The sequence below is a fragment of the Paracidovorax anthurii genome (genome assembly GCF_003269065.1).
Lineage (GTDB): Bacteria > Pseudomonadota > Gammaproteobacteria > Burkholderiales > Burkholderiaceae_C > Paracidovorax > Paracidovorax anthurii.
Genome location: NZ_QLTA01000001.1, coordinates 1 through 55431, shown reverse-complemented (window position 1 = coordinate 55431; position 55431 = coordinate 1). Strand labels below are relative to the sequence as shown.

Here is a 55431-nt window from a genome sequence, read left to right as displayed (position 1 = left end):
TTCTCGTCGCCCAGGAAGAACGACACCTCGCCGCCCTGCACCACGGGAATCTCGAACTGGCTGATCTGGTAGCCCTTGGGCAGGTCGGGGTAGAAGTAGTTCTTGCGCGCGAAGATGCTCTCGGGCGCCACCGTGGAGCCGAGGGCCAGCCCCAGCCGGATGGCGCAGGCCACGGCCTCGCGGTTCATCACGGGCAGCGTGCCGGGCAGCGCTAGGTCCACCGCGCAGGCCTGCGTGTTGGGCTCGGCGCCGAAGGCCGTGGAGGCGCGGCTGAAGATCTTCGATTGCGTGGCGAGTTGGGTGTGCGTCTCGAAGCCGATGACGACTTCGTAGCCCTGGATCAGTTTCACGGTCATGTCAGAGGCCTTCCGGTGCCCGGAGGTGGAAATCCGTCGCCTGCTGCAGCCGGTGCGCGGCGTTCAGCAGCCGGCTTTCCTGGAAGTAGTTGCCGATGAGCTGCAGGCCCACGGGCAGGCCGCCCGCGCCGAAGCCGGCCGGCACGCTCATGCCGGGCAGGCCGGCGAGCGAGGCGGGCAGGGTGAAGATGTCGGCCAGGTAGTCGGCCAGCGGGTCGTTGCCGTGCTCGCCGAGCTTCCAGGCCACGGTGGGGGCCACGGGGCCGGCGATCAGGTCGCATTCCTTGAATGCGTTCTGGAAGTCGTCGGCGATCATGCGGCGGATCCTCTGCGCCTGCAGGTAGTAGGCGTCGTAGTAGCCGTGCGAGAGCACGTAGGTGCCGATCATGATGCGGCGCTTGACCTCGTCGCCGAAGCCTTCGGCGCGGGTCTTCCGGTACATGTCCGCCAGATCGGCGTAGTCCCGGGCGCGGTGGCCGAACTTCACGCCGTCGAAGCGGCTCAGGTTGGACGAGGCCTCGGCCGGCGCGATGATGTAGTACACCGGGATGGACAGCTCGGTGCGCGGCAGGTGGATGGGCACGAGCTTCGCGCCGAGCTTCTCGTATTCCTTGAGCGCGCCATCGACCGCGGCGCGCACGTCGGGCGCGAGGCCCTCGCCGAAGAACTCGGCCGGGATGCCGATGCGCAGGCCGTCCAGCGAATCGTTCAGGCGGGCGGTGAAGTCCTCGGCGGGCATGTCGAGGCTGGTGGAGTCGCGGTCCGGGTCGGGGCCGCAGATCGCCGAGAGCAGCAGCGCGCAGTCTTCCGCCGATCGGGCCATGGGGCCGGCCTGGTCGAGGCTGGAGGCGAAGGCGATCATGCCGTAGCGGCTCGCGCGGCCGTAGGTGGGCTTGATGCCGGTGATGCCGCAGAACGAGGCCGGCTGGCGGATCGAGCCGCCCGTGTCGGTGCCCGTCACGGCCGGGGCGAGGCGCGCGGCCACGGCCACGGCGCTGCCGCCCGAGGAGCCGCCCGGAACGTGGTCCGGCGCCCAGGGGTTGCGCACGGGGGCGGGGGTGCTCGCGCCCAGCGGCGCCACGGCCGAGTTCTCGTTGGCCGAGCCCATGGCGAACTCGTCGCAGTTGAGCTTGCCGAGCGTCACGGCCCCGGCATCGGCCAGCCGCGCGACCACGGTGGCATCGAACGGCGACTGGTAGCCGGCCAGCATCTTCGAGCCGGCCGTGCTGGGGAAGTCCCGCGTGACGAAGATGTCCTTGTGGGCGATGGGCACGCCCGCGAGCGGGCCGGCCGTGCCCGCGGCGATGGCCGCGTCCTGGGCTCGGGCCTGGGCCAGGGTGGCTTCCTCGTTGACGCTCACGAAGGCGCCGAGGTGGGTGTGCTGGTGGATGCGGCCCAGAAAATGCCGGGCCGCCTCGACGGCGGAGACGCGCTTGCCGCGCAGCGCGGCGGCGAGTTCGGCCACGCCCAGGGTGTGCAGGGAAGAGGGTTCGGTCATGGATAGCGTCTGTTTATTCTTGTTATTCGATCACCTTCGGAACCAGGAACAGGCCGCGTTCGACGGCGGGCGCGCTGCGCTGGTTGGCCTCGCGCTGGTCGGGCTCGCTCGCCACGTCCTCGCGCAGGCGCAGGGCCACGTCCTGGATGGCCGCGACGGGGTGGGCCAGGGGCTGCACGCCGGTGGTATCCACAGCCCGCATTTTCTCGACGATGCCGAAAAAGCCGTTGAGCTGCGTGAGCATGCGCTCACTTTCGGCGGAGCTCAGTTCAAGCCGCGCCAGATTGGCGATGCGGCCAATGTCCTGGGGTGTCAGTGCCATAGGGAAAACGGGTGCGGAAACGGGATGTAAAGCTGCGCCGCGCTCGGGGCGAGCGGAAGTTATTCACAGGGGATGCGGTATTATCCCGGCTTTGCCGCAATACCCTCCCAACTGCCGGTCATTGTGCGAAAAAAGCCAATAAACACCCCCTAAACACCCGGCGATGGCAGGCCGACGCGCATGCCGTGCCCGAGAGGATTTTTGAATGTTCGGAGCTTTCCGTCGGTACTTCTCCACCGACCTTGCCATTGATCTTGGCACAGCCAACACCCTGATCTTCGCCCGCGACAAGGGCATCGTGCTCGACGAACCCTCCGTCGTCGCCATCCGCCACGAAGGCGGCCCCCACGGCAAGAAAGTCATCCAGGCCGTCGGCCACGAGGCCAAGGCCATGCTCGGCAAGGTGCCGGGCAACATCGAAGCCATCCGCCCCATGAAGGACGGGGTGATCGCCGACTTCGTGATCACCGAGCAGATGATCAAGCAGTTCATCAAGATGGTGCACCCGCGCACGCTGCTCACGCCGAGCCCGCGCATCATCATCTGCGTGCCCTGCGGCTCCACCCAGGTGGAGCGCCGCGCCATCAAGGACGCGGCCGAGGCGGCCGGCGCCACGGCCGTCTATCTCATCGAGGAACCCATGGCCGCCGGCATCGGCGCCGGCCTGCCGGTGTCGGAGGCCTCCGGCTCCATGGTGGTGGACATCGGCGGCGGCACCACCGAGGTGGGCGTGATCTCCCTGGGCGGCATGGTCTACAAGGGCAGCGTCCGCGTGGGCGGCGACAAGTTCGACGAGGCCATCATCAGCTACATCCGCCGCAACTACGGCATGCTGATCGGCGAACCCACGGCCGAGGCCATCAAGAAGAGCATCGGCTCGGCCTTCCCGGGCTCGGAAGTGCGCGAGATGGAGGTCAAGGGCCGCAACCTGTCCGAGGGCGTGCCCCGCAGCTTCACCATCTCCAGCAACGAAGTGCTGGAGGCCCTGACCGATCCGCTCAACCAGATCGTCTCCTCCGTCAAGAACGCGCTGGAGCAGACGCCTCCCGAGCTGGGCGCCGACATCGCCGAGCGCGGCATGATGCTCACGGGCGGCGGCGCGCTGCTGCGCGACCTCGACCGCCTGCTGGCCGAGGAAACCGGCCTGCCCGTGCTGGTGGCCGAAGACCCGCTGACCTGCGTGGTGCGCGGCTGCGGCATCGCGCTGGAGCGCATGGACCGCCAGGGCAGCATCTTCACGAGCGAGTGACATGACCGCGCCGGTGGGCTGGGGCCGCATGTCGGCGGGCCGGGCACCCCGCCCGCCCCGCTTCCGCCCGGACCGGCCCGCGAAGCGCCGTCCTGCCTGAAAACCCCCAGCGGCAGTTCTTCCCGCCATGCCCCTCGGTACCCTCGAACGGTCCGCGCCGTCGTTCTTCAAGCAAGGGCCGTCGCCCCGCGCCCGCCTCGCCCTCTACAGCGCCCTGGCGCTGTTTTTGATGGTGGCCGACGCGCGCCTGCACGTCGCCGAGCCGCTGCGCAAGGCGATCGCCGTGGCGCTCTACCCCGTCCAGTGGGTCATGCTGCAGCCGGTGGAGTTCGTGGGCGGGGGCTTGGCCTACCTGCGCACCATGGAGGCCGCGCAGGCCGAGGTGGATGCCACGCGCCGCAACATGGTCCAGATGGCCCAGCGGGCCAACCAGGCCGACCAGCTCTTGCAGGAGAACGCCCGGCTGCGCAAGCTGCTGGAGTTGCGCGAGCGCCTGAACACGCCCGCGAAAGCCGCGCAGGTGATCTACGACGCCGCCGACCCCTACACCCGCCGCGTGATGATCGACCAGGGCCAGATGGGCGGCGTGGTGCTGGGCTCGCCGGTCATGGACGAATCGGGCATGCTGGGGCAGGTCACGCGCGTGCACCCGCTGCTGAGCGAGGTCACCCTGCTGATCGACCGCGACCAGGCCATCCCGGTGATGAACGTGCGCACCGGCGCGCGCGGCGTGGCCTACGGCGACCCGGTGATCGCGCATGGCGGCGGCATGGAGCTGCGCTTCATGCCCAGCAATGCCGACGTGCAGGAGGGCGACCTGCTCACCACCAGCGGGGTGGACGGGCTCTACCCGCCCGGTCTGCCGGTGGCGCGCATCGTGCGCGTGGAGCGCCGGGCCGACTCGGCGTTCGCGCGCATCTACTGCGCGCCGCTCGCCCAGGCGCAGGGCGCGCGCCACGTCCTGGTGCTGCAGCCGCTGGACCCGGGCCTGCCCGAGCGCCCGGCGCCCGTGGAACCCGCGCCCGCGCGCAAGGGGGGCCGCCGATGATCATGCCCCGTGGCGAGCAGCTGCTGCTGCCCGTGCGCCCCGCCTTCATCGCCCTGAGCCTGCTCGCGGCGCTGGCGTTCAACATGCTGCCGCTCGGGCGCGTGGTGTGGACGCCCGATCTGCTGATGGTGCTGCTCGTGTTCTGGGGCGTGCACCAGCCCGAGCGCGTGGGCATGGGCGTGGCCTTCGCGATGGGCCTGTGCATGGACGTGTACCAGACCGCGCTGCTGGGCCAGCATGCGCTGGCCTACAGCGCGACGATGTACGGTGCCATCTACCTGCACCGGCGCCTGCTGTGGTTCAGCCCGTTCTCGCAGGCGCTGCAGGTGCTGCCGCTGTTCGTGGTGGCGCACGCGATCGAGCTGCTCGTGCGCATGGTGTCGGGCGGCATCCTGCCCGGGCTCGACGGCCTGATCGCGCCCGCGCTGGAGGCGCTGCTGTGGCCGCTGGCGAGCTGGGTGCTGCTGGCGCCGCAGCGCCGCCCCCCCGACCGCGACGAGAACCGGCCGCTCTGAGGCCGGACCGCCTGCCCCCGCGACCCCGCCGCCATGACCGAGCTGCGCAACACCGAAGCCGATCTCTCGCGGTTCCGCACGCGCGTGTTCGCCGTGGGCATCGTGGTGCTGCTGGCCATGTGCCTCATCGTCTCGCGGCTGCTGGTGCTGCAGGTGGCGCGCCACGAGGAGCTGGCCGACCAGGCCGAGAGCAACCGCACGGCGGTGGTGCCCATCGTGCCCAACCGGGGGCTCATCCAGGACCGCAACGGCGTGGTGCTGGCCACCAACTACTCGGCCTACACGCTGGAGATCACGCCGTCGAAGGTGGAGTCGCTGGAGCAGACCATCGACGATCTGGCCAAGGTGGTGGAGATCCACGCACGCGACCGGCGCCGCTTCAAGCGGCTGATGGAGGAGTCGCGCAGCTTCGAGTCGCTGCCGATCCGCACGCGCCTCACCGACCAGGAGGTGGCGCGCTTCACCGCGCAGCGCTATCGCTTTCCGGGCGTGGACATCAAGGCCCGGCTTTTCCGCAACTACCCGCTGGGCGAGGTGGCGAGCCACGCCATCGGCTACATCGGCCGCATCAACCAGCGCGAGAAGGAGCGCATCGAGGATTCCGAGGACTCGGCCAACTACCGCGGCACCGACCACATCGGCAAGCTCGGCATCGAGCAGAGCCAGGAGACCACGCTGCACGGCCTGACCGGCGTGGAGCGCATGGAGACCTCGGCCGGCGGCCACGCCGTGCGCCGCCTCGCGAGCCATCCGGCCACGCCGGGCAACACGGTGATGCTCTCGCTCGACATCAAGCTGCAGAAGCTCGTGGAGGAAATGTTCGGCGACCGCCGGGGCGCGCTGGTGGCGATCGATCCGCGCAACGGCGAGATCCTCGCGCTGGTCTCCAAGCCCACGTTCGATCCGAACCTGTTCGTGGAGGGCATCGATTCCGAGAACTGGCAGGCTCTCAACGAGTCGATCGACAAGCCGCTGCTCAACCGCGCGCTGCGCGGCACCTATCCGCCCGGCTCCACCTACAAGCCCTTCATGGCGCTGGGCGCGCTGCAACTGAACAAGCGCTCACCCACGCAGGTCTACAACGATCCCGGCTTCTACACCTACGGCGGCCATACCTTCCGCAGCCACGAGGGGGGCCTCGGCGGCGTGGACATGCACCGCGCGATCCAGTTCTCCAGCAATACGTATTTTTATTCGCTGGCCGTGGACATGGGCGTGGACACCATCCACGACTTCATGAAGCCGCTGGGTTTCGGGCAGCCCACGGGCATCGACATCAACGGCGAGGTGCGCGGGGTGCTGCCCAGCACGCAGTGGAAGCGCAACACCTACAAGCGCCCGGAGATGAAGCGCTGGTATTCGGGCGAGACGGTGTCGCTGGGCATCGGCCAGGGCTACAACAACTTCACCATGCTGCAGCTCGCCGTGGCCGAGGCCACGCTCGCCAACGGCGGCACGCGCTACACGCCCCACCTCGTGAAGGCCATCAAGGACACAGTGACGGGCCAGATCACCCAGATCGAGCAGCCCCCGGGCGTGAACCTGGGTTTCTCGCCGAAGAACGTGGATCTGGTGCGCAACGCGCTGGTGGCGGTGAACAAGGGCGGCACGGGCACGCGCGTGTTCGCGGGCGCGCCCTATACCTCGGCCGGCAAGACCGGCACGGCGCAGGCCGTGAGCCTGGGCCAGAACGTGAAGTACAACGCCAAGTCGCTGGAGGAGCACCAGCGCGACCACTCGCTGTTCGCGGCCTTCGCGCCCGCCGAGGACCCGAAGATCGCGCTCGCGGTGATCGTGGAGAACGCCGGCTTCGGCGCCGCCCACGCGGCGCCCATCGCGCGGCGCGTGTTCGACTACTGGCTGCTGGGGCAGGCCCCCAATCCGCAGGACATGGAGGCCGTGCGCAAGGGCCAGGCCTCGGCGCCCATCGGCACGCCGCTGCGCGCCGCGGACGTGCCGGTCGTGGAGCCTTGACGGGCGCCTTCCGGTGCCGCCGTGCCGTGGCCCGTGCGGCAGGTCAATCCGCCACGCGCGCAGGCGCCCGGCCGGGCTGCCACTGGCTGAACACCAGCGCCGCCACGATGAGCGCGGCCCCCGCGATGCCGGCCGGGCCCAGGCGCTCGCCGATCAGCCACCAGGCGGTGAGCGCCGCGAACACGGGCTCCAGGCCGAACACGATGGCGCTGCGCATGGCGTCCACGCGCTGCTGGCCCCAGGCCTGCAGGGTCACCACGACCACGCTCGCGATCACGCCGAGGTAGGCCAGCGCCGCCGCCGCGGGCACGGGGAGGCCGGCCAGCGCCTCCAGCGTGGAGGCCACGCCGCCATGGCGCAGGCCCAGCAGCACGGTGGCGGCCACGAGCATGGCCGCGGCCTGCGCGGCCGCCATGCGCGTGGCGCGCAGCGGCTGCGCAGCCGTGCGGCGCGCGCATTCCTCCAGCGCCAGGATGTAGAGCGCATAGAACAGCGTGCTGGCCAGCGTGAGCGTGTCGCCCAGGTTCCAGGGATCGTTCTCGTGGAACATCAGCGCCATGCCGGCCAGGGCCATGGCGCAGGCCGTCCAGAGCCGCCCGCCGTAGCGGCGCGACAGCACGGCCATCGCCAGCAGGGGCACCACCAGCACGCTGAGCCCGGTGACGAAGGCATTGCGGTTGCTGCTGGTGCGCGCCAGCCCTTCGATCTGCAGCCAGAACGCGAGGAACAGCAGCAGGCCCAGCGCCAGCCCCCAGCGCCGCTCGGCGCGGCGCATGCCCCACCAGAGGGGCGCGAGCACCGCCAGCGCGATGGCGAAGCGCGCCCAGATGAGCTGCAGCGCGTCCAGGCCGGACGAGGCCAGCAGCTTCATGGACGGAAAGGTCGTACCCCACACGAGGGTCACGACGAGGAGGGCGATGAGGCCCAGGCGCTGGGAGGAAGGGGCGGCGGTGGACATCGGGACGAAAGGGCGAGGGAGTGGGTTGGCCACCGCGCGGGCCATGGCGGCCCTGGTGGCGGCATATCGGTTTTCAGGGGGCATGCACCACCCGCGGCGCATGAAACCGGCGCCGCGCCACCCGTCAAAAGGCCGCGGAGCAGGCCAAGCCAGTGGACGCCGTGGAACGGGCTTTGCCCGGCCACCGGCGTCGTCCCCCTTCAGGGGGAAGGCGCCGAAGGCGTCTCAGGGGGGGCTCCGACTCCAGTGCCCATGCGCCCCAGGAAGGCCCGGATGCGGTCGTTGGCCGGGTTGGCGAAGAACTCGGCGGGCGGCGCATCGTGCACGATGCGCCCCTGGTCGAAGAACATCACGCGGTCGGCCACCTCGCGGGCGAAGCCCATCTCGTGGGTGACCACGATCATGGTCATGCCGCCGCGCGCCAGCTCGCGCATCACGTCCAGCACCTCCTGCACCATCTCGGGATCGAGCGCGGAGGTGGGTTCGTCGAACAGCATCACCTTGGGCTGCATCGCCAGCGCGCGCGCGATGGCCACGCGCTGCTGCTGCCCGCCCGAGAGCTGCCAGGGGTATTTGTGCGCATGCTCCTTGAGGCCCACGCGCTGCAGCAGCTTCAGGGCCTGCTCGTTGGCCTCGGCGCGCGGCGTGCGGCGGATGCGGCGCGGCGCGAGCGTCACGTTGTCGAGCACGCTCATGTGGCCGAACAGGTTGAACTGCTGGAACACCATGCCGACCTCGCTGCGCTGGCGCTGCAGGGTGCGCGGGTCGTCGGTGACCTCGGTGCCGTCGATGGCGATGCGCCCGCTGTCGTGCGGCTCCAGCCGGTTGATGGCGCGCAGCAGGGTGGATTTGCCCGAGCCCGAGGCGCCGATGATGACGGTGACCTCGCCGGTGTTGAACGCGGTGGAGACGTCCTTGAGCACCTGGTGCGCGCCGAACGACTTGCAGACGTTCTCTGCCACGATGCAGGGCGCGGCGGGCGATGAAGGCCGTGGGGTCGTCATTGCGCGCGGCCCTCCACGTCGAAGCGGTGCTCGATGGCGTTGGAGACCTGCGTGACCAGCGTGGTGAGCAGCAGGTAGGTGACGGCCACGGTGGAGAGCGTGGCGATGGGCTGGAAGGTGGCCGACTGGATGCGGTTGCCCACGTTGGTGAGTTCCACCACGCCGATGGCGTAGGCGAGGGACGAGTCCTTGAGCAGCGCCACGAAGTTGCTCACCAGCGGCGGCAGCGAGATCTTGAAGGCCTGCGGGAACACCACGTCGAAAAAGACGTAGGTGCGCGAGAGGCCCAGCGCGCGCGCCGCCTCGGTCTGCCCGCGCGGGACGGCCAGCAGGCCGGCGCGGATGGCCTCGGCGTTGTAGGCGCCCACGTTCAGGCCCAGCGCCACGACGGCGGCGGCGAAGTCGGGCAGGTTCAGGCCGGGCACCAGCACCGGCAGCGCGAAGTACACGAAGAGGATCTGCACCAGCAGCGGCGTGCCGCGGATCACCCAGATGTAGAAGCGGGCCGCCCAGCGCAGCGGCGTCCAGCGCGCGGTGCGGGCCAGCGCCGCGCCGGTGCCGAGCGCGAGGCCGCACAGGCCGCTCACGAGCGTGAGCCAGAGCGTGGTGCGCGCGCCGTCGGCGAAGGCCTGCGCGTTGGGGCCGATGGGGTCGGGCAGGAAGGAGAGGGCGTGGCCCAGCAGGGCCAGCGCCAGCACCATCAGCACCAGGGCCGAGACCAGCGTGGCATTGCTGCGCTGCGAGCGGCCCCAGTGCCGGGGCCAGAGGGCGGTGAGCATGGGATAGGCGTGCGGAAGAAGGCCGGCCGTGGCGCGTCAGGGCGCCGGCCGGCGGTCTGGGCTCAGGGAGCGCAGCGGACGTCTTCGTTGAAGTACTTCTTGGACACGGCGGCATAGCTGCCGTCGGCCAGGATCTCGGCGAAGGCCTTGTTCCAGGCGTCGGCCAGGCCCGTGTTGCCCTTGGCGACGGCCGGGGCGATCTTCTCGATGAAGAGCATGTCGCCGAGCTTGAGGCCCGCCTTGGGGTTCTTGGCGGCCACTTCCTTGGCGACGAACTTGTCGGTCACCCAGGCGTCCACGCGCTTGGAGGTGAGGGCGCTGCGCGCGTCCACGTCGGTGGGGAAGTTCTTCACGTCCTTTACGCCGGGCACCTTCTTGACGTTTTCGAGGTAGCTGGTGCCGGTCTGCACGGCCACCACCTTGCCCGCGAGGTCCTTGCCCGCGCGGATGGCCGGGTCCAGGGCGATGACCATGCCGCCCGAGCAGTAGTGGGGCGTGGCGAAGGTGACGGCCTTGGAGCGCTCCTCGGTCACGCCGTGGGAGGCGATGGCGACGTCCCAGCGGTCCTGGGCCAGGCCGGTGAGCAGCGCGTCGAAGCCCAGGGTCTTCCACTCCACCTTCAGGTTCATCTTCTTGGCCACGAGGTTGGCGACCTCGACCTCGAAGCCGGTGAGCTGCGTGCCGTTGAAGTAGTTGAAGGGCGCGAACTGGCCCTCGGTGGCGATGACGATCTTGCCGTCCTTCTGGATCGCGTCGATCGGGCGGGCGTGGGCGGAGAACACGGCGCACAGTGCCACGGCGGTGGCGGCCATCGTCTTGAGAAGCTTCATCTGCGGTTCCTGGTGGGGTGGGACAGGGTAAAAAAATCCGGCTTGGCGGGTGGCGAAGCCGGATATCGTCGAGGCTGGCGCCCGGCAGAAGGGCGTCACGGATCTGTCGCATTATAAGTAGCAGGCATGAGCTCATGCCTTATCGAAAATGCGGATGGCCGGGCCCGGCCTTCAGCACTCCACGATGTTGACCGCCAGGCCCCCCCGGGCGGTTTCCTTGTACTTGGTGAGCATGTCCGCGCCGGTCTCGCGCATGGTCTTGATGACCTGGTCGAGGCTCACGAAGTGCGTGCCGTCGCCGTGCAGCGCCATGCGCGCGGCGTTGATGGCCTTGACCGCGGCGATGGCGTTGCGCTCGATGCACGGGATCTGCACCAGCCCGCCCACCGGGTCGCAGGTGAGGCCCAGGTGGTGCTCCATGCCGATCTCGGCCGCGTTCTCCGCCTGCGCCGGCGTGCCCCCTAAGGCCGCGCAGAGCGCGCCGGCCGCCATCGAGCAGGCCACGCCCACCTCGCCCTGGCAGCCGACCTCGGCGCCGCTGATGGAGGCGTTCTTCTTGTAGAGGATGCCGATGGCCCCGGCCGTGAGCAGGAAGTCGGTCACGCCGCGCTCGCTGGCCTGCGGGGCGGTGCGCACGTAGTAGTGCAGCACGGCGGGGAGGATGCCCGCCGCGCCGTTGGTGGGCGCGGTGACGACGCGGCCGCCGGCCGCGTTCTCCTCGTTGACGGCCAGTGCCCAGAGGTTCACCCAGTCGAGCACGCGCAGCGGGTCGGCCGGGCGCGGGTCGAAGTCCCCGAGGCGGCGCGCGAGCGCGGCGGCGCGGCGCCGGACCTTGAAGCCGCCGGGCAGGATGCCTTCGGTGCGGCAGCCGCGCTCCACGCAGTCCTGCATCGCGCGCCAGATCGCCAGCAGGCCGGCGTCGATCTCGGCGTCGGTGCGCCAGTGGCGCTCGTTGCGGCGCATCACGCCGGCGATGCCCTGGCCGCCGGCATCGGCCAGGCGCAACAGCTGCGCCGCGTCGTCGAAGGGCAGCGGCAGCACCGAGGGGTCGGGCGCGATCACCTTCTGGCGCGCGCCGTCCGCCGCCACCGCGTCGCTCACGATGAAGCCGCCGCCCACGGAGTAGTAGGTGGCCTCGTGCAGCAGCGCGCCCGCAGCGTCGTGGGCGGCGAAGCGCAGGCCGTTGGCGTGGAAGGGCAGGGGCTGGAGCGCGTAGAACAGCAGGTCGCGCCGCTCCTCGAAGCCGATGGCGTGGCGGCCGGCGAGCGGCAGGCTCCGGTGGGCGCGGATGTCGGCGACGTACCCGGCCAAGCGGTCCACGTCCACGGTGTCGGGCTCGTGCCCGGCCAGCCCCAGCAGCACGGCGGTGTCGCTGCCGTGCCCCTTGCCGGTGGCGCCCAGCGAGCCGTGGAGCTGCGCCACCACGCGGCCCACCGAGGGCAGCAGCCCCTGGTGCTCCAGGGCGTGGGTGAACATGCGGGCCGCGCGCATGGGCCCCACGGTGTGCGAGCTGGAGGGCCCGATGCCGATCTTGAAGAGGTCGAAGACGCTGATGGCCATGGTGAACGGTTCTCTTGGTGGCGCCGCGCGGCGGTATCGATGGGATGCGAAAGCGTAGAAAGCCTGTTCCATCAGGTCTACTGATCTTTTCTAACGGGATACATTAGCGAACCTATCGATTGGGGCCGTGCCCCGGGGGAGCCGGGCATGGACATGAACCGCCTGCGCGCGCTGCGCGAGCTGGCCCGCTGCGGCACGATGGCCGCGGCCGCCGAGGCCCTTTCGCTGACGCCCTCGGCCGTGTCGCAGCAGATCGCGCACCTGGAGGAAGAGGCCGGCGTGGCCCTCACGGAGCGCCGGGGCCGGGGCGTGCGCCTGACGCCCGCGGGCGAGGCGCTGGTGGGGCATGCCGAGCGCCTGCTGGTGGTGCTGGACGAGGCGAAGTCCGAGCTGGCGCTGCTGCGCCGCGAGGTCGCCGGCGAGCTGCGCGTGGCGGCCTTTCCCTCGATCGCCTCGGCCATCCTGCCCGAGACGATCAAGGCGCTGCGCGCGTCCACGCCGCGCCTGCGGCTGGCGGTGGAGGAGATGGAGCCCGTGGACGGGCTGGCGGCGCTGGGCTCCTGGCGCGCCGACATCGCGCTGATCGACCACCTCTCGCTGCAGATGGACCGCCGCCACGGCGGCTTCGGCCTGGTGCCGCTGGCCGAGGATTCGCTGCACGTGCTGCTGCCGGACACCCACCCGCTGGCGGGCCGCGCGTCGCTGACCGTGGCGGACCTGCGCCACGAATCCTGGGCCATGGACGCGGCGGCGAGCAGCTTCGGTGAGTTCGTGCGCGACCTGTGTCGCAAGGCCGGCTTCGAGCCCCGCATGGACGTGCGGGCGCAGGGCTTCGAGGTGGTCTCGGCCATGGTGTCGGCGGGCTGCGCCGTCACCGTGGTGCCGGGCCTGCGCCTGATCCGGCCGGTGCCGGGCACCCGGGCCGTGCGCCTGCGCCCGGACGGGGGGCGGCGGATCTCCGTGGCCTTCCGGCGCGGGGAGCGTGCCCACCCGGCCGTCACGGTGTTCATCGACGCGATCGTGCGCGTGGCGGCCCGGCTCTGCCCGCGTCCGGCGGGCTGAGCGGCCGCGCGCGCGGCCCCCGGGTCAGCGCAGGAAGGCGTCGTAGCCGGTCTTGAGGATCAGCGCGCTCACCACGAAGATGAAGATGCCGCGCACGAAGCCCGTGCCGTGCTTCATGGCCATGTGCGTGCCCAGCACGCTGCCGGCCACGTTGGCCACCGCCAGCGGCAGGGCGAAGTGCCACCACACGTGCCCCTTGGCGGTGAAGAGGATGAGCGCGGCCACGTTGGTCGCGAGGTTGAGCAGCTTGGCCGACGCGGACGCGTTCAGGAAGTCGTAGCCCAGCAGCCGCACGAACAGGAAGACGAAGAAGCTGCCCGTGCCCGGGCCGAAGAACCCGTCGTAGAACCCGATCGTGAGCCCGATCAGGCAGGCCACGCGGGTTTCGGCATGGCCTTCGAAGCGCGGGGCGTGGTGTTTGCCGAGGTCCTTGCGCGCGAGGGTGTAGGCGAGCACGGCCAGCAGGATGAAGGGCAGCAGCCGGCGCAGGAAGTCCACCGGCACCACGGTGACCGTCCAGGCGCCGGCGAAGGCGCCCGCGAAACCCGCCGCGGCGGCCGGCAGCAGGGCCTGCCAGCGCATGCGCACGCGGCGGCTGTATTGCCAGGTGGCGATGCCGGTGCCCCAGATCGAGCCGCTCTTGTTGGTGCCCATGAGGGTGGCGGGCGGCGCGGTGGGGAACGTGGCGAACAGCGCGGGCACGAGGATGAGCCCGCCGCCGCCCACGATGGCGTCCACGAAGCCGGCCAGCAGCGAGGCCAGCGAGACGATGATCCATTCCATGCCGGGATTGTCGCACCGGATGCTATGGTTTCAGGAGCTGAAGAGGTAGCCGATGCGCCGACATGGCCCGGAAAAGGCTTGGAATCCGTCCTGCGGGATGGCCCACGGGCCCCGCGCGGGCCGCTGCGTGGCGGGCAAAAAAAAGCGCCGGGGATTCCGGCGCTTCAGGTAAGGCATCTTATAGGGGATGCTTTGGATTGGTGTATTCGAGTTCGAGTTTGTCTCCTCGGTCCCCTCGTGGCGCGGCGTTGCGCGCTATCGAGTAACCGCAATGTAACTCCCGCACCCCGCTGGTGCATTGGGGGTTTCCCGCAGACCGCGCAAGCGCGATGGCGGTGCGGCATTCTCCGTCCTGGTGCGCGGGGCGGTCTGGCGTGAAGGCGCTGGATGCGTACTTTTGGCAGGATTTGCGAAGTTTTGGTAGCACTGATGCTGCTTTTGATGCCTTTTTTGCGCGGTTTTGCATGGAATGGCAACTGTGGCGCGCGGGGTTTCCCGTGTTGCCGAGATCGCCGGGGAGTTCTCCTCGCCGGTTCCATGCCGTCCCCATTCCGCTGTTCCATTCCATGCCTTCCCTCGATTCTCTTCGCGCTCCCGCGCCTGCCTCCGCCCCCGCAGCCGCGCCGGTACCCGCCGGGGAGCCCGTGCCGGCCCGGGGCCGCACCGCGCGCCCGCAGGCGCCCGACGGCCTGCGTTCGCGCAGCGCGCCGCCGTCCGGCGTGGCGGCCGACCAGCGGCCCCGCGCCGCGGGCCTGCCGCGCTCCCTGTCGGCGCCGTCCGGGGGCGCGCCGCTGCCCGCAGGGGAGTCCGTGCCGGCCCGGGGCCGCGCCGTGCGCCTGCCCCGCTCCCTGTCGGCACCGCCCGGGGCCACGCTGCCGGTGCCGCGCCCGGTCCCGCCGCCTGCCGGCGGCGGCGAGTCCGCGCCGGCCTCCCCCGTCTCCCCCGCTTCCCTGTCCTCTTCGATATCCCCGGTGGCCTCGCCCTTGGGGGAGTCCCCGGCTTCCTCCGGGCGGATGCCCGGGCTTCCCGCCGCCGGCGTGCCGGGCCGCCCCGGCGTGGCGCGCGAGGCATCGGCGCTGAGCGCGCCGCTGGTGGATGCCGCGGCGGCTGCGGCATCCCTGGCCTCCGCACGGCTCGGCGCGGCGCCGCAGGCGGCGCGCGTGGTGTCTGCGGTGAGCGGCGGGCTGTGGGTGGCGGCCGGTGCGCTGGGCGAGGCGGGCAACGTGTCGCGCAGCGTCGGGTCCACGGGGACGAACTGGCTGGGCATGGCCGCCGGCGCCTTCAGCGTTGCCGTGCCCTTCACGCTGGGGGCGCTGCAGCGCGCGCTGGGCTACGGCGCGGCGGCGTCGTGGGCCGCCAGCGGGGCGATGACCGCCTGGAGCGCGCTCACCCATCCCCAGGGCGGCACGCGGGTGGCGCTCTGGCTGGGCGCGGGCAGCCTGGCCAATCTGGCGGCGGCGGGCGTGTCGGCCGCCGCTGTGCAGGCGTCGGAGAGCGATGCCGAAACCGCCGCGCGCCTGCAGACGGTGTCGTCCGCGCTGTGGCTGGCCGGTGCCGCGGCGGCCGGGGGCGTCGCCTGGGAGCAGGCCGTGGCGCGGCGGCGCGAGGCCGGCGCCCAAACCGGCGGCACCGGTCCCCTGGCGGCCTGATGGGGGCCCGATGTAAGCCGCGCCGCGTCAGCCGGCCGCCCGTTCCTCCTCGCGCAGCCACCCGGCCGCCTTCTCCGCGATCATGAGCGTGGGCGAGTTGGTGTTGCCGCTGGTGATGGTGGGCATGGCGCCGGCATCGACCACGCGCAGGCCCGCGATGGTGCCGCCCCGGCCGTCGCGCACGCGCAGGCGCGCGTCGAGCACGGCGCCCGGGTCGCCGTCGGCGCCCATGCGCGTGGTGCCCACGGGGTGGAAGATGGTGGTGGCGATGTCGCCGGCCAGCCGCGCCAGGTCGTCGTCGGATTCGTACTGCGGCCCGGGCTTCCATTCCTCGGGCCGGTAGGGCGCGAGCGCGGGCTGGGCGACGATGCGGCGCGTCACGCGCAGGGAGTCGGCGGCCACCTGCCGGTCCTCGGGGGTGCTCAGGTAGCGCGGCGCGATGGCCGGCGCGTCCTGGAAGCGCGGGCTCCTGATGTGCACCGTGCCCCGGCTCGTGGGGTTGAGGTTGCACACGCTGGCCGTGAAGGCCGGGAAGGCGTGCAGCGGCTCGCCGAAGGCGTCGAGCGAGAGCGGCTGCACGTGGTATTCGAGGTTGGGGTGGGGCTGGGCGGGGCTGCTGCGCGTGAAGGCGCCGAGCTGCGAAGGCGCCATGCTCATCGGCCCGCTGCGCTTGAGCGCGTATTCGAGCCCGATGCGCGCCTTGCCCCAGAAGCTGCCGGCCAGGGTGTTGAGCGTGGGCACGCCGTTCACCTTGAACACGGCGCGGATCTGCAGGTGGTCCTGCAGGTTGGCGCCCACGCCGGGCAGGTCGTGCGCCACCGGGATGCCGTGCGCCTGCAGCAGCGCGCCGGGGCCGATGCCCGAGAGCTGCAGCAGCTGCGGCGAGTTGACCGCCCCCGCGCTCAGCACGACGGCGTGCGCGGCGCGGGCCGTGACCATTTCCTGCCCGTTCCAGACCTCCACGCCGGTGCAGCGGCTGCTGCCGTCCGGCAAGGTCTCCAGCACGAGGCGGCTGGCCTGCGCGCCGGTCCACATCTCGAAGTTGGGGCGGCCATAGCAGGTGGGGCGCAGGAAGGCCTTGGCGGTGTTCCAGCGCCAGCCGCCCTTCTGGTTGACCTCGAAGTAGCCCACGCCCTCGTTGTCGCCGCCGTTGAAGTCGTCGGTGGCGGGGATGCCCGCCTGCTGCGCGGCCTGCGCGAAGGCGTCGAGCACGTCCCAGCGCAGGCGCTGGCGCTCCACGCGCCATTCGCCGCCGCCGCCCGTGGTCTTGCTGCCGTGCAGGCGCTTGAAGGCGTCGCTGGCCGTGTCCGGGCGGTCCAGGCGCCAGTGGTCCTCGTGGCGGCGGAAGGCATCGAGCACGCTGTCCCAGCGCCAGGTGTCGTCGCCGGTGGCCGCGGCCCACTGGTCGTAGTCGCGCGCCTGGCCGCGCATGTAGATCATGCCGTTGATGCTGCTGCAGCCGCCCAGCGTCTTGCCGCGCGGGTAGCGCAGGCTGCGGCCGTTCAGGCCCGCGTCGGGCTCGGTCTGGTAGAGCCAGTCGGTGCGCGGGTTGCCGATGCAGTAGAGGTAGCCCACGGGGATGTGGATCCAGTGGTAGTCGTCCTTGCGGCCGGCCTCCACCAGCAGCACGCGGTGGCGCGGGTCGGCGCTCAGGCGGTTGCACAGCAGGGCGCCGGCCGTGCCGCCGCCGATGACGATGGTGTCGAAAGTGGTGTCGCTCATGGAAAGGTGGGGCAAGGCATCGCGCGCGCCGCGCCGGGGGCCGGGGGACCGGGATGGGCCCGGCCATTGTGCGCGGCGGCGGGGGGCTGTCGATAGGGAAACACCTGCTGCTCCTGCTTTGATAGCTATTCATGCAGGCGATACGCCGACGTGCCCCGGTTTTGACGAAATTTCAACCGGATGAATGCCGCCACCGGGACGGGCCCTGCGCTGACGCGGCCGCCCCGGCGCGCTCCGCTACCATCGGCTTCCCGCGCACACCCCGCAACCCTCCGCTCCCCGACCTTCCCCTCCCGAATCCATGAGCGACAGCCCGCCCCGCATCACCCGCACCGACACGCCCGAGGGGCCGACCGCCGTGCTGCGCGGCCGCTGGGGCGCGGCGGACCTGGGCACGCGGGCCGCGTGGCGCGCGCTCTCGGCGCAGCTCGCCCAGGCGCCGCCCGGGGCCGGCCTGGGCTGGGACCTGCGCGAGGTGGACTGGCTCGACCACGTGGGCGCGCAACTGCTCTGGAACCACTGGGGCCGCGCCTGGCCCGGGCGGCTGGCGCTGGACGATGCCCAGCGCGACATGCTCGAGCGCGTGGCCGGGCTCAGCACCACCCGCCCGCCCGAGCCGCCCTGGCGGCTGTCCGAGGAGGTGGACCGCTTCGGCGTGCAGGTGCTGCACGCGCTGGGGCACGGCAAGCACCTGCTGGAGCTGGTGGGCCAGCTCGTCATCGACCTGGGCCGGGTGCTGCGCGCGCCGCGCCGCGCACCCTGGCGCGACATCTCGGGCCACCTCTACCGCATGGGTGCCACGGCCCTGCCCATCACGGCCATCGTGGGCTTCCTGATCGGCGTGGTGCTGGCCTACCTCATGAGCCTGCAGCTGCGCCAGTTCGGCGCCGAGTCGTTCATCGTCAATATCCTGGGCATCTCATTGATCCGCGAGCTGGGCCCGATGCTCGCGGCCATCCTCGTGGCGGGGCGCTCAGGGTCGGCCATCACCGCGCAGATCGGCGTGATGCGCGTCACCGAGGAGCTGGACGCGATGCGCGTCATGGGCATCCCGCACGGCTTCCGGCTGGTGATGCCGCGCGCCGTGGCGCTGGCCATCGCCATGCCGCTCATCGCCGTGTGGACCACGCTGTGCGCACTCGCGGGCGGCATGCTCGCGGCCGACATCGCCATGGATGTCTCGCCCGCCTATTTCGTGCAGGCGCTGCCCAACGCGGTGAGCTTCTCCAACCTTGCGCTGGCGGTGGTCAAGTCGGTGGTGTTCGGCGTGGGCATCGCGCTCATCGGCTGCCACTGGGGCCTGCGCGTGAAGCCCAACACCCAGAGCCTGGGCGAGGGCACCACGGCCTCGGTGGTGAACGCCATCACCATGGTCATCATCGTGGACGCGCTCTTCGCGATCGCGTTCAAGAACCTCGGGATCTGACGCCATGGCCGAGCCGGCAACCGACGCTCCTCCCTCCACGCCGCTCTGCGCCGATGCCCCGCCCGTGGTCGAGATCCGGGGCCTCTCGACCGTGTTCGGCAAGGGCACCGAGGCCTTCGCGGTGCACGAGAACCTCGACCTCGCCGTGGGCCGCGGCGAGGTGCTCACCCTGGTGGGCGGCTCGGGCACGGGCAAGACCGTGCTGCTGCGGCAGATGCTGGGCCTCGCGCGGCCGGCCCGCGGCAGCGTCACCGTGCTGGGCCGCCCCGCCGCCGAGATGGGCCGCGCGGGCGCCGCGAGCCGCGTGGGCATGCTGTTCCAGCACGGCGCGCTGTTCTCGGCCTTCAGCGTGCTCGACAACGTGGCCTTCGCGCTGCGCGAGCAGGGCACGCTGCCGCCGGACCTGATCTGCGACGCCGCCATGGTCAAGCTGCGCATGGTGGGCCTGAAGCCCGAGCACGCCACGCGCATGCCCTCGGACCTCTCGGGCGGAATGATCAAGCGCGTGGCGCTGGCGCGCGCCCTCGTCATGGACCCGCCGCTGCTGCTGCTCGACGAGCCCACGGCGGGCCTGGACCCGAACAGCTCCGACGAATTCTGCGACCTGCTGCGCGAGCTGCACGCCGCGCTCGGCCTCACGGTGGTGATGGTCACGCACGATCTCGACACCCTCTTCGCGCTCAGCACGCGCGTGGCCGTGCTGGCCGACAAGCGCGTCATCACGAGCGGCCCGCCGCGCGAGGTGGTGCGGGTCGAGCACCCGTTCATTCAACACTTTTTCCTCGGGGAGCGCGGACTGCGCGCGATGGCTCCGGCGCCCGCGCCCGCCGCCCCGGGACAGGAGGCCTGATGGAAAACAAATCCCATGCCCTGGCCGCGGGCATCTTCGTGGTGGTGGTGACGGCCCTGCTCGCGGGCCTGGGCCTGTGGCTCACGCGCGACCGGGCGAGCTACCAGCTCTACGAACTCTCCACGCGCGAGAGCGTGGGCGGCCTGCAGCCCCAGGCCGCCGTGCGCTACAAGGGCGTGGCCGTGGGCAAGGTCACGCGCATCGGCTTCGACCCCGACGTGGCCGGCAACGTGCTCATCCGCATCGCCGTGAACGAGCAGGCCCCCGTCACCCCCGCCACCTTCGCCGTGCTGGGCTACCAGGGCATCACCGGCCTCGCGCACGTGCTGCTGGACGATGCCGCCGCGCCCCAGCCCGCGCTGCCGCCCGGCGCGAGCGGCCTGCCGCGCCTGCCGCTCAAGAGCTCGCCCTTCAGCCAGCTTGCCGAGCAGGGGCCGGCCATCATCGCGCAGGTGCAGGAGGCCACCGACCGCATCAACGACCTGCTGGGCGACGACAACCAGAAGCGCATCGCCACGGCCCTGGACAACCTCGGCCAGGCCGCCGGCAGCGCCAATGCCCTCATGAAGCGGCTCGACGCCACGGTGACCACGCGGCTCGACCCGGCCCTGGCGGCCGTGCCCGCCGTGGCCGGCGATGCGCGCGAGACGCTGCAGGCGCTGCGCCAGGCCGGCGCCAGCACCAGCGCCGCCGCCAACGAGGTCAGCACCGCCGTGCGCAAGCTCAGCGCCGAGGGCGGCCCGCTGGACCAGATCGCCGAGGGCTCGCAATCGCTCTCCAACGCCGCCGACCGCTTCGGCCGCGTGACGTTGCCGCGCCTGAACCACGCGGCCGACGAGACCTCGCGCGCCGTGCGCCGACTGGGCCGCGCGGCCAGCAACCTCAGCGACAACCCGCAGTCGCTCATCTACGGCCCGGGCCGCTCCGCCGGCGGCCCCGGCGAGCCCGGCTTCGAGGCGCCGGCCCCCGTGGCGCCCGCCGCGCCCTGATGCACCCCGACGCACCGCCCCGTTCCCGCGAGAGGAGAGATGCCACCATGCTCACTATCGAAAAAATAGCAAACAACGTAGCAAATACGGCGACATGGGGCCTCCGGGGTGCCCTGGCGGCCGTGGCGGCCGCGCTGGCGCTCGCGGGGTGCTCGGCGTTGCCCGCGCCGCCGGCGCGCGCCGACGTGTACGACTTCGGGCCCGGCGCCCTGGCCGCCGAGCCCGCCGACCGCCGCGCGCCCCTGCCGCCCATCGCGCTGCCCGAGGTGGCCGTGGCCGGCCCCGTGGAGGGCAGCACCGCCGTGCTCTACCGCCTGGCCTACGACGACCCGCGCCGCCTGCGCCCCTACGGCCAGGCACGCTGGAGCCAGCCGCCCGCGCAGCTCGTGCAGCAGGCCCTGCGCGACGAACTGGGCCAGCGCCGCGCCGTGCTCATGGGCGACGAGGGCGTGTCGCAACTGGTGGGCAGCGGCCAGCCCCCGGCGGTGCTGCGCGCGGAGATCGAGGAGTTCAGCCAGGTCTTCCAGTCCACCCGGGAGAGCGCGGGCCTGCTGCGCCTGCGCGCCTCGCTGTCCGAACCGACCGCCGCCGGCGAAAAGCTCCTGACCCAGCGCGTGTTCGTGGTGCAGCGCCCCGCGCCCACCCCCGACGCCCGCGGCGGCACCCGCGCCCTGGCCGAGGCCGCCGCGCAGGCCGCGCGGGAGGTGGGGGAGTGGGTGGAGCAGGTGGGGCGGTAAGGGGGAGGGGCCCCGGCGCGGTGGGCCGGCCTGTTTCGCCGTTTCGCCGTGGCGGCTCAGGGTTCCAGCGCGGCGAGGCGGTGCGACAGGGCTTGCAGATGGTCTTTTCGGACCGGAATGACTTCCTGTACCGTCGTGTCCGGGGGGCGCTGCCCTGCCAGTTCCTTTTCACACAAGGCCATGTTGGCGAGGATGGCCTTCCGCGTGTCGGGGGATACGCGGTGAGGTGCACTTCCGGCGCTTTCAAGGTAGTCGGCCAGCGTGAGGGGGGCGCACTGCGTCAGCAGGGGTATCTGCGCACTGGCCTTGTCGAGATCGAAGGCGCCGCAGCGAGGGTAGATGTAGAGCTGAAGCAGGCGCAGGTGCGCATCGGGGCTGTTCGGCACCACGCGCAGCATGATGGCCTCTACGGTGCGCGCCTCGAAGCCTGGGATGCGATCGCAGTAGGCGAGCATCTCGCCCCGCAGGGCCAGCCCTGCCCGGGCTCCATGCATGGCCCGAAGTTGCCACTCGCGCGCTTCTGTCTCCCGGCGTTCCGTTTCGAGGTAGCTGCCGTAGGCCCACTGGGCGGCGTTGTCGCCCTGCTCGGCGCGCTCCTGTATCCGCATGAGGCAGATGCCGCGAAGGTTGTAATCGTCCTGCGTCTCGCAGGTGCGAGCGCTGTCGATCCACCACCATGCGGTGTAGGTGCCGATCAGGAGCGAGAAGATCAAAAGCAGTTGAAAGCCGCAGCCGATGCGTTTCCACCATGCCCGGGGTGGGAGGGTTTTCGGCATGGGTGTCTCATGGCTTCAGCGTGGCGAGGTTGCGCGACAGTTCGTCCAGATCCTTCTGCCAAACCGGCATGAACTCGCGGACCGTGGTGCCCGGAGGAGTCGGGTTGGCAAGCTCCTGCTCGCAACGCCGCATGTTGGAGCGGATGGCCGCACGTGCGGCAGATGAGACGCGGTAATTCGCGCTTTTGACACGTTCGAAGTAGTCGGCAAGCGTGAAGTGCGCGCACTGGGTTAACAGGGGAATCTGCGCACTGGCCTTGTCGAGGTCGAAGGCGCCGCAGCGGGGATAAACATAGAGTTGCAGCAGCCGTAGGTGCGCATCAGGGCTTTTCGCAGCCACGCGCAACATGATTGCCTCGACGTTGTGCGCCTCGAAGCCTGGAAAACGGTCGCAGAAGATTTTCATCTCATTGCGCAGAGCCAGACCTGTCTGGGCGCCGTGCATGGCCCGCAGGTGCCAGACGCGCGCTTCCGTCTCCCGGCGTTCCGTTTCGAGGTAGCTGCCATACGCCCACTGTGCGGCGTTGTCGCCCTGCTCGGCACGCTCCTGGATTCGCATGAGGCAGATGCCGCGAAGGTTGTATTCGTCCTGCGTCTCGCAGGTGAGAGCGCTGTCGATCCACCACCATGCGGTGTAGGCGCCTAGCAGGAGCGAGAAGATCAAAAGCAGTTGAAAGCCGCAGCCGATACGTTTCCACCATCGCAGCATCATCGTTTCCTCAGTAGTTCATGGGCCAGCGGGCCCTTGACGAGTTCACCGCCATCGCGCGGCGAGGTGCGTGTGGTGGCGATAGGCTGGCCGTCTGGTCCCCAGGTGCGCCATTGGCCCGGGCGCAGGAAGTTTGGGATAGCCAGTCGCTCTAGAGCTCCAGGCAGCTTTTCGAACGCGCCTTGGCCGATGGCGGAGCCCCCCAGAGGATGGTTCCAGGTAAGCGTAGTGGGTGCGGTGACGTGAGTGCGTAGTGCCCCGGCCAGGGCGCTGGCTACACCGTCGGGCGAAGCCCCGGAGTTACAGGCATCGATCAGGATCGGTTGTCTGTGCCAGATGCCGCTGCGATGGATGACGCGGGTGATTTCTCCTATATCTATCGCTCCTTGGAGTCGTTGTGCGTTTGCATGGGCGAACAGATACAGATACCCATGAACCCCCCGTTCCCGCAAACCCGATACATACAGGGCCTTCTCTCCAGGCTGGATCAGGATGATCTTCTTGCGCACCGGATCGACGGTGGCGATCTTCTGGACAAGCTTCTGGGAATTGTTCAACCCCTCGAACACCAGCTTGGGCAACCCCTTCCCCGGCCCATATTGAATCCGCCCATCCTCAATGGGCTCCGCAGGTCCCTCCCGGAACCAGTACGCAAGCGACATTTGTTTTCTCTTCCTGTGTGATGTGTGCGGGCACCGTGCTATGGCGCGTGCGGCACTGTGCCCGGGAACCCGGCTGTGTTCCACTCGCTGGGCCGGATTTTTCCACAGGAAGGAATGTTATCCCGCGCTGTCTTGACGGTTCTGGCGATGCCTGCGTAGAGATCCGATTTCCCTTTCCGCAGGCTGCCCGCCTCAGAAGCTGTGCCGCAGCGTCAGCGTCGCATTGCGCGGCGCGCCCGGCAGGTTCAGGTTCGCGTTCGAGCCGTGGGCCGAGATGATGTAGTTGCGGTCGAACAGGTTGCGCAGGTTGAGCTGCAGCGTCGTCGCGCGGCCGATGCGGTATTGCGCCATGGCGTCCACCACCACGTAGGACGGCAGGGTGACGGTGTTGCCGGGGTTGGCGAAGCGGTCGCCCACGTAGTTCAGGCCGCCGCCCACGCTCCAGGCCTCGCCGAGCTGCTGCGTGATCCAGGCCGAGAACGCGTTGCGCGGGGTGAGCGTGGCGCGCTTGCCCTCCACGGGCTGGCCCGCGTCGGTGGCGGTGGAGCGGGTGACGCGCGTGTCCAGGTAGGCATAGCTGAAGGTGGCCTGGGTGCCGGGGCGCAGCTCGCCCGAGAGCGACAGCTCCAGCCCGCGCGTGCGCTGCGTGCCGATGGGGATCAGTACCGTGGGGCGCGCCGGGTCGGCGGTCTTGATGTCGGTGCGCTCCAGCTGGAAGAGCGAGGCCGTGGCCGTGGCGCGGCCGCCCAGCAGCTCCCACTTGGTGCCCACCTCGTAGTTGGTGGTGCGCTCGGGCTTGACGGCGGCGTTCGATGCCGAGAGCGCGAACATCTCGGCCGAGGGCTGGTAGGAGCGGCTCACCGAGGCGTAATACGACTGCACCGCATCGGGCTGCCACACCAGGCCCAGGCGCGGGCTCCAGGTGGTGTCGGTGCGGTCGAAGTCGGCCTGCCCCGCGAGGCGGTTGTCGGTCTCCTGGCCGAAGCGGTCGTAGCGCAGGCCGGCCAGCAGCTTCCACTCGGGCGTGAAGGTGATCTGGTCCTGCACGTAGAGCGCGCGCGTCAGGTAGCGGTTGAGCGTGCTGCCGGTGAGGGCGCCGCCGCCGTTGAGCGGCGCCACGGGCAGCACGGGGTTCCACAGGTTCACGCTGCCCAGGGTGCCGCCCGAGTAGGTGAGCGCGTCCTTGTTCTGCTGGCCCAGCTCCAGGCCGTAGAGCACCTCGTGCGCCACGTTGCCGGTGCGCAGGTTCTGGATCAGCTCGGTCTGGTTGAACACGCCGTGCTCGCTGCGGTCGATGCCCGAGCGCGTGAGGGCCACGGTGCCGGCGGCCTCGTTCACGCCGCCCGAGGGCAGGGTGTTCTGGCGGTCCAGCTCGTAGTGGTAGTAGCGCAGCGCGTTGCGCACGCGCAGGGTGTCCGAGAAGCGGTGGTTGAAGGTGGCGGTGAACGAGCTGACGGTGGATTCGGAGGTGTCCGCGTCGCGCGCGTTGGCCGAGCCGTAGTAGGTGGAGGGGTCCACGGCCACGGGGCGGCCCCGGTAGGCGGGGATGCCGAAGTCGGTCACGCGCTTGTCGTGCAGGTAGTCGGCCTGCAGCATCAGCGAGGTGGCGCCGTCGGGCTTCCAGAGCACCGAGGGCGCGATGGCCTGGCGCTCCAGGAACTGCTGGCTGCGGTAGCTGTTGGCGTCCTCGGCCGCGCCGGTCACGCGCCACGACCAGTCGCTGCCCGCGGGCGCGCGGCCCACGTCGAACTCGGCGCGCTTGTCGGCCCAACTGCCCACGCTGAGCGCCACGTCGGAGACGTCGGCGCCCGGCTTCTTGGTGACGCGGCTCACGAGGCCGCCCGAGGAGCCGCGCCCGTAAAGCACGGCGGCCGGGCCCTTCACCACCTCCACGCGCTCGATGTTGGAGAGATCGCGGAAGTAGAGCGCGTCGTCGCGGAAGCCATCGACGAACTGGTCGCCGATGCTGGTGAAGCCGCGGATGCTCACCTGGTCGCGCTGGCCGTCGCCGGTGGACAGGCCCACGCCGGCCACGTTGCGCAGCGTGTCCTGGATCGAGGTCGCGCCCTGGTCGCGGATCACCTGCTGGGGCACCACGTCGATGGTCTGGGGCACGTCGCGCAGCGCGGCCTCGGTCTTGGTGCCGCTGGCGGACGAGGGGGCGTAGTAGGCCGTATCCTCGCCGCGCGCGGCCTGCACGCGCACCTCGCCCAGGGCCGGGGAGCCGCCGGCGGCCGCGCCCGGCGCGGGGGCGGCGCGCTCGATGGTGAAGGTGCGCCCGTCCTGCGCGCGCACCACCAGGCCCGTGCCGGCCACCAGGCGCTCCAGCGCCTCGCGCACCTCCAGCGAGCCGCGCAGCGCGGGCGCGCGCAGGCCCTGGGCCGCATCGGTGGCGAACACGATCTGCGCGCCGCTCTGCCGCGCGAGCGCCGTGAGGGACTGCGCCAGCGGCTGCGCGGGCAGGTCGAGGGCCACGGGCTGCGCCTGGGCGGTGGCGGCGAGGCACAGCGCCGCGGCCAGCGCGGCCCAGCGGGCGGCGAAGGGCGGGCGGGCCGCGCCGGCGTGGCGGGGCGTGGACGTGCGGCGGGACGGGGTCGGCATGGGGACGGGGCTCCTGGGCAAGAGGGGGAAGGACGTGCGAGAGAAAAAGGCAGGGCCCTCCGCAAAGAAGGAAGAGGGCGGCCACGGCGGGCCGGGGCCCGGCACGCCTGCATGCCGAACGGGGGCGCGGGTTTGTACACCTGGGGCCGGAAAATTTTTCGGACCCGATGGCGCTATATTTTTGATAGCTACTCGTGCAGCCCATTCAGCGACATGGAGCTTCCAGGGCCTGAAATCCCCCCTGGGGGCACGCGGGGTGCCCTCAGGGCGCGCCGTGGGCCGCCCCGGCGCGCGAGGCGATCACCACGCGGCCGTCCTCCTGCCGGTGCACGGCCACGGGCGCGAGGCGGGGCAGCAGGTCGATGAGCTGGTCGATGCGGTCGAGGTCGAAGGCCCCGGAGATGCGCAGGTGCGCGGCGTGTTCGTCCGCGAGCAGGATGGGCGCCGCGCGGTGGCGCTGCATCTCGGCCACGGCCTCGGCGAGCGGCGTGCCCTCCAGCAGCAGCCGGCCCTCGCGCCAACTGGTGGCCGCCGCCAGCGCGGCCGCGTCCAGGCCCAGCGGCTCCGGCAGGTCGGTGCCCGGGGGCACGGCATCGGGCACATGCAGCGTCTCGCCCGCGGCCAGTTCCACGGCGGGCGCGCCGCCGCGCAGCGGCCGCACGCTCACGCGGCCCTGCAGCACGGTCACGTCGGTGCGCCCGGGCGCGGCGGAGGGCGCCTCCGCTTGGCGGCGCACCTGGAACACGGTGCCGATGTCGCGCACCTGCACCGCGCCGGCCTGCACGGTGAAGGGCCGCTGCAGCCATGGCAGCCAGCGGTGCCACGCCGCATGGGCCACCTCGAACGAGGCCTCGCCCTCGGGCAGCGCCAGCCGGCGCGAGCGCACGTGCAGGGCCACCTCCAGGCGCGAGCGGCTGTGCAGCCGCACCTCGCTGCCGTCGGGCAGGCGCGCCGTGCGGCGCTCGCCCACGGCGGTGGCCAGCGTGTCGCGGTGCCAGGCCGGGTCGGCCCACCACAGGCCCGCCGCCAGCAGCGCGGCCAGCGCCGTGCCCGTGCCGGCGGCCTTCGCCGCGCGCTGGCGCAGCCCCTGGCGCCGCGCCGCGGCGGCGCGCTCGATCTCGTCGGGCGTGGGCAGGTGCCGGCGCAGCGCATCGGCGAACGGCGCGAGCGCGTCGTCGATGGGCAGGTGCGGGCTGCGCCCCGGGCGCTCCGGCCGCGCATGCGCGCCGCGCGGCGGCTCGGCGCTCATGGCGCACCGGGGCCGGTGGCGGCGTCGGGAGCCGCGCCGGGCCGGTCCTGCAGCACCGGCTGCACGCCGCGCAGCGCGCGCGCCAGGTGCCGCGCCACCATCCCGCGCGAGATGCCCAGGCGCCGCGCGGCCTCGTCCTGCGGCATGCCGTAGAGCTTGGTCAGGATGAACACCTCGCGGCAGGCCTCGGGCAGCCCGCCGATGGCGGCCAGCAGCGCGCGCTGGCGCTGCCCCGCGGCCAGGGCCAGCTCGGGCGGGGACAGGCGCGCGGCGGCGCGGGGCGCGTGGCCTTCCAGCGCCTCGGGCTCCAGCGCCGTCTCGGGGCGGCGCGCCCGCGCGCGGTGGCGGTCGATGGCCAGGTCGCGCGCCACGGTGCGCAGGAAGGCCAGCGGGTTCGCCACCTCCTGCGGCACGGGCCGCTCCAGCAGGCGCACGCAGACCTCGTTGACGATCTCGCGCGGAAAGCATTCCTCGCCGAAGCGGTGCCGCAGCGAGCCCACCAGCTCGTCGTAGTGCTGCACCAGCGCCGCCAGCAGGGGCTCGGGGCGGGAGGTGGCGGGCGGATCGGCGGCGAGCGTCATGGCGTCCGGGATTATAGAAAAAGTAATAGGAATGATTCCTATTGTTTATTTTGAGGGGGCCGCGGCAGCGTCCCTGCGCCCGGCGGGGGCGTGCGGCGGCCGTCCTGTGGCCGTGCGCCGCGCGCGGCACAATCCCCGCCTTGCCGCCGGATGCCTCCGGCGCGTCACCGGAGCCACGCATTCCCATGAGCAGCATCGACCTCGCCCAGATCAACGCCGACCTCGGTCGCAACGCGCAGGGCCTCGTGGACTGGGCCATCGGCCTGGGCCAGCCCGCCATCGTCACCACCAACTTCCGCCCCTTCGAGGCCGTGATCCTGCACCTGTGCACGCGCGCGCGGCCGGACATCCCGGTGGTGTGGATGGACAACGGCTACAACACCGAGGCCACCTACCGCTTCGCCGACGAGGTGGCCCGCCTCCTGAAGCTCGACCTGCGCATCTACCTGCCCCTGCGCTCGCGCGCGCACCGCGAGGCCGTCCAGGGCCCCACGCCTGCGCTGGACGACCCGCGCCACGCCGCCTTCACCGAGGAGGTCAAGCTCGAACCCTTCGCGCGCGCGCTGCGCGAGACCGCGCCCCGGGTCTGGTTCACCGCGCTGCGCGCCACCGACACCGCCGTGCGCGCGCAGATGGACCCGGTGAGCATCAACCCCGACGGGATCATCAAGGTTGCGCCGCTGCTGCACTGGACCTCCAAGGAGCTGTACGAGTACTGCCAGGCCCACGGCCTGCCCAACAACTTCGACTACGTGGACCCCACCAAGGGCGAGGACAACCGCGAGTGCGGTCTGCACCTCTCGCATTGACGGGCCGGGTCCTTCACCGGCTGAAGAGGGCGTGCGTGGCACGCCCTTTTTTTTGCCTCCGCCGCCCGCCGGGAACGGTGCGCCCAGGGTGTCCGCATGGCCCACGCGGGCAGTAGTCCTGGGCTGACGCGGGCCCACCCCGCATGCCTACGCCGCCGGGCAGGGGGCGCTCCTATAGTGGATTCCATCGCGGCACGCAAGGTTTCCACTTCGCTTCGGAGCGGATGGCTGGCGCGAAGCACCAGAGAGAGGTTCCGTCATGAACGAAGACACCATCAAGGGCAACTGGAAGCAATTCACCGGCAAGATCAAGGAGCAGTGGGGCAAGCTGACCGACGACGACCTCGACGTCGTGGCCGGCAAGCGCGACCAGTTCCTCGGCAAGCTGCAGGAGCGCCAGGGGCTGGCCCGCGAGGCCGCCGAGAAGGAACTCAAGGCCTGGCAGGACCGCCATCCCGATTTCCGCTTCGACCGCTGATCCTTCCGATTCGCCTTCCGGCGCTCCCTCATACACATAACACCCCGGCGGCCCTCGTGGCGTCCACCAGCGCCCGCCCGCCCACAACCCCCTACCGATCCGAGGAGAACCATTCCATGAAGCATGCACGCAACCTGCTCGCCCTGGCCGTCGCCGGCCTGCTCGCCACCTCCGGCATGGCCATGACCAAGGAAGAGCACAAGGCCGCGGCCGACCGCATCTCCACCGACTACAAGGCCGCCAAGGCCCAGTGCGATGCCATGAAGGGCAACGCCAAGGACATCTGCCAGAAGGAAGCCAAGGGCAACGAGAAGATCGCCAAGGCCGATCTGGAAGCCCAGTACAAGCCCGGCGACAAGAACACCTACAAGGCGGCCGAGGCCCGCGCCGATGCCGCCTACGACGTCGCCAAGGAAAAGTGCGACGACCTGCAGGGCAATGCCAAGAGCGTCTGCGTGAAGGATGCCAAGGCCGCCCACGTGAAGGCCAAGGAAGACGCCAAGGTGGCCCGCGCCCAGGCCAAGCCCACCGACGACCCGGCCAAGAAGAGCGCGAAGGTGGCCGAGGCCAAGCAGGATGCCGCCCACGAGAAGCTCGCCGCCGACTACAAGGCCGCCAAGGAGCGCTGCGACGCCATGGCGGGCGATGCCAAGGACAAGTGCGTGGCCGACGCCAAGCGCATGTACAACCAATAATGGCTGGTGGGAGCCATGGCACGCCACGCCATGGCCCTCTGCGGGCCGAAGTTCCCCTCGTGGGGGCTTCGGCCTCTTTTTTTGCCTGCACGCCAACCGGGGAGCCCGAGGGCGCCCTGCAGGCCGGAGGCTGACCTGCATCAAACCCATCCGGAGGGGCCGGGCCTAAGCTGCACCGCTCACCCGACGCCCAAGGATTGGAGAGACGCATGGCCGCATTGCAATGGTCCCAGGGGTTGGCCCTGGACCTGCCCCTCATGGATGAAACGCACGAGGAATTCGTCGCCCTGCTCGCTGCCGTCGAGCAGGCGGGCGACGACGCGCTGCTGCCCGCGTGGCGTGCCCTGGCGGAGCACACCGCCGAGCACTTCGCGCGAGAGGATGCCTGGATGGCCGCCACCCGCTTCGCCTCGGGCAACTGCCACAGCCTGCAGCACAAGGTGGTCCTGCAGGTGATGGGCGAGGGCACGGCCCGCGCCGAGGCGGGCGACCTGGCCGTGCTGCGCCACATGGCCGGCGAGCTGGCCGCGTGGTTCCCCCAGCACACGCAGACCATGGACGCCGCGCTGGCCCTGCACCTGCGCCGCGTGGGCTTCGACCCGGCGAGCGGCACCGTGCACGCGCCCGACGCGCTGCCGCCGGAACTCATCCACGGCTGCGGCGGAGCGTGCTCCGGCGACATGGCCGGGGAGCGCGCGGCGCGCCATGCCGCGCCCGCCGTGGCCTGACGGATCGAGGACCGAGGGCGCCCCGCGCCCGCCGGCCGCTTCGCGCGCCGCGGCGCGGTTTCGCCTGCCCTGCGGCGGTGGCATGTCCCGTGCGGCAGCATCCGTAGCGGAGCGCCGCTCCGCCATGCCATCGAGGACGCACATGCCTGACAGGTTGTCCGGAACGTCACCACGCGCGCTGCCACCCGCGGCAGCCATGGCATCCGCCGCCGTCGCTCTTCGCTTTCATCCCCACTCCACCGGCGCGCGCTGTGGCCGCAGGGCCGCCATGCGCCATGCCAGCAAGCGCAGCGCACCCCGCAGGGGCGGGGCCGCCTCGGGCCCGGAACGCGCGGCGGCGGCCTCCAGCACGGCCTGCTTCGCGGCCCGCAGGGCGGCCCGGTCCCTCGACTCCCACGCCTGCAGCAGACGGTCGCGGTACCGGGCCAGCCGTTCGGCTTCGGCGGCGGAGAGCGCGGGCGCCGGTGCAGAAGGCGCATCCGCGCCGGCCGTGGACGACAGGTAGCTCGCCCATGCCGGCGCCAGGCCGGCGGCCCCGCCGGGCGTGACGGCGCCGGTCATGCGCCGGCCCCCGCCTGCGCCGCCGCGGCAGCGCTTGTGCCCCGGGGGGACAGCGCATACCAGTCGAGCCTGCGCGTGGCCACCATCACGCCCGCCAGCACCGCGAAGAGCGCGACCGCGCCGACCACCAGTGCGGTCTGCTCCAGTTGCAGCAGCAGGTAGAGCAGGGCATACAGCAGCGCGATGCCCGCGCCGAAAGGCAGGCCGCGCCGCGCGCTGCGCAGCATGTGGCTGGCGTAGTAGCCCAGCAGCAGCACGCAGGCGCCGGCCGCCACGGCATAGGCGGTGGCGAAGGGCAGGTGCTCCGACAGGCTCACCAGCAGCAGGAAGAAGCTGCACAGCGCGCTGCCCACCAGCAGGTACTGCACCGGGTGCACGCGCAGCCGCAGCATCAGCTCGAACATACCCACCGCCACGAAGGTGAGCGCGATGAACAGCACGCCGTATTTCGCCGCGCGGTCGGAGAGCGAATACGGGTTGACCGGGTCCACGAAGGCCACGCTGAAGGTGTCGGTGCAACTGCGCGCCGAGGCGTCGCCGGCGTCGTAGAGGGGCGCCTCTGCCGTGCCGTCGCAGAGCTTGAGACCGCCGGCCACGTCCTGCGGGGCGGTGGTGGCGAGCGAGGAGAGGTTCCAGCGCGCGGTGAATCCGTCATCGCTGCGCTCGCGCTCGGAGGGGAGGAACCGTCCCGCGAACGACGGATGGGGCCAGCTGCTTTGCAACTGCACGTCGGTCGTGCCGCCCAGGGGCACGATGGCGAGCCGCTCGGTGCCCACCAGTTCCAGGTCCATGGAGGCGCTCAGGCCGCCTTCGCCCGCGCGCAGCGCCTCGGGCAGCGGCGTGTGCAGGCCGCGCGTATAGGTCGGGTGGAAGGTGCCGGGCTTGAGCGCCAGCGCCTGCCCGTCCACCTCCACGCTGGCCGCGCGGATGCCGCGCGCATCGCCCACGGCCAGCATCAGGATCGGCGCGCCGCACTGCATGCGCGAGCCCTTCACCGTGGACTGGGGCTGCAGGCTTGCGAGCGTAGCCCACCGCGCCGTCACGTGGGCCTTGAGCGTGTAGGCATTGACCTTGTGCAGGCCGCGCGAGCGCTCCTGCATCGCCGCGCCCGAGCGCACCTGCAGTTGCTCCGGCATGGCCGTGAGCATGAACTCGCGCCGCTGCTCGCTCGTGCGGCGCTCGGCGCCGTTGCCGGTCACGACCTCCCAGCTCTCCACGCAGGCGCTGTGCAGCATCGGGCCCAGCAGCGTCTGCGGCCCGGCCAGGCTCTGCGCCACGCTGCGCGCGGCCTCCGCGCGGTAGTACTGCCGGTCGCGCACCACGTCCTCGATCTGGCCGAGGCCGAACAGCAGCAACAGGGTGACCGCGATGAGCGCGGCGGTTTTGGTGAGAACGGGGTGTTTCAAGGGACTGCTCCTCCGGCATGTGGTGATGGAGGCGCAGTGTTCGCGCGGCGGGTGAGCGCGGTGAGAAGTTTGTGAGGCTCAGGTGAAGTTCATCGGCTCTGGCCGCACAGGGGCAGGAACTGCAGTCTTTTGCCCCATTGGGTGCTGGCGGGGTCGTCCGACTCGGCGGAAACGAAGGCCACCCGGCAGCCATCCGGCGAGATCTGCATGGCGTGGATCTGGCATCGCCGAGACGGATCGCTCGTGCGGTTCGTGCACCACATCCTCGTCAGAGAGCTGCCGGCATGAAGGTAGATGCCGCCGCCTTCCTTTTGGTTACTTGCCACATAGACCAGGTTGCCCTGGGCGGAGGGATGGACGAAGGCCTGGGAGAATTTCAGGTGGCCCAGGGCCGCTTGGGTGAACGTCTTTTCCAGCGCCCCATCGCGCTTCAGCAGGATGAGCGGGTATTCGGTGTGGCGGTCCGTTCCATTGGAAAAGAAGGTGCCATCCCCGGCGATCTTGCCCACGGACAGAAGGTGCGCATCCCGGTACGGAAGGTACTGCGGCGTGGGGGCGACCCGGTCGATGGAGACATCGACCGGCTTCGGCTTCTGGTGCGCGTGGAACCAGGTGCTGGGGTGCTTGCCGAAATCGGAACGCCCGGCGCTTTTCAGGAAGCCGTCGCCGTTTTCCAGGTAACGGATATCGGCCCCCAGGAACCCCGCCATGGGCCTTTGGGCGTCCTCGGCTTGGGTGGCCCTGCATATGAAGAGGTTCCAGGCGCTGCTCCCGGGAACTGCGGCCAGCGGCTTCTGCTGCGCGGCGTCCCATCGGTAGGACTTTAAGCTGTCGCGCGGATCGGCGACAGGCCCGGAGCCCGTGAACATCCTCTCCATGCTCCCCTCGTGCAGCGTCGCGATGCGTTGGGCCGGGTCGGTGCAGATGAGGTGCGCGTTCTGCAGGAACACCGAACCCTCTCCTGTGCGTGCATCGACGATCAACGTCTTGCGGAACCAGTGCTGGTTGGGGTTGCCGGTCGGTACGGTCAGCAACACATGCCTGTCGTCGATCCAGTCCATGGAATACATGTCCGGATTGACGGGCTCGAACCGGGTCTCCATGGCCAGGGGCACCGAGGGTCCCGCCGCAGCGACGGTGGTGGAGGCCAGCAGGGCGGCGGCCGTGGCCGTGGCGATATTCGTCTTCAAGAAAACTCCCTCGATGCGATGCGGTCTGTCGGGTGCATTCTCGCGGGCTTCAAGGGGAGGGAAGGCTGAGCCGGACATGGAAGCCCCGGGGGCTGGCCACCGTGCTGAACCGCCCCCCATGCAGCGCCATCACCCGCTTCACGATCGCCAGCCCAAGTCCCGATCCGCTGCGCGAGCCGTCCGGCCGCGCGGTGGTGAAGAAGCGCTCGCCCAGCCTCGGCAGCGCGTAGTCCGGCACGCCAGGGCCTTCGTCGCGCACCGAGACGCTCGCGCCGTCGAGCGCGACGTGGACGGTGCCACCGCCGGGCGAGAAGTCGATGGCGTTGTCGATCAGGTTCCCGAGGGCCAGCGTGACGAGTTCGGCCTCCCACGGGCCGCTGGCGCCCTCGCCGGCCAGCTCCAGCCGCACGCCGCGCTGGCGCGCGCGGGCCTCGCACTGGCGCAGGGCGGCTTCGGCGCAGGCGCGCAGGGCCACGGGCGCGGCGCCGGCCTCGGCGTGCTGGCGCTGCTCCAGCTTGCTCAGCTCCAGCAGCCGGTCGATGAGGCGCTGCAGGCGCTCGCTCTGCTCCACCACCTGGGTGGCGAACTGGCGGCGGTCGCCGGCGGGCAGGTCGTCCTGCAGGAGCTCGCCCGCGCCGCGGAGGGCGGCCACGGGGCTCTTGAGTTCGTGGGTGAGGGCGCGCACGTAGCCCTCGATGTAGTCGCGGCCTTCGAGGCGCTCGCGCATGCGGTCCATGGCGCGGGCAAGGTCGCCCAGCTCGCCGGGCACGCGCGGCACGGCCGGCGGCGGGCCGGCGCCGTCGCCGGGGGCCTGCACGCTGAGGGCGTAGTCGCGCAGGCGGCGCACGTGCCACACGGTCCAGACGGTGACGCCCACGCCCACGCAGGCCGAGAGGGCGAGCAGCAGCAGGCCGCCCTTGAGCACCTTGTGCTCGGCGCGGTCGATGAAGCGCTGCACGGTGCGCGTGGGCTTGGCCACGGTGAGCACGCCGCCGATGCGCCGCCCGCCGCCGCCGTCATCGATCCAGATGGGCGCGGCCACGTACATCACGCCGCTGGTGTCGTCGGCCTGCACGTCGCGCGTGGCGCGGGCGCCGTATTCGCCGCGCAGGGTGCGGGCCACGTCGCGCCACTGCGAGTAGTCCTCGCCCACGGCGCGGCGCTCGGTGTCGAAAAGCACGCGGCCGCGCTCGTCGGTCACGTAGATGCGGAAATCCAGCGTCTGCTTGGACAGGCCCCAGATGGTGGCGTCGATGGGCCGGCCCGCGTAGCGGCGCACGTGCCGGGCGAAGTCGCTCTCCGGCGCGCCGGGCGCGGCCTGCGCGCCGGCGGCCAGGCGCCCGCTCGCGAGGTCGTCGCTCGCCAGCTCGGCGAGCAGGTTGGCGGTGTCCACCATCATGTCCTCCATCACCTCGCGCACGCTGGGCTTGATCTCGGCGGTGAACACGCGCAGCACGAAGAAGGCCGCGATGCCGTTGATAAGGAAGAACGCGAAGAGCAGCCGCAGCCCGAGGCGCATGGTTCAACCCCCCCGGGGTGCCCGCAGCGGGCCGATGCCCGGAGCCATTTCCCGCGGATCGGCACCCGCTGGCAGCCGGGCCTCTCCCCTCAGAAGGCCGCGGAGCAGGCCACGCCAGCGGACGCCGTGGAACCGGCTTCGCCGGGCCACCGGCGTCGTCCCACCGCGGGGGGATGGCGCGAAGCGCCTCAGGAGGGGCTTCATGGCTCCAGCGAGTAACCCATGCCCCGGTGCGTATGGATGTACTCGCGCGCCGGGTCGGCCTCGCGCAGTTTGGCGCGCAGGGTCTTGATGTGGGTGTCCACGGTGCGGTCGGTGCTCTCGCTGTCGTCGCCCCAGGCGGCGGCGAGCAGGGCCTCGCGCGCGTGGATGCGGCCCGCGCCCGCGAGCAGGGCGGACAGCAGCCGGTACTCCCGCCGCGTGAGGGCGAGCGGGCGGCCGTGCAGGTGCACGCGCTGGCCGGCGGCGTCGTCGTGGAAGGGGCCGCCCGGGGGCGGCGCGGGCGCCGCGCCGGACACGGCCGCGCGCCGCAGCAGGGCCTTGGCGCGCGCGGCCAGCTCGCGCGGGCTGAAGGGCTTGGGCAGGTAGTCGTCGGCGCCCAGCTCCAGGCCCAGCACGCGGTCGATCTCTTCGCCGTGGGCGCTGAGCACGAGCACCGGCACGGCCTGCCGCTGCTGGCGCAGCTCGCGCAGCAGGTCCAGGCCGTTGCCGTCGGGCAGGCCCACGTCCAGCACCAGCAGGTCGAAGCGGTGGGCGCGCAGCAGGCCGCGCGCGTCGCCCAGCAGCAGGCTGTGGCTCACCGCGAGGCCCTCGCGCTCCAGCGCGTAGGCCACGGTGCGCGCGATGGCGGGGTCGTCCTCGACGAGCAGCAGCCGCGCGGCCATGTCAGCGCGCCACCAGCACGGGAAAGAGCTTGCCCAGCCCGTCGGCCATCACCTCCACGGCGAGCGCGGCGAGGATCAGGCCCATGAGCCGCGTCATCACGTTGATGCCGGTCTTGCCCAGCACGCGCGCGATCGGGTCGGCCAGCGAGAAGCACAGCGCCGTGGCGGCGGCGATCACCACGCCGTAGCCCACCAGCGCCAGGTGCTGCCAGAAGGTCTGCGCGCGGTCGGCGTAGATCACCACGGTGGACATGCTGGCCGGCCCGGTGAGCAGCGGGATGGTGAGCGGCACCACGGCGATGCTGTCGCCCTGCGCGGCCTTCTCGGCGCCTTCCTCCAGCTCGTGGGTGTGGGGCTTGGCCTCGGCGGGCTGGGCGTTCAGCATGTTCATCGCGCTGATGAGCAGCAGCATGCCGCCGCCCACCTGGAAGCTCTGCAGCGAGATGTTGAAGAACTCCAGGATCTGCAGGCCCAGCAGCGCGCAGGCCGCGATCACGCAGAACGCGCTGAACGCGGCCACCTGGATGGTGCGGCGGCGCTGGCGGGGCGAGAAGCCGTCGGTGTAGTGGATGAAAAACGGGACGATGGCCAGCGGGTTCACGATGGCCAGCAGGGTGATGAGGGGCTTGAGGTCCATGGTGTTCTCGTGTCCGTTTGCGTGGTTCCGGGCATGTCCGGGTCAGCGGCCGCCGGAGACTTCCAGCAGGCTCATGGTGGTGTAGCTGGCGGCGTCCGACATCAGCCAGACGATGGATTCGGCCACCTCGTCCGCGGTGCCGCCGCGCCCCATGGGCACCTGGTGGGCAAGGTCGCGCACGCGGTCTGGCAGGCCGCCGCTGGCGTGGATGTCGGTGTCGATGAGGCCCGGGCGCACCGCGTTCACGCGGATGCCCTCGGCGGCCACCTCGCGCGCCAGGCCCACGGTGAGCACGTCGATGGCGCCCTTGGCGGCGGCGTAGTCTACGTACTGGTGGGCGGCGCCCAGGCGCGCGGCGGCGCTGGAGACGTTGACGATGCTGCCGCCCGGGCCGCCGCGCTGCGTGCTCATGCGCCGCACCGCCTCGCGCGCGCAGTAGAAGCTGCCCAGCACGTTGATGTCGAACATGCGCCGCAACCGCCGGCCGCTCATCTCCGACACGCGGGCCGGCACGTCCACCACGCCGGCATTGTTGACCAGGGCCGACAGCCGGCCCAGGCGTGCATCCACGGCTCCGAACATCGCGACCACCTGCGCTTCGTCGGCCACGTCGGCCTGCACCGCGAAGGCTTCGCCCCCGGCCGCCCGGATGCCGTCCGCCACGCCTTCGGCGGCCGCCGCGTCCTGCGCGTAGTTCACGGCCACCGCCCAGCCGCGCTGCGCCGCGAGCCGGGCCGTCGCCGCGCCGATGCCCCGGCTGCCTCCCGTCACCAAAACCACTTTTTTGTCCATGGCTGCGTCTCCTGCAAGAATGCCGTGGCGCGATTACAGCACCGCGGCGGCCGGTCCGCCGCTCCCCGGTGCGGGGCGCAATTCTCACAGGCAACAACGAAGGAGTGACAGCATGGGCAGTTTCGTGGATCTGGCCTCGGCCGACGGTTTCAAGGTGCCGGCCTGGGTGGCGCGGCCCGAAGGCGCGCCGCGCGGTGCCGTGGTGGTGCTGCAGGAGATCTTCGGCGTCAATTCGCACATCCGCTCCGTGGCCGACCGCTACGCGGCCGCGGGCTACCTGGCCGTGGCGCCCGCCACGTTCGCGCGCGTGCGGCCCGGCGTGGAGCTGGGCTACACCGAGGTCGACATGAAGGAGGGCTTCGGGCTCAAGCTGCAGGTGGACGCCCTGCCCGGCGCGGGCGTGCTGCCCGACATCCAGGCCGCCATCGACCATGCGGCGCGCGAGGGCGGCGGCAAGGTCGGCATCGTGGGCTACTGCTGGGGCGGCCTGCTGAGCTGGCGCTCGGCCTGCGCGCTGCACGGCCTCGCGGCCGCGGCGGTCTATTACGGCGGCGGCATCACGGCGCCCGAGGAGGCCGCCCGCACGCCGCGCAGCCCGGTGATCGCCCACTTCGGCACGCGCGACCACTACATCCCGCTCGACGGCGTGGAGGCCTTCCGCAAGGCCCACCCCGGGGTCGAGGCCCACATCTACGAAGCCGACCACGGCTTCAACTGCGAGCAGCGCGGCTCCTACGACGAAGCCGCCGCGAACACGGCGCGCGAGCGCACGCTGGCGTTCTTCGCGAAGCACATCGGCTGACACGGCGTGAACGCCGGGCCCGTGCTCCGGGCCCGGCGCGGTGTTCCAGGGCTTCGCGGGAGCCTCTGGCGCATGGTTTGGGGTCGAAATGGCTCCATGTCGCCGTAAATCATCAATAGTTTGCTATTGAAGTAGTAGCAAATGTGCCGCCACCCTCCGGGGGCGGCGGCACCCCCCGCGGGGTCAGTGCGCGCCAGCCGCCGCGTCGGCGCTGCCCGCGCTCGCGCGCACCGGGTGGGCCAGCCACACCAGCGGGATCAACAGCAGGAACAGCACGGCCGAGGCCAGGAAGATGTCGTTGGCGGCCATCATGAAGGCCTGCTGGTTCACCAGCCGCTCCACCTGCGCCAGCGCCTGCTCGGGCGTGAGGCCCGCGCCCTGCAGCCCCTGCAGAACCTGCGCCGGCACCTGCGCGCCCTGCTGCAGCCCCTCGGTGAGCTGCGCGTGGTGCAGCGTGGCGCGGCGCTCCCAGAGCGTGGTCGAGACCGAGGTGCCGATGGCGCCCGCCGTGATGCGCATGAAGTTCGATAGCCCCGAGGCCGACGGGATGCGCGCCGGCGCGATCTCCGAGAGCGTGAGGGTCACCAGCGGGATGAAGAAGAACGCCATGGCGATGCCCTGGATGAGGGTGGGCACCATGATGGTCATCAGGTCCGCCTGGGTGTTGAAGCGCGAGCGCATCCACAGCACCAGCGCGAACACGAGGAAGGCGAAGGTCGCGAAGCGGCGCGGGTCCACCTTGGCGATGTTCTTGCCCACCACGGGCGAGAGCACCAGCGCGAGCAGCCCCACGGGCGCCATCACCATGCCGGCCTGCGTGGCGGTGTAGCCCATGTACTGCTGCAGCCACAGCGGCAGCAGCACCACGTTGCCGAAGAAGAGCCCGTAGCCCACCGAGGTGGCGAGCGCGCCGGCCCAGAAGTTGCGGATGCGAAAGAGCGAGAGGTCCACCACGGGGTGCTCCTCGCCGCGCTCCCAGACCAGGAAGACCACGAAGCCCGCGGCCGCCACGAGGGCGCAGGCCACCACCCAGGGCGACTCGAACCAGTCGTGCTCCTTGCCGATGTCCAGCATCACCTGCATGGCCGCCACCCAGACGACCAGTAGCGCGAGGCCGATGGAGTCGATGGGCAGCACCCGCCGCTCGGTCTCGCGGCGGCGGAAGATGCCCCAGGTGACCACCACGGCCGCGATGCCCACGGGCACGTTGATGTAGAAGATCCACGGCCAGGTCATGTTGTCGGTGATCCAGCCGCCCAGCAGCGGCCCCATCACGGGCGCGATGAGCGTGGTCATCGACCACATCGCCATGGCCAGCCCCGCGAGCGCGCGCGGGTAGCTGGAGAGCAGCAGCGACTGCGACAGCGGGATCATCGGCCCTGCCACGAAGCCCTGCAGCGCACGGAAGGCGATCAGCAGCGTCATGTTGGGCGCGATGCCGCACAGCAGCGAGGCGATCACGAACAGCGTCACGCTCGCCACGAACAGGCGCACCTGCCCGAAGCGCTGCGACAGCCAGCCCGTGAGCGGCACGGCGATGGCGTTGGCCACCGCGAAGCTGGTGATGACCCAGGTGCCCTGCGTGGGGCTCACGCCCAGGTCGCCCGCGATGGCCGGCAGGGACACGTTGGCGATCGAGGTGTCCAGCACGTTCATGAACGTGGCCGCGGAGAGGGCCAGCGTGCCCCACAGGCGCGCGTTGCCGTCGAGCGGCGGCGGCGCCAGGGGCGGGGTGTGGGTGGGAGAGGACATGGGCGCTTCGGGTGTTGGAGTGTTTTTTCAAAGGCCGGGCGCGCCGCCCGGAGGGTCAGTGCACCGCGCCGCCGGCGGGGTTGGCGGCGTGCGCGGCTTCGGCCGTCTGCACGGCCCGGGAGGGCTGCGCGTGCCGTGCGTGCGCCTCGCCGCCGCGCGCCAGGGCTGGCCGGGCGCTGGCGAGGGCGTTCGCGCCGCCTGCCTGCGGGCCGGCGTTGGCCGCGATGATGCGGGCCACGTCCTCGTCGGCGCCCTTGTCCAGGTCGGCATAGACGGCGGTCTGCGCCACCGCCTGCCCGCGTGGCGCGCCGGCCAGCAGCGCGCCGCCGCGGTCCTGCGTGTTCACCGTCACGTCCATCGACAGGCCCACGCGCAGCGGGTTGGCCTTGAGCTGCTCGCCGTCGAGGGCGATGCGCACGGGCACGCGCTGCACCACCTTGATCCAGTTGCCGGTGGCGTTCTGCGCGGGCAGCAGCGCGAAGGCCGCGCCCGTGCCCACGCCCATGCCCACCACCTTGCCGGTGTATTCCACCTTCTTGCCGTAGAGGTCGGCCGTCAGCGTGGCGGGCTGGCCCAGGCGCAGGTTGCGCAACTGGTTCTCCTTGAAGTTGGCGTCCACCCAGACCTGGTTCAGCGGCACCATGGTCATGAGCGGCGTGCCGGCGGCCACGCGCTGGCCCAATTGCACGCTGCGCCGGGCCACGTAGCCGTCCACGGGCGCGGGCAGGGCGGTGCGGCGGTCGGCCAGGAAGGCCTCGCGCACCTTGGCGGCGGCGGCGAGCACGTTGGGGTGCTCTTCCACCGGCACGCCCTGGGTGAGCGACTGGTTGCTGGTGAGCTGCTCGCGCGCGGCGGCCACGCCGGCCTCGGCGGCCGCCAGCGCGGCGCGCGCGGCGTCGAGCTGGTTCTGCGCGTGGTGCAGCTCCTCGCGCGAGACGGCGCCGTTGCCCGTGAGCGACTGGCGGCGCTGCAGGTCGTCCTGCGCGCGCGCCACGTCGGTGCGCGCGCGGGTGACGTCGGCCTGGCGCAGCGTCACCTGCGCGGCCAGCGAGCCGTTGTTCACGTAGAGCGTGCGGGCCTGCCGCACCGCCTGCGCGAGCCCGGCCTCGGCCTGCGCGAGCGCCACGCGCGCATCGGCCGGATCGAGCTTGACCAGCGGCGCGCCGGCCGTCACGAAGTCGGTGTCGTCGGCCATGATGGACATCACCGTGCCGCCGGTCTGCGGCGTGATCTGGATGACGTTGCCCTGCACGTAGGCGTTGTCGGTGTTCTCGTAGTGGCTGGCGACGAGCCATTCGTAGGCGCCCCAGGCGGCGCCGGCCACGACGGCGACGGCGGCCAGCGAGATGAGGGTCTTGCGGCGGCGGGCCTTGGCGTCCTGCGGCGGGAGGGCGGTGGCGGTGGCGGAGGGGGCTTGCGGTGCGTTCATGGCGGTCTTTCCTGCGCGGCGAGGGCGTCGGAGGGGGAAAAGGGAGGCGAAAGGGCGGGCCGGCGGCGGGTATGTCAGTGGGCTTCGGCCCGGGACGGCGCCGCGGCGGCCACGTCCTGCGCCGGAGCGGCATAGCCGCCGCCCAGCGCCCGGGAGAGTCGGGCCTGGCTGTCCAGGCGCCGCGCGGCCAGGTCCACCGCCTGGCGGCGCTGCTGCAGCACGCTGGTCTCGGCGGTGAGCACGTTCAGGTAGTTGCCCAGGCCGGCCCCGTAGCGCTGCTGCGCGATGGCGTAGGCGTTCTCGGCGGATTGCTGCGCCCGCTGCTGCTCGGCCGTCTGCCGCTCGATGGAGCGGGCCGAGGCGATCTGGTCGGCGGCCTCGTGGACGGCATCGAGCAGGGCGGCGTTGTAGCTCTCCACGGCGGCGTCCACGTCGGCGGCCTTGCCGCGCAGGTTGGCGCGCAGCTGGCCCGCCTCGAAGATCGGCAGGCGGATCGCCGGGCCCACGCCCCATTCGCGGCTGCCGCCCTTGGCGAAGTTGTCCAGCCCCAGCGAGGACAGGCCCACGAAGGCGGTGAGGCTCACGTTCGGATAGAACTGCGCGCGCGCCACGGCCACGTCCTGCGTGGCGGCCTCCACGCGCCAGCGCGCGGCGGCGATGTCGGCGCGGCGGCCCAGCAGGTCGGCCGGCAGCGTGGCGGGCAGGGCGATGGGCCGCAGCGATGCGAGCGGCGGCACGGCCAGCGCCTGCGCCGCGCCCGGCTGGCCCACCAGCGCGTCCAGTGCGTTGCGGGCCAGCGCGGTTTGCTCGCGCAGCGCCTCGATCTGCTGGCGCGTCTCGGGCAGGCTGCCCTCGCTCTGCTGCTCTTCCAGGCGCGTGTCCAGGCCGGCGGCCACGCGATCGCGCACCAGGGCCAGGGTCTCGGTGCGCTGCGCGAGCGTGCGCTCGGCCACCTCCGACTGCGCCTGCAGCCGCGCCAGCTCCACGTACTGGCGCACCACGTTGGCGGCCAGCAGCACCCGCGCGGCCTGGGCATCGGCGATGGCGGCGTTGGCGCTGCCCACGGCGGCGTCGATCGCCGCGCGGTTCTTCCCGAAGAAGTCCAGCTCCCAGTTGCCCGTGAGGCGGCCCGTGGCGCTGTTCTCGGTGCTGCCGGCGAGCGGCGGGGGGAACTGGCCGTTGGCGCTGTAGCGCTGGCGGGTGGCGTCCAGGCTGCCGTTCACCTGCGGGTGGTCCGCCGCGCGGGCGGTCTCGGTGAAGGCTTCGGCCCGTGCGATGCGCGCCTCGGCGAGCTTCAGGCTCGGGCTCTGGGCCAGGGCCTGATCGACGAGCGCGTCGAGCTGCGCATTGCCGAAGCCGCGCCACCAGTCGGCCGCCACGGCGGGGTCGGCGAAGGCGCGGGCGGCATCGGCCACGCCCTGCGCCTGGGCCGCGAGCCCGAGCGACGCGGCGTCGCGCATGCGGGCCTGGGGCGCGATGCCCGACATGTCTGCGCAGGCCGTGAGGCCCAGCAGTGCGAAGGCCAGGGTGCCGAAATACTGCGCCGCGCCGTGCCAGCGGGGCGCGGCGGAGAGGGCGGGGGAGGGAGCCAGAAGTTTTTTCATGTTGTGCGTGCTCTCTGGGGAAAAGGCGGAGGCGGGCTTACTCGCCGTCCGGCGGCGGCAGCCGCGTGCCGAGGTTGTCGTAGATGCGGCCCAGGTATTGGCGGAACTGGGCGGTCTCCGCGTCGCTGAAGCCGTGCAGCGCGGTCTGCTGCAGGTCCGTGAGCAGGTCGGGCAGTTGCCGGGCCGTGTCCAGGCCTTCGGGCGTGAGCGCCAGATTGACCACGCGGCGGTCCTCCTGCGATCGCTCGCGGCGGCACAGGCCCTTGGCCTCCAGCCGGTCCAGCAGCCGGGTCATGCCGCCGGCGTCGAGCTGGCAGCCGCGCGCCAGGGCGGCCACGGTGCTCTCCTGGCCGGGGGCCAGGAAGAGGCGCAGCAGCGGCTTCCACTGCGCGTCGGTCAGGCCCAGGGGCTCCATGCGCTGGTCCACCGCGCAGGCCATCAGGTTCACGATGCGCCGCATCTGGTAGCCCACGCTCTGCTCGATGAACTCGGGATCGACGGAATCGTTCGAAGAAGTCATGGACGCGACATTAATTGACTAATCAAATAATGTCAATGGCAAGGGCTTTCCGTGCTGCGGGATCCGCGGCGGAGGGTGGCCGGGCGGGAGGGGAAAAAGGGGGCTCAGGCGCCCCGGGCGCACAGGCGAGCGAAACGCGGCAGCAGCCCGGCGGCCTCGGGCGTGGCGCGGACGGCATCGCCCAGCCGCTGCGGATCGTGGCCGGCCGCGCGCAGCTCGGGCGCGAGGGTGTCGATGTAGCCCTGCATCGCCGCCGCGCCGAATTCCGGATGGAACTGCACGCCCCAGGCGCAAGGGCCCACGCGGAACGCCTGGTGCGGCTCGAACGCGTTGCCCGCGAGGCGCACCGCGCCGGGTGGCAGGCGCCGCACCGACTGATGGTGCACGACCTGCGCGGCGAAGGCCGCAGGCAGCGGGGCGAAGAGCGCATCGCCGGCGGCCGCGGCCGGCTCGGGGTGGACTTCCACGGTGCCGATCTCCAGCCCGTCCGGATGGTCCGCCACTTCGCCGCCCAGCGCATGCGCGAGCAATTGGTGGCCGTAGCAGATGCCCAGCACGGGCGTGCGCGCCGCCACCGCCCGCGCCAGCCACCGGCCCAGCCCCTCGCTCCAGCCGGCGCGATCCGTCACCATGGCGTGCGAGCCGGTCAGCACCACGCCGGCGATGGCGCCGGGCTCGGGCAAGGGTGCGCCCGCGGCGGCGTCCACGACCGTGACGGGCAGGCCGCCGGCCTCCGCCGCGAGCCCGGTGCGCACCCAGTCCGCGAAGTCGCCCAGGCGGCCGCGCAGCACCTCGAAGGTGCCGCCGGTCCGGGCGATCACGATGGGAAGGGGGGTGGCGGCGGATGAGGGCATGGCGGCGTGGGTGGGTCAGTGGTGGCCCGTGCGGGCCAGGTAGCGCTTGCGCCAGAACAGCGCCACGAGCGCGACGGCGATCACGGTCATCGAGCCCATCGCCCACCAGAAGCCGTCCTGCTTGTGGATGAGGGGGATGAACTCGAAGTTCATGCCGAAGATGCCCGCGATCAGGTTCAGCGGCAGGAACACGGCGGTGAGCGCCGTGAGCGTGCGCATGATGTCGTTGGTGCGGTTGCTCTGCACGCTGAAGTGCATCTGCACGGCGGTCTCGGTGCTCTGCTCCAGCCGGCGCACGTGGTGCACCACGCGCTCGATGTGCTCCAGTACGTCGCGGCTGCGCACCTTGAGCAGGTCCAGCTCGCGCAGCGCCGCCACGCTGTCGGGCAGGACCCAGGTCTCCAGCGTGTCCACCCAGTCCTGCACGGCGGCGCGCTGGTCCTCGCAGATCTCGTCGAGCTGGTGCAGCGTGAGGCGCGCATCCAGCAGGGCGCTCCAGTTCGCGAAGCGCGCGCGCGGCTTGAGCAGCTCGCCCTGCCAGTGGTCGAGCTGGCGCGACAGCTCGCGGCGCAGGTCGAGGTAGTTGTCCACGATCAGGTTCACCACGCGCAGCATCAGGTCCGCCGGGCTGGTGGGCAGGCGCGAGCCGGGCACGGGGCTGGTGCGCAGCTCGCGCGCCAGGGTCTCCGAGGGCGGCGCGGGCATGCCCGCGGCGGGCTCGGTGGGTGCCGGGGCGGGCGGTGCCGGCGGCTGGGACGCCGCGAGCAGGCGCGCCGCGAACGCATCGCGCACCGTGCAGTCGCCCGGGTGCACCGACAGCAGCACCTGGTCGAACACCGCGAAGCCCACGGGGCTGGTGTCGATGCGGCGCAGCACCGGCGGGCCGGAGCGCTTGCCGGCCCCCGCGCCCGCCGGGGCCGGCACCGTGTTCGTGTCGCACTGCGTCGCGCTCAGGCGGCGGAACACCAGCACGTCGTATTGCGAGGTGTAGTCGTAATGCGAGGGCAGTTGCGCATTGAGCAGGTCCGACACGTGCAGATCGACGAGCTGCTGGCCGGCCAGCGCCTGCAGCGCGGCCTGCAGGGCAGGCAACTGCGCGCCGAACGCCGCGCGCGTGCAGGCGATCCACACGAAGCCCTGCGCGGGCAGGCGCTGCGGGATGGCGTCCAGCTCGCGGACGCCCTGCGGCTGGATGTGGAAGGCGCGGATGGCGCCGGGGGCGTCCTGCGTCAAGCCGGGCTCCCGCCGGGTGTGCTGGGCGGCATGCCGCGCCTACTTCCGCAGCAGGCGCGCCGCATCGCGCGCGAAGTAGGTGAGGATGCCGTCGGCCCCGGCGCGCTTGAAGGCGAGCAGCGCCTCCAGCATCACCGCGTCGTGGTCCAGCCAGCCGTTGGCGGCGGCGGCCTTGAGCATCGCGTACTCGCCGCTCACCTGGTAGGCGAAGGTGGGCACGCGGAACTCGTCCTTCACGCGGCGCACCACGTCCAGATAGGGCATGCCGGGTTTGACCATCACCATGTCGGCGCCCTCGGCGATGTCCAGCGCCACCTCGCGCAGCGCCTCGTCGGTGTTGCCCGGGTCCATCTGGTAGACGTTCTTGTCGGCGCGGCCCAGGGCGCCGCGCGTACCCACGGCGTCGCGGAACGGACCGTAGAACGCGCTCGCGTACTTGGCGCTGTAGGCCATGATGCGCGTGTGGACGTGGCCATGCGCCTCCAGCGCCTCGCGGATCGCGCCGATGCGCCCGTCCATCATGTCGCTGGGCGCCACGATGTCCACGCCCGCCTCGGCGTGCGTGAGCACCTGCCCGACGAGGATCTCCACCGTCTCGTCGTTCAGGATGTAGCCGGTGTCGTCGAGCAGGCCGTCCTGGCCGTGGCTGGTGTAGGGGTCCAGCGCCACGTCGGTCAGCACGCCCAGTTCGGGGAACTCCTTCTTCAGCGCCCGCACCACGCGCGGGATCAGCCCGTCGGGGTTCAGGGCCTCCTTGCCGTCGGGCGTCTTGAGCGCCGGGTCGATCGAGGGGAACAGCGCCAGCGCCGGGATGCCCAGGCGCGCGCAATCCTCGGCCACGGGCAGCAGCAGATCGAGGCTCAGGCGGTCCACCCCGGGCATCGAGGGCACGGCCTGCCGCTGGTTCGTGCCTTCGTGCACGAACACGGGGTAGATGAAATCGTGCGGGGAGAGGCGGTGCTCGCGCACCAGATCGCGGGTGAAGGCATCGCGGCGCAGGCGGCGCGGGCGGTGGACGGGAAAGGGCGCGGGGCTGGAGAGGTGCATCCCGAAATTGTGCCCCCATTCGGCGCGCCGGGATGTTCCCCCCGCCCGAGGCCGGCGGGCGCGGCGGCACGTACACTGCGCGGCATGCTCTGGGTCAAAGCCTTCCACATCGTCTTCGTGGCCAGCTGGTTCGCGGGCCTCTTCTACCTGCCGCGCATCTTCGTGAACATCGCGATGGTGCCGCCGGACTCCACGGCCGAGCGCGAGCGGCTGCTGCTGATGGCGCGCAAGCTGCTGCGCTTCACCACCCTGCTGGCCGCGCCGGCGCTGGCGCTGGGCCTGTGGCTGTACCTGGGCTACGGCATCGGCAAAGGCCCGGGCAACGGCTGGATGCACGCCAAGCTCACGGTGGTGCTGCTGGCCGTGGGCTACCACCATGCCTGCGGCGTGCTGCTGCGCAAGTTCGCCACCGGCCGTAACCGCCATGGCCACCAGTGGTTCCGCTGGTTCAACGAAGTGCCGGTGCTGCTGCTCGTGGCGGCGGTGGTTCTGGTGGTCGTCAAGCCCTTCTGAAGCGCGCGCGGGCTGCAGTGCACAAGACCTCCGCCTGGCCGCTCGCGCTGATCTACACGGCGCTCATCGTCTTCGCCAGCCTGTTCCCGTTCGAGGGCTGGCGCGAGCAGGGCATCTCGCCGCTGGTCTTCCTCACCGCCCGCATCCCGCCGCCCTACTGGACCTGGTTCGACGTCAACATCAACGTCGCGGGCTATGCGCCGCTGGGCTTCCTGCTCGCGCTGGCGCTGCTGCGCACGGGCTGGCCCCGCGCCGCCGTGCCGGTCGCTCTGCTGGCGGGTGCGGCGCTGTCCATGCTGATGGAGCTGCTGCAGATCTACCTGCCGCGCCGCGTGCCATCCAACATGGACCTGGCCCTCAACGCGGCCGGCACCCTGATCGGCGCGCTCGTGGCCGCGCTGCTGGAGCGCCTGGGCGCCATCGCGCGCTGGAGCCGCTTCCGCGCGCGCTGGTTCGTGCCCGATGCCAGCGGCGCGCTGGCGTTGATCGCGCTCTGGCCGCTGGCGCTGCTGTTTCCCGCCGCCGTGCCCTTCGGCCTCGGGCAGATGTGGGAGCGGCTGGAGGCCGCGCTCGCCGACACGCTGGCCGACACCCCTTTCCTCGAATGGATGCCCGTGCGGGAGGTGCCGCTGGAGCCCCTGCTGCCCGGCGCCGAGCTGTTCGCCGTGCTGCTGGGCCTGCTCGTCCCTTGCCTGCTGGGGTACTGCGTGATCCGCCCGGTCGGCCGCCGCGTGGCGTACGTGCTGTGCATCGTCGCCGCCGGCGTAGGCGTGACCGCGCTCTCCGCCGCGCTGAGCTACGGCCCCGCGCACGCCTGGGAATGGCTGGGGCTGCCGGCCCGCGCGGGCATTGGCGCGGGGCTTGGCGCAGCCCTGCTGCTCGTGGCGTTGCCGCGCCGCGCGGCCGGGGCGCTGCTGCTGCTCGTGCTCGTGTGGCACCTCAACCTGCTCAACCAGGCGCCGACCAGTGCCTACTTCGCCGAAACCCTGCTGGCCTGGGAGCAGGGGCGCTTCATCCGGTTCTATGGTCTGGGCCAATGGCTGGGCTGGCTCTGGCCCTACGCGGCCCTGGTCTACGTGGTGCAGCAGGTCGCGCGCCGCGCGCCTCGCGAGCCCGATACCCGCATCGGCTCCTACTGAATCCGCGAACCATTCCGCCTTCAGGCCACCAGAAGCTGCCGACGAGAGCGCAGTCGTGCGGAGCTCCTCCAGGCAACGCCGTGGCCCGGCCGGTATCCCAGCCCGGCTGGCCATGCCCGGCGCCTTACATCACGGCGTGGACGGCATCGCTGAGTCGGCCCTGGAATACAGGCATCGCGAGAGATGCTCGCAAAACAGGTCCGGCTCCTCCAGCATCATCATGTGACCACAGTTCGGCAGCACGGCATCGCTGCTCGCGCCTTGGCGAACCCAGCTGGGTACGTTCCAGCCTTGCGCGGATCTGCTGCCGGCCAGGAGATGGAATGGAATGCCGCGTTCCATGATCTGCCGCACTGCTTGCAGGTAACCCGGAACGGCGGTTTCCTCCACCACGGCGCGAGCCATCAGCCACAGCGTCGTGGCCGTCTGGTTGTGCAGGATGCACTGCGCCATCTGCAGTCGCTCCGGGGTGGCCTCGATGTCGCCTCGGGACAACCATGCCACCGGATCACCCTGGATACCCCGCAGTTCGGCGGCCCATTCGTCTGGCTGCATTGCGGCGATACGGCGGCACATAAAGGCGTCGTCCAGCGTGAAATTGCCTTCAACGCTGACGATGCTTTTCACCAACTCGGGCACGCGAGCCGCTGTCAGCACCGCAACCGCCCCACCCACGCTATGGCCGAGCAGATGGCATGGCCTTGCTACCTGCGTGCGCAGAATGCCCGCCAATTCATCGGCCTGTGCCGACAGGCTCAGTTGTGTCTGGGGCGCCTGGTTGCCATAGCCCAGCAGGTCTGGCGTCAGCACCGTGATTCCCGGCATGCGCTCTGCCGGATCGAAGTAGTGCAAAGGTCCGAACAGCCCATGCACCATGACCAGCGGAATATTCTGCGGCATCTTGCTTCTTCCTTTCATACGGTTTCGCAATCAAAAAGATAACTGCGTTGCTTCGCCTTGCCGTGCTGTAGCACTGTCTGCGGCTTCGCGCCTTGTTCTCTCTTTGATTGCAAACCCGTATCAGACATTCGTTGGAGCGGACGCGGTCTGGCCACCCGCCTGCCGTCCGTGCAGCGCATTCAGTGGCATCAGGACCAGATAGACCAGCGCGAAAATGAGTGCGCAGGCGGGCAGGCCGATATGGCTGGTCAATATGCCCCCCAGGGTGCCGGTCACCAGCATGCCCAGATACACCCCCGCATACTGGAACGTGGCCACCAGCGCCATCTGGTCGGAGGGCGTGACCTCGACCAGATCGGACTGGTACTTGAAAAACAGCACTTCCCAGACGAACATGAAAACGAAATAAAGAAAATAGCTGGCGACAGGCTGCCCGACCATGGTCGCTCCGCCCATTGCCAGCAATGCGATCCCGCTCAGCATCACCCTGGCTGGGCGGCCCAGGATGATCTTCTGCTTGACCAGCCAGACAAACAACAGCGCGCCCAGCAGCGCGGAGCCGGCGCTGATCATCTGCAGATAACCCACCCAGGACTGATCGAGCCGCAGGACGTGGGAGGGCAGGGTGACGCGCGAGACGTTGAAGAAGCCCTGGAAGATGCTGACGAAAATCAGAAAGGCGAAGAAATGGCGGCGCAGGTTGGCATCCGCGGCCAGCAACCGCCTCAATTGGACGAGCGGATTGCGCAGTCGCGCTGCAGCAGTCGCTGAAGCGTCGACCGGGGCCGCTTGCTCCGCCGGCAGCAGACGGGCCGCCACCACTGCGAGCAAAAAGCCGGCGCATACCATCGCATTCGCGACTTGCGGAGTGATCTCGCTGCGGTAGAAGGCAAGAGCAATGCCCGCCACGCCACCCGCGATGAACTGCGCGGTCAGCGTGATGGGAACGGCGTACTTCACGTCGGCGGTGGAAAAATACCGTTTGATCGCCACCGTGCGTGCGACCCGCTGCAGAGCGTCGAGAAAGCCGATCACCAGCGCCGCCACGAGCGCGAGCCAGATGTGCCGATCGAGCAGACCAAAGCACAGCAGCGCGCAGGCCGCACAGAGGACATTGCAGAGCAGCAGCACCTTGCGGGGAGAACCCGCATTGGCGATGCGGCTGATCAACAGGCACAGCAGCACGGGCACGACCATCGGTGCCAGCAACACCCATTCCGAGAGCAGCACATTGCCTGTGCGCTGATAGACGAAATAGGACAGGTAGACATAGCTGAACACACTCGCGGCTATCGAGGACAGGTTGACTGTCCACAGAACGGCGCTGAGGCGCCGTGGATCGATCGATGGATTCATCTGGCCCCTCTCTTTCACAGGCAGGAATGGCGGTCGCGCGGTGCGGGTGTGGTCAAGCGTTTCTCCGGCTCTGTTCAGGAATGCGATGGCAGGCGCTGCTCCAGCCCGTCCAGGAGCCTGTAAGCGGCACGCTTGAGCGCGGCCGGAGTCGGGCTCGTCAGGAAAGCCTGTCCGGCGTAGTTCATCAAGCCACCGGAAATGTCGTAAGGCGCCATCGGGCTGCCCGGTACGATCGACTGCGCGTACTGGATATCCACATTCGCCATGCCATCCAGCAATTCAGGCCAATTCACCCTTTCTGGTGCAAAGCTGCGCGCACTTTGCCAAGGTGTTCCCCTGCTATCGCAGGCGATCAGGGCCACCGAAGCGGCGGCGCAGCGCGGCGGATTCTGTTCAAAGGCCGGGATCTGCGCCGGCTCGCCCAGGATCACGCTCAGGAACAGATCGACATAATCCAGGCCGAACACTTCATCCAGTTCTTTGGCGATCGCCACGCCTCCCATGCGAGCGGCGGTTTCCAGGAATGACACCTGCCCATCCGCCATCAGCTTGAGTTCGGTATGGGTCGCGCAATTCTCGAAACCCAGCGCATCGATGGCGCGCGTGATCAACTGCACGATCTTCTGCTTCTTATCGTCGTTCAATACACAGGGAGCGAGATTGCCCAGCTCGGTGAACGGCGGAATCGTGCGAAGGCGTCCCGTCATCGCCAGCGGGTAGTACACGCCGTCGCGCACCAGCCCTTCCACGCTCAGATAATCGCCGTAGCCATCTTCTTCGTACCAGGACTCGGTGGTGGATTGGATGATTTCTTCCGCGATCAGCTGCGGAAAGCCCTCGTTTTCCGAGAACTCATGCTTGCCCGCCTTGCGCGCGCTTTCGGTGGCGGCGATCAAGCGCGTGATTGCGTCTGGCAATTCCTCCACGCCATGCACGATCTGCTGGCCGATCGAACCGGCGCCGTACGCCAGCTTCACCAATATCGGAAATCTGAGCTCGGCGGCACGCACGATTTCCTGCTCGTTCCGGATGGCCAGGAATGCAGGCTGCGGAATCCCGGCAGCCTGCCAGCATTCACGCATCAAGACCTTGTTGCGGCCCAACTCGATGTTCGGGCCGACCGTGCGCAATCCGAAATCGGCGGCCATCTCGGCCACCGATTTCAGCAGGAATTCAGAGAACGTGAAGATCGCATCGGGCTGTATCCGCTGCGCCAGCGTTCGCACCTGCTGCAATGCCTGTGATGGCGTGATATCGCTGAAATCATGCACCTCGCGACTGTGGCGCCGCAGGATCTCCATATTGGAGGCCGACGGCGGACTGACGATGCAGGTGTACACCTCGCCACGTCCTGCGATCTTGGGAAAGCAATAGTCCAGCGGTGGCCCGGCCGGCGCATAGACATACAGAATCTTCTTGCTCATGGACGACATCCTTTTTCAAGCCGTACCGCGGATCACGCAGAACTTCTCGTCATAGACAAAACCCTCGATACCGGTGCTCTTGCAGTATTGGTAGAGATCGCTGGTGCGGTTGATGAAGCCCGTGCCATTGAAATTCAGCGAGGTATTGCACAGAACGCCAGCACCGGCCACCTGCTTGAACGCGCTCAGCAGGCGGTGCATGTTCGGGTTCTGTGTCGGGTTCACGGTTTGTGCGCGCGCGGTGCCATCGATGTGCGTGATCGCGCGCAGATCGTGGTTGCGCACTTGCTGGAAATACAGCATGTGTGGCGATGGCCCGCTCCACTCGAAATGCTGGCTGACGTCCTCTTCCAGACAAATAGGCGCCACGGGGCGGAAGCCTTCACGTTTCTTGATGTGATTCAGGCGATCGCGCATTCCATCGGTGAAAGGTGCCGCCAGGATCGATCGGTTGCCCAGTGCGCGCGGACCGATCTCACAATGCCCTTGCGTCCAGGCCACGACTTTCTGCTGTGCCAGGAAGGTCGCCACCTGCTGCAGATCGAGCGGATAGACATCCACATCCGGCATGTCAGGCTGATCATCGACGAACGGCCGGTCGGCATAAACATTCCAGCTGACCTTGGCTTTGCCGGTGAACTCGCGCATCGCATCGATTGCGGTGCCGATCGCCGACCCGGTATCGTTGGTGCATGGCGGGATGAACACGTCCTGGAACAGGCCGCTGTTGCGCCACATCGTGTTCCAGTCGCAATTCAACCCGCAGCCCCCGGAAATCAACAGCGGGTAGCCCTTCGTCAAATGCTTCTTGGCATACAGATAGAAGCGGTTGAATATCTCGTCTGAATAGCGCTTCGCCAGGCGTGTGAAGTCTGGATGGTCGAGCCCGATGTTGTAGTACTTGCTCCAGCGCATGTCCTCTTTGGACAGGGTGGCGAGGATGCTGTCGCGCTCAAGCAGGAAATCGGTCAGCTTGCGTTCATCCGCATCCATTTCCCCTGATTGGCCAAACGCGCACAGCGCCATCAGCTTGCCTGGGTCTTCGTTGCGCAGCTTGCCCCTGGGCAGCGTGAAGCTCGGATCTGCCAGGGCGTAGAGGAAGGAGTATTTGTTGCCCGGCGTCATCATCACGCGTCCCAGGCTGCTGACCTGCAGATCGGCATCGATCTGGTAGAAGTCGCCCAGCGCGCCTTCCCACACCAGCACGTAGCATGGCTGCCCCTGCTCGAACGGCGACAGGCCGTAGCTGCACCACAGGTGGGAGCGCTCATGGCTGCTGCTGAAATATTGGACCTCATGGCCGAACATGCGTGTGGCGCGCTGCTGCACCGCCTGCTCGTTCCATCCGTAATAGCCGGCACCGATCGGCGCGTTGGCGGCCAGCGAACCTTTGCCCCAACCGCTGACGGCGAACACGTCCGGCATCACGTCCAGTTGTTCCGCTGCGTACACCATCTGCGCGGGATTGAACACTTCAAAGCGCGGGAAACTGTCTTTCTCCGCTTCCAGAGACCATTCCAGCTTGCCAGCGGCGGCATCGACAAAAGCGATCGCACCGTCGTGGCCGGGCTTCATTGCAAAAATCTTCATGTCTTTCTTTTGTCGGGGAATCAGTGAGCGTTCTTGCCGGGAATAGAGGCAATGCCTACGGCCATATCAGCGCAGCGGATAAATGGAGCTCTGGCGCTTTTTCTTTTTGTTGCGGGAGAACAGGCGGCCGAATACGGTACGCAGCAGGCTCCAGAAGCCTTTTTTTTCAGATTGCACGGATGGCATGTGAACTCCTTTTTTAAAGCGGAATAATGATCATTTCGCCAACTGGGTCGCGATCAGTCGCGCGGCCTCGTCATAGCCCTTGTCGTTGAAATGGACCCGATCAACGAAAAGGTAATCATTGAGTTGCGGTGAATCACGCAGCAATTCGTTCATGTCGGCGAACGCGAGCCCGTTGCTGGTGCAGAAAGTGCGAATCGGATCGACGAATGGGGCGTGGATTTCCGGGCCCAGAATCTTGCTGAACAGGCGCCAGAAATTGTTCGGGCAGCTGTCGATCGCGTGGAAGATGTCCGCCTCTTCCGATGTCAACTGCGGCCGGGTCCAGTAGGCCATCGGCTGCAACACGAAGCTGAGCTTGGCGCCAGAGCCTCCCAGGAGCAGTTGCCATTGGCGCAGGGCATTGGTGACCACCCAGGCAGCGCGCGCGACCCGCGTCGAGGTGTCTGTCTGGTCATCGGTCAGGATGAGGTCGGCGGGATTGTCGTCACCGCGCAGCTTGTCAAGATAGCGAGCGATAAAGCCCTTGCCGCGACGATCCAGTTCAGAAGCGTAGGTGCGGGTCCGCCGCTTCAAGTCGTCGTTGTATTTGTCCATGTAGTGCTGGTACTCGAACGAGTAGTAATAGCGACCGTGGTCAGTCGCCAATTCGTCCGGCAGCCCTTCCAGGGTCAGGGTATTGAGGCCGCTGAATACCACCACATGGTTGATCGGGCCGAACCGATGCTGGTGCATCATGAACAGCAGCAATTCTTGTACTGCGTTGTAGCCGCGTCCGCCCAGGTTCAACCACGGTTGCCCCGTGTGCGCAGCAAGACGGGAGGCCACCGTCCAGGCGTCGCTGGTGGCGCCCGTGCCGAGCGTGGTCGAACCGCCGATCAACAGGTTGACCGGAGCATCGGTCGGCATGTTCTCCACTCCCAGTGGGCGCCCTTGCCAATCGCTGTAGCGGAAACCGAAGCCGTCGGTGTTGATGACCTCAGACCGGTAGTTCGTGTGATGAAAGAACATCGTGTACGGCAGCCAGCGCACACCGAGGTACATGAATTCATCGTATTCCCGGATCTGAGGCGTCAGGCGATAAACCTCCTGGACAGCCTCGTCGTGGGTCAGTGCTTTTCTTTCCATGGTTCTGCTTCTACGGGGGTCAGGTTCTGCGCGCGAATCCGGGGTTTTCCGGAATGCTCTCGCCATCCGTGGCGCTGCCATGCTGCATTCGCAGATAACGGCTTTGTTGCACAAATCACCCCGGCCACACCGATAGACTGAAGGCGTGACGGAAGCAAAGAGCGAGAGGCGGACCAAGTACCGCACGACGAACTGGAAAGCCTACAACGCAGCGCTGAGGGCGCGAGGATCGTTGACGATGTGGCTGGATGAAGGCATGCAGTGGCTCGCAATGCCCAGCGGCAAGCGCGGTCGCAGCGCGACGTTCTCGGACGCAGCCATCCAGTTTTGCTTGAGCATCAAGTGCCTGTTCGGCCAGCCCCTGCGGCA

Annotated in this window: 53 protein-coding genes (1 of these 53 only partly in view); 18 read left to right on the top strand and 35 right to left on the bottom strand. The window is 70.2% G+C overall.

Annotation, left to right across the window (positions count from 1 at the left end; translation table 11 throughout):
* The 3 genes in view from gatB to gatC are tightly spaced (at most 22 nt apart) and all read right to left on the bottom strand, a layout consistent with a single transcriptional unit that may run on beyond the window.
* A protein-coding gene (gene gatB / locus AX018_RS00265; protein ID WP_111875257.1) for an Asp-tRNA(Asn)/Glu-tRNA(Gln) amidotransferase subunit GatB crosses the window boundary here: on the bottom strand, positions 1 to 356 show its start. Its footprint begins 1096 nt before the window's first position; 356 of the gene's 1452 nt are visible here — the first part of the coding sequence; the start codon lies at positions 354 to 356; its stop codon lies off the left edge, out of view.
* A 1-nt stretch (position 357) separates the two neighbouring features.
* Positions 358 to 1854, bottom strand: a complete 1497-nt coding sequence (gene gatA / locus AX018_RS00260; protein WP_111875256.1) for an Asp-tRNA(Asn)/Glu-tRNA(Gln) amidotransferase subunit GatA — start codon at positions 1852 to 1854, stop codon at positions 358 to 360.
* A gap of 22 nt (positions 1855 to 1876) precedes the next feature.
* Positions 1877 to 2176: an Asp-tRNA(Asn)/Glu-tRNA(Gln) amidotransferase subunit GatC gene (gene gatC, locus AX018_RS00255; protein ID WP_111875255.1), complete on the bottom strand. Its 300-nt coding sequence runs from the start codon at positions 2174 to 2176 to the stop codon at positions 1877 to 1879.
* A gap of 205 nt (positions 2177 to 2381) precedes the next feature.
* Here gatC and AX018_RS00250 point away from each other — a divergent pair, with 205 nt between their 5' ends.
* The 4 genes from AX018_RS00250 to mrdA all read left to right on the top strand — a co-directional run bounded on the left by AX018_RS00250 (position 2382) and on the right by mrdA (position 6962).
* On the top strand, positions 2382 to 3425 hold the full coding sequence (locus AX018_RS00250) for a rod shape-determining protein (protein WP_011793479.1): 1044 nt from the start codon (positions 2382 to 2384) through the stop codon (positions 3423 to 3425).
* Positions 3426 to 3552: 127 nt separating this feature from the next.
* Positions 3553 to 4473 (top strand): rod shape-determining protein MreC, encoded by a 921-nt coding sequence (mreC, locus tag AX018_RS00245; RefSeq protein WP_111875254.1) that lies wholly within the window; start codon positions 3553 to 3555, stop codon positions 4471 to 4473.
* Positions 4470 to 4988, top strand: a complete 519-nt coding sequence (mreD, locus tag AX018_RS00240) for a rod shape-determining protein MreD (RefSeq protein ID WP_111875253.1) — start codon at positions 4470 to 4472, stop codon at positions 4986 to 4988. The genes mreC and mreD overlap by 4 nt, the downstream gene beginning before the upstream one ends.
* A 33-nt stretch (positions 4989 to 5021) precedes the next feature.
* Complete coding sequence (gene mrdA / locus AX018_RS00235; RefSeq protein WP_111875252.1) at positions 5022 to 6962, top strand: penicillin-binding protein 2; 1941 nt, start codon at positions 5022 to 5024, stop codon at positions 6960 to 6962.
* Between the two features lie 43 nt (positions 6963 to 7005).
* Here the strand turns inward: mrdA and AX018_RS00230 are convergent, their stop codons facing one another.
* From AX018_RS00230 to AX018_RS00210, 5 genes are all read right to left on the bottom strand, one after another.
* A complete protein-coding gene (locus AX018_RS00230; RefSeq protein WP_111875251.1) occupies positions 7006 to 7920 on the bottom strand; it encodes a DMT family transporter in 915 nt (304 codons plus the stop codon).
* Positions 7921 to 8120: 200 nt separating this feature from the next.
* Complete coding sequence (locus AX018_RS00225) at positions 8121 to 8924, bottom strand: amino acid ABC transporter ATP-binding protein (RefSeq protein ID WP_111875250.1); 804 nt, start codon at positions 8922 to 8924, stop codon at positions 8121 to 8123.
* On the bottom strand, positions 8921 to 9703 hold the full coding sequence (locus AX018_RS00220) for an amino acid ABC transporter permease (RefSeq protein ID WP_111875249.1): 783 nt from the start codon (positions 9701 to 9703) through the stop codon (positions 8921 to 8923). The genes AX018_RS00225 and AX018_RS00220 overlap by 4 nt, the downstream gene beginning before the upstream one ends.
* Positions 9704 to 9765: 62 nt before the next feature.
* Positions 9766 to 10533: an ABC transporter substrate-binding protein gene (locus AX018_RS00215; protein WP_111875248.1), complete on the bottom strand. Its 768-nt coding sequence runs from the start codon at positions 10531 to 10533 to the stop codon at positions 9766 to 9768.
* Between the two features lie 171 nt (positions 10534 to 10704).
* Positions 10705 to 12093 carry an L-serine ammonia-lyase gene (locus AX018_RS00210; protein WP_111875247.1) on the bottom strand — a complete coding sequence of 463 codons (1389 nt, stop codon included), beginning with the start codon at positions 12091 to 12093 and terminating at the stop codon, positions 10705 to 10707.
* 147 nt (positions 12094 to 12240) lie between these two features.
* On the opposite strand from AX018_RS00210, the gene AX018_RS00205 reads away from it, so the two are divergent.
* A complete protein-coding gene (locus tag AX018_RS00205; protein ID WP_111875246.1) occupies positions 12241 to 13155 on the top strand; it encodes a LysR family transcriptional regulator in 915 nt (304 codons plus the stop codon).
* Between the two features lie 24 nt (positions 13156 to 13179).
* Here the strand turns inward: AX018_RS00205 and AX018_RS00200 are convergent, their stop codons facing one another.
* Entirely contained in the window at positions 13180 to 13938 is a 759-nt protein-coding gene (locus tag AX018_RS00200; protein ID WP_111875245.1) for a sulfite exporter TauE/SafE family protein, read from the bottom strand.
* 566 nt (positions 13939 to 14504) lie between these two features.
* Between AX018_RS00200 and AX018_RS24500 the strand changes: the two genes are divergently transcribed.
* On the top strand, positions 14505 to 15587 hold the full coding sequence (locus AX018_RS24500; protein WP_146749175.1) for a hypothetical protein: 1083 nt from the start codon (positions 14505 to 14507) through the stop codon (positions 15585 to 15587).
* Positions 15588 to 15614: 27 nt separating this feature from the next.
* On the opposite strand, the gene AX018_RS00190 is transcribed toward AX018_RS24500, so the two are convergent.
* Positions 15615 to 17309 (bottom strand): GMC family oxidoreductase, encoded by a 1695-nt coding sequence (locus AX018_RS00190; protein ID WP_111875243.1) that lies wholly within the window; start codon positions 17307 to 17309, stop codon positions 15615 to 15617.
* A gap of 301 nt (positions 17310 to 17610) precedes the next feature.
* Here AX018_RS00190 and AX018_RS00185 point away from each other — a divergent pair, with 301 nt between their 5' ends.
* From AX018_RS00185 to AX018_RS00170, 4 genes are read left to right on the top strand one after another with little or no spacing between them, the layout of a single operon-like run.
* Positions 17611 to 18735 carry an MlaE family ABC transporter permease gene (locus AX018_RS00185; RefSeq protein WP_111875242.1) on the top strand — a complete coding sequence of 375 codons (1125 nt, stop codon included), beginning with the start codon at positions 17611 to 17613 and terminating at the stop codon, positions 18733 to 18735.
* 4 nt (positions 18736 to 18739) lie between these two features.
* Positions 18740 to 19585 carry an ABC transporter ATP-binding protein gene (locus AX018_RS00180; protein ID WP_111875241.1) on the top strand — a complete coding sequence of 282 codons (846 nt, stop codon included), beginning with the start codon at positions 18740 to 18742 and terminating at the stop codon, positions 19583 to 19585.
* Positions 19585 to 20574 (top strand): MlaD family protein, encoded by a 990-nt coding sequence (locus AX018_RS00175; RefSeq protein WP_111875240.1) that lies wholly within the window; start codon positions 19585 to 19587, stop codon positions 20572 to 20574. The genes AX018_RS00180 and AX018_RS00175 overlap by 1 nt, the downstream gene beginning before the upstream one ends.
* Before the next feature lie 47 nt (positions 20575 to 20621).
* Positions 20622 to 21311 (top strand): ABC-type transport auxiliary lipoprotein family protein, encoded by a 690-nt coding sequence (locus tag AX018_RS00170; RefSeq protein ID WP_111875239.1) that lies wholly within the window; start codon positions 20622 to 20624, stop codon positions 21309 to 21311.
* Between the two features lie 56 nt (positions 21312 to 21367).
* Here AX018_RS00170 and AX018_RS00165 read toward each other — a convergent pair whose 3' ends face one another.
* From AX018_RS00165 to AX018_RS00140, 6 genes are all read right to left on the bottom strand, one after another.
* Positions 21368 to 22087, bottom strand: a complete 720-nt coding sequence (locus AX018_RS00165; protein WP_170146147.1) for a hypothetical protein — start codon at positions 22085 to 22087, stop codon at positions 21368 to 21370.
* A 7-nt stretch (positions 22088 to 22094) separates the two neighbouring features.
* The gene (locus AX018_RS00160) at positions 22095 to 22799 is read right to left on the bottom strand and encodes a hypothetical protein (RefSeq protein WP_111875238.1); all 705 of its coding nucleotides are present in this window, start codon (positions 22797 to 22799) and stop codon (positions 22095 to 22097) included.
* Entirely contained in the window at positions 22796 to 23458 is a 663-nt protein-coding gene (locus AX018_RS00155) for a DUF8616 domain-containing protein (protein ID WP_111875237.1), read from the bottom strand. The genes AX018_RS00160 and AX018_RS00155 overlap by 4 nt, the downstream gene beginning before the upstream one ends.
* A 192-nt stretch (positions 23459 to 23650) precedes the next feature.
* Positions 23651 to 26059, bottom strand: coding sequence for a TonB-dependent siderophore receptor (locus AX018_RS00150; protein ID WP_111875236.1), 2409 nt, complete (start codon positions 26057 to 26059; stop codon positions 23651 to 23653).
* A 262-nt stretch (positions 26060 to 26321) separates the two neighbouring features.
* Complete coding sequence (locus tag AX018_RS00145) at positions 26322 to 27308, bottom strand: FecR family protein (protein WP_111875235.1); 987 nt, start codon at positions 27306 to 27308, stop codon at positions 26322 to 26324.
* On the bottom strand, positions 27305 to 27889 hold the full coding sequence (locus AX018_RS00140; protein ID WP_111875234.1) for an RNA polymerase sigma factor: 585 nt from the start codon (positions 27887 to 27889) through the stop codon (positions 27305 to 27307). Before AX018_RS00140 ends, AX018_RS00145 begins: the two co-directional genes overlap by 4 nt.
* A gap of 185 nt (positions 27890 to 28074) precedes the next feature.
* On the opposite strand from AX018_RS00140, the gene AX018_RS00135 reads away from it, so the two are divergent.
* The 4 genes from AX018_RS00135 to AX018_RS00120 all read left to right on the top strand — a co-directional run bounded on the left by AX018_RS00135 (position 28075) and on the right by AX018_RS00120 (position 30599).
* Positions 28075 to 28698 (top strand): phosphoadenosine phosphosulfate reductase domain-containing protein, encoded by a 624-nt coding sequence (locus AX018_RS00135; protein ID WP_111875233.1) that lies wholly within the window; start codon positions 28075 to 28077, stop codon positions 28696 to 28698.
* Positions 28699 to 28957: 259 nt separating this feature from the next.
* A complete protein-coding gene (locus AX018_RS00130; RefSeq protein ID WP_111875232.1) occupies positions 28958 to 29176 on the top strand; it encodes a CsbD family protein in 219 nt (72 codons plus the stop codon).
* 116 nt (positions 29177 to 29292) lie between these two features.
* Positions 29293 to 29871 carry a hypothetical protein gene (locus AX018_RS00125; protein ID WP_111875231.1) on the top strand — a complete coding sequence of 193 codons (579 nt, stop codon included), beginning with the start codon at positions 29293 to 29295 and terminating at the stop codon, positions 29869 to 29871.
* 209 nt (positions 29872 to 30080) lie between these two features.
* A complete protein-coding gene (locus AX018_RS00120) occupies positions 30081 to 30599 on the top strand; it encodes a hemerythrin domain-containing protein (protein WP_111875230.1) in 519 nt (172 codons plus the stop codon).
* 225 nt (positions 30600 to 30824) lie between these two features.
* On the opposite strand, the gene AX018_RS00115 is transcribed toward AX018_RS00120, so the two are convergent.
* The 7 genes from AX018_RS00115 to AX018_RS00085 all read right to left on the bottom strand — a co-directional run bounded on the left by AX018_RS00115 (position 30825) and on the right by AX018_RS00085 (position 37588).
* The gene (locus AX018_RS00115; protein ID WP_111875229.1) at positions 30825 to 31160 is read right to left on the bottom strand and encodes a hypothetical protein; all 336 of its coding nucleotides are present in this window, start codon (positions 31158 to 31160) and stop codon (positions 30825 to 30827) included.
* Positions 31157 to 32566 (bottom strand): cell envelope integrity protein CreD, encoded by a 1410-nt coding sequence (creD, locus tag AX018_RS00110; protein WP_111875228.1) that lies wholly within the window; start codon positions 32564 to 32566, stop codon positions 31157 to 31159. Before creD ends, AX018_RS00115 begins: the two co-directional genes overlap by 4 nt.
* A gap of 89 nt (positions 32567 to 32655) precedes the next feature.
* Entirely contained in the window at positions 32656 to 33834 is a 1179-nt protein-coding gene (locus AX018_RS00105; RefSeq protein ID WP_146749174.1) for a hypothetical protein, read from the bottom strand.
* Positions 33806 to 35275 carry a two-component system sensor histidine kinase CreC gene (gene creC / locus AX018_RS00100; RefSeq protein ID WP_111875226.1) on the bottom strand — a complete coding sequence of 490 codons (1470 nt, stop codon included), beginning with the start codon at positions 35273 to 35275 and terminating at the stop codon, positions 33806 to 33808. Before creC ends, AX018_RS00105 begins: the two co-directional genes overlap by 29 nt.
* A gap of 200 nt (positions 35276 to 35475) precedes the next feature.
* Positions 35476 to 36159, bottom strand: a complete 684-nt coding sequence (locus AX018_RS00095) for a response regulator (RefSeq protein ID WP_111875225.1) — start codon at positions 36157 to 36159, stop codon at positions 35476 to 35478.
* Between the two features lies 1 nt (position 36160).
* Positions 36161 to 36796, bottom strand: coding sequence for a MarC family protein (locus AX018_RS00090; RefSeq protein ID WP_111875224.1), 636 nt, complete (start codon positions 36794 to 36796; stop codon positions 36161 to 36163).
* A 42-nt stretch (positions 36797 to 36838) separates the two neighbouring features.
* Positions 36839 to 37588, bottom strand: coding sequence for an SDR family oxidoreductase (locus AX018_RS00085; protein WP_111875223.1), 750 nt, complete (start codon positions 37586 to 37588; stop codon positions 36839 to 36841).
* Between the two features lie 112 nt (positions 37589 to 37700).
* Between AX018_RS00085 and AX018_RS00080 the strand changes: the two genes are divergently transcribed.
* Positions 37701 to 38390, top strand: coding sequence for a dienelactone hydrolase family protein (locus AX018_RS00080; protein ID WP_111875222.1), 690 nt, complete (start codon positions 37701 to 37703; stop codon positions 38388 to 38390).
* 183 nt (positions 38391 to 38573) lie between these two features.
* Here the strand turns inward: AX018_RS00080 and AX018_RS00075 are convergent, their stop codons facing one another.
* From AX018_RS00075 to hemB, 7 genes are all read right to left on the bottom strand, one after another.
* Positions 38574 to 40142, bottom strand: coding sequence for a DHA2 family efflux MFS transporter permease subunit (locus AX018_RS00075; protein WP_111875221.1), 1569 nt, complete (start codon positions 40140 to 40142; stop codon positions 38574 to 38576).
* A 55-nt stretch (positions 40143 to 40197) separates the two neighbouring features.
* Positions 40198 to 41571, bottom strand: a complete 1374-nt coding sequence (locus tag AX018_RS00070; protein WP_111875220.1) for an HlyD family secretion protein — start codon at positions 41569 to 41571, stop codon at positions 40198 to 40200.
* A gap of 74 nt (positions 41572 to 41645) precedes the next feature.
* On the bottom strand, positions 41646 to 43175 hold the full coding sequence (locus AX018_RS00065; protein WP_111875219.1) for an efflux transporter outer membrane subunit: 1530 nt from the start codon (positions 43173 to 43175) through the stop codon (positions 41646 to 41648).
* 37 nt (positions 43176 to 43212) lie between these two features.
* Positions 43213 to 43695, bottom strand: a complete 483-nt coding sequence (locus tag AX018_RS00060; protein ID WP_111875218.1) for a MarR family winged helix-turn-helix transcriptional regulator — start codon at positions 43693 to 43695, stop codon at positions 43213 to 43215.
* Positions 43696 to 43799: 104 nt separating this feature from the next.
* Positions 43800 to 44549 carry a glutamine amidotransferase gene (locus tag AX018_RS00055; protein ID WP_111875217.1) on the bottom strand — a complete coding sequence of 250 codons (750 nt, stop codon included), beginning with the start codon at positions 44547 to 44549 and terminating at the stop codon, positions 43800 to 43802.
* Between the two features lie 15 nt (positions 44550 to 44564).
* Complete coding sequence (locus AX018_RS00050) at positions 44565 to 45782, bottom strand: magnesium transporter CorA family protein (protein WP_111875216.1); 1218 nt, start codon at positions 45780 to 45782, stop codon at positions 44565 to 44567.
* Between the two features lie 39 nt (positions 45783 to 45821).
* A complete protein-coding gene (hemB, locus tag AX018_RS00045) occupies positions 45822 to 46829 on the bottom strand; it encodes a porphobilinogen synthase (RefSeq protein WP_111875215.1) in 1008 nt (335 codons plus the stop codon).
* A gap of 84 nt (positions 46830 to 46913) precedes the next feature.
* On the opposite strand from hemB, the gene AX018_RS00040 reads away from it, so the two are divergent.
* Together AX018_RS00040 and AX018_RS00035 are read left to right on the top strand one after the other, a co-directional pair.
* A complete protein-coding gene (locus AX018_RS00040; RefSeq protein ID WP_111875214.1) occupies positions 46914 to 47342 on the top strand; it encodes a CopD family protein in 429 nt (142 codons plus the stop codon).
* A gap of 17 nt (positions 47343 to 47359) precedes the next feature.
* Positions 47360 to 48481, top strand: a complete 1122-nt coding sequence (locus tag AX018_RS00035; protein ID WP_111875213.1) for a VanZ family protein — start codon at positions 47360 to 47362, stop codon at positions 48479 to 48481.
* Between the two features lie 129 nt (positions 48482 to 48610).
* On the opposite strand, the gene AX018_RS00030 is transcribed toward AX018_RS00035, so the two are convergent.
* The 5 genes from AX018_RS00030 to AX018_RS00010 form a co-directional block, all read right to left on the bottom strand.
* Positions 48611 to 49381, bottom strand: coding sequence for an alpha/beta fold hydrolase (locus AX018_RS00030; protein ID WP_111875212.1), 771 nt, complete (start codon positions 49379 to 49381; stop codon positions 48611 to 48613).
* Positions 49382 to 49501: 120 nt separating this feature from the next.
* The gene (locus tag AX018_RS00025; RefSeq protein ID WP_111875211.1) at positions 49502 to 50737 is read right to left on the bottom strand and encodes an MFS transporter; all 1236 of its coding nucleotides are present in this window, start codon (positions 50735 to 50737) and stop codon (positions 49502 to 49504) included.
* Between the two features lie 74 nt (positions 50738 to 50811).
* Positions 50812 to 52161, bottom strand: a complete 1350-nt coding sequence (locus tag AX018_RS00020) for an ATP-grasp domain-containing protein (protein ID WP_111875210.1) — start codon at positions 52159 to 52161, stop codon at positions 50812 to 50814.
* Positions 52162 to 52176: 15 nt separating this feature from the next.
* On the bottom strand, positions 52177 to 53751 hold the full coding sequence (locus AX018_RS00015; RefSeq protein WP_111875209.1) for a carbamoyltransferase C-terminal domain-containing protein: 1575 nt from the start codon (positions 53749 to 53751) through the stop codon (positions 52177 to 52179).
* A 216-nt stretch (positions 53752 to 53967) separates the two neighbouring features.
* Entirely contained in the window at positions 53968 to 55062 is a 1095-nt protein-coding gene (locus AX018_RS00010) for an SGNH/GDSL hydrolase family protein (protein WP_111875208.1), read from the bottom strand.
* 145 nt (positions 55063 to 55207) lie between these two features.
* On the opposite strand from AX018_RS00010, the gene AX018_RS00005 reads away from it, so the two are divergent.
* On the top strand, positions 55208 to 55431 hold a 224-nt coding region (locus AX018_RS00005), incomplete at its 3' end, for a transposase (protein ID WP_211322335.1).

Bases quoted from the DNA above. Each gene is read 5' to 3' on its own strand.
- gatA (WP_111875256.1), bottom strand. From the start codon at position 1,854: ATGACCGAACCCTCTTCCCTGCACACCCTGGGCGTGGCCGAACTCGCC.
- gatC (WP_111875255.1), bottom strand. From the start codon at position 2,176: ATGGCACTGACACCCCAGGACATTGGCCGCATCGCCAATCTGGCGCGG.
- AX018_RS00250 (WP_011793479.1), top strand. From the start codon at position 2,382: ATGTTCGGAGCTTTCCGTCGGTACTTCTCCACCGACCTTGCCATTGAT.
- mreC (WP_111875254.1), top strand. From the start codon at position 3,553: ATGCCCCTCGGTACCCTCGAACGGTCCGCGCCGTCGTTCTTCAAGCAA.
- mreD (WP_111875253.1), top strand. From the start codon at position 4,470: ATGATCATGCCCCGTGGCGAGCAGCTGCTGCTGCCCGTGCGCCCCGCC.
- mrdA (WP_111875252.1), top strand. From the start codon at position 5,022: ATGACCGAGCTGCGCAACACCGAAGCCGATCTCTCGCGGTTCCGCACG.
- AX018_RS00230 (WP_111875251.1), bottom strand. From the start codon at position 7,920: ATGTCCACCGCCGCCCCTTCCTCCCAGCGCCTGGGCCTCATCGCCCTC.
- AX018_RS00225 (WP_111875250.1), bottom strand. From the start codon at position 8,924: ATGACGACCCCACGGCCTTCATCGCCCGCCGCGCCCTGCATCGTGGCA.
- AX018_RS00220 (WP_111875249.1), bottom strand. From the start codon at position 9,703: ATGCTCACCGCCCTCTGGCCCCGGCACTGGGGCCGCTCGCAGCGCAGC.
- AX018_RS00215 (WP_111875248.1), bottom strand. From the start codon at position 10,533: ATGAAGCTTCTCAAGACGATGGCCGCCACCGCCGTGGCACTGTGCGCC.
- AX018_RS00210 (WP_111875247.1), bottom strand. From the start codon at position 12,093: ATGGCCATCAGCGTCTTCGACCTCTTCAAGATCGGCATCGGGCCCTCC.
- AX018_RS00205 (WP_111875246.1), top strand. From the start codon at position 12,241: ATGGACATGAACCGCCTGCGCGCGCTGCGCGAGCTGGCCCGCTGCGGC.
- AX018_RS00200 (WP_111875245.1), bottom strand. From the start codon at position 13,938: ATGGAATGGATCATCGTCTCGCTGGCCTCGCTGCTGGCCGGCTTCGTG.
- AX018_RS24500 (WP_146749175.1), top strand. From the start codon at position 14,505: ATGCCTTCCCTCGATTCTCTTCGCGCTCCCGCGCCTGCCTCCGCCCCC.
- AX018_RS00190 (WP_111875243.1), bottom strand. From the start codon at position 17,309: ATGAGCGACACCACTTTCGACACCATCGTCATCGGCGGCGGCACGGCC.
- AX018_RS00185 (WP_111875242.1), top strand. From the start codon at position 17,611: ATGAGCGACAGCCCGCCCCGCATCACCCGCACCGACACGCCCGAGGGG.
- AX018_RS00180 (WP_111875241.1), top strand. From the start codon at position 18,740: ATGGCCGAGCCGGCAACCGACGCTCCTCCCTCCACGCCGCTCTGCGCC.
- AX018_RS00175 (WP_111875240.1), top strand. From the start codon at position 19,585: ATGGAAAACAAATCCCATGCCCTGGCCGCGGGCATCTTCGTGGTGGTG.
- AX018_RS00170 (WP_111875239.1), top strand. From the start codon at position 20,622: ATGCTCACTATCGAAAAAATAGCAAACAACGTAGCAAATACGGCGACA.
- AX018_RS00165 (WP_170146147.1), bottom strand. From the start codon at position 22,087: ATGCCGAAAACCCTCCCACCCCGGGCATGGTGGAAACGCATCGGCTGC.
- AX018_RS00160 (WP_111875238.1), bottom strand. From the start codon at position 22,799: ATGATGCTGCGATGGTGGAAACGTATCGGCTGCGGCTTTCAACTGCTT.
- AX018_RS00155 (WP_111875237.1), bottom strand. From the start codon at position 23,458: ATGTCGCTTGCGTACTGGTTCCGGGAGGGACCTGCGGAGCCCATTGAG.
- AX018_RS00150 (WP_111875236.1), bottom strand. From the start codon at position 26,059: ATGCCGACCCCGTCCCGCCGCACGTCCACGCCCCGCCACGCCGGCGCG.
- AX018_RS00145 (WP_111875235.1), bottom strand. From the start codon at position 27,308: ATGAGCGCCGAGCCGCCGCGCGGCGCGCATGCGCGGCCGGAGCGCCCG.
- AX018_RS00140 (WP_111875234.1), bottom strand. From the start codon at position 27,889: ATGACGCTCGCCGCCGATCCGCCCGCCACCTCCCGCCCCGAGCCCCTG.
- AX018_RS00135 (WP_111875233.1), top strand. From the start codon at position 28,075: ATGAGCAGCATCGACCTCGCCCAGATCAACGCCGACCTCGGTCGCAAC.
- AX018_RS00130 (WP_111875232.1), top strand. From the start codon at position 28,958: ATGAACGAAGACACCATCAAGGGCAACTGGAAGCAATTCACCGGCAAG.
- AX018_RS00125 (WP_111875231.1), top strand. From the start codon at position 29,293: ATGAAGCATGCACGCAACCTGCTCGCCCTGGCCGTCGCCGGCCTGCTC.
- AX018_RS00120 (WP_111875230.1), top strand. From the start codon at position 30,081: ATGGCCGCATTGCAATGGTCCCAGGGGTTGGCCCTGGACCTGCCCCTC.
- AX018_RS00115 (WP_111875229.1), bottom strand. From the start codon at position 31,160: ATGACCGGCGCCGTCACGCCCGGCGGGGCCGCCGGCCTGGCGCCGGCA.
- AX018_RS00105 (WP_146749174.1), bottom strand. From the start codon at position 33,834: ATGTCCGGCTCAGCCTTCCCTCCCCTTGAAGCCCGCGAGAATGCACCC.
- creC (WP_111875226.1), bottom strand. From the start codon at position 35,275: ATGCGCCTCGGGCTGCGGCTGCTCTTCGCGTTCTTCCTTATCAACGGC.
- AX018_RS00095 (WP_111875225.1), bottom strand. From the start codon at position 36,159: ATGGCCGCGCGGCTGCTGCTCGTCGAGGACGACCCCGCCATCGCGCGC.
- AX018_RS00090 (WP_111875224.1), bottom strand. From the start codon at position 36,796: ATGGACCTCAAGCCCCTCATCACCCTGCTGGCCATCGTGAACCCGCTG.
- AX018_RS00085 (WP_111875223.1), bottom strand. From the start codon at position 37,588: ATGGACAAAAAAGTGGTTTTGGTGACGGGAGGCAGCCGGGGCATCGGC.
- AX018_RS00080 (WP_111875222.1), top strand. From the start codon at position 37,701: ATGGGCAGTTTCGTGGATCTGGCCTCGGCCGACGGTTTCAAGGTGCCG.
- AX018_RS00075 (WP_111875221.1), bottom strand. From the start codon at position 40,142: ATGTCCTCTCCCACCCACACCCCGCCCCTGGCGCCGCCGCCGCTCGAC.
- AX018_RS00070 (WP_111875220.1), bottom strand. From the start codon at position 41,571: ATGAACGCACCGCAAGCCCCCTCCGCCACCGCCACCGCCCTCCCGCCG.
- AX018_RS00065 (WP_111875219.1), bottom strand. From the start codon at position 43,175: ATGAAAAAACTTCTGGCTCCCTCCCCCGCCCTCTCCGCCGCGCCCCGC.
- AX018_RS00060 (WP_111875218.1), bottom strand. From the start codon at position 43,695: ATGACTTCTTCGAACGATTCCGTCGATCCCGAGTTCATCGAGCAGAGC.
- AX018_RS00055 (WP_111875217.1), bottom strand. From the start codon at position 44,549: ATGCCCTCATCCGCCGCCACCCCCCTTCCCATCGTGATCGCCCGGACC.
- hemB (WP_111875215.1), bottom strand. From the start codon at position 46,829: ATGCACCTCTCCAGCCCCGCGCCCTTTCCCGTCCACCGCCCGCGCCGC.
- AX018_RS00040 (WP_111875214.1), top strand. From the start codon at position 46,914: ATGCTCTGGGTCAAAGCCTTCCACATCGTCTTCGTGGCCAGCTGGTTC.
- AX018_RS00030 (WP_111875212.1), bottom strand. From the start codon at position 49,381: ATGCCGCAGAATATTCCGCTGGTCATGGTGCATGGGCTGTTCGGACCT.
- AX018_RS00025 (WP_111875211.1), bottom strand. From the start codon at position 50,737: ATGAATCCATCGATCGATCCACGGCGCCTCAGCGCCGTTCTGTGGACA.
- AX018_RS00020 (WP_111875210.1), bottom strand. From the start codon at position 52,161: ATGAGCAAGAAGATTCTGTATGTCTATGCGCCGGCCGGGCCACCGCTG.
- AX018_RS00015 (WP_111875209.1), bottom strand. From the start codon at position 53,751: ATGAAGATTTTTGCAATGAAGCCCGGCCACGACGGTGCGATCGCTTTT.
- AX018_RS00010 (WP_111875208.1), bottom strand. From the start codon at position 55,062: ATGGAAAGAAAAGCACTGACCCACGACGAGGCTGTCCAGGAGGTTTAT.